The 56056-nt window shown below is 66.0% G+C and carries 53 protein-coding genes (2 of these 53 cut by a window edge); 20 read left to right on the forward strand and 33 right to left on the reverse strand.

Features of this window, described 5'->3' with window-relative positions; translation table 11 throughout:
- From LK542_RS19525 to ubiE, 10 genes are all read right to left on the reverse strand, one after another.
- Nucleotides 1-492, reverse strand: partial view of a sulfonate ABC transporter substrate-binding protein gene (locus LK542_RS19525; protein WP_227813239.1) — the 5' end (the start) only. The gene continues 495 nt to the left of window position 1, outside the view; the window shows 492 of its 987 coding nt (coding positions 1-492); it begins with the start codon at nt 490-492; its stop codon lies off the left edge, out of view.
- 125 nt (nt 493-617) lie between these two features.
- Entirely contained in the window at nt 618-1070 is a 453-nt protein-coding gene (gene nudB / locus LK542_RS19530) for a dihydroneopterin triphosphate diphosphatase (protein ID WP_227813240.1), read from the reverse strand.
- A gap of 71 nt (nt 1071-1141) precedes the next feature.
- Nucleotides 1142-2935, reverse strand: a complete 1794-nt coding sequence (aspS, locus tag LK542_RS19535) for an aspartate--tRNA ligase (protein WP_227802938.1) — start codon at nt 2933-2935, stop codon at nt 1142-1144.
- A 75-nt stretch (nt 2936-3010) separates the two neighbouring features.
- Entirely contained in the window at nt 3011-3598 is a 588-nt protein-coding gene (locus LK542_RS19540; RefSeq protein WP_227802742.1) for a DUF502 domain-containing protein, read from the reverse strand.
- A gap of 61 nt (nt 3599-3659) precedes the next feature.
- Nucleotides 3660-3971, reverse strand: coding sequence for an FmdB family zinc ribbon protein (locus tag LK542_RS19545; RefSeq protein WP_227802741.1), 312 nt, complete (start codon nt 3969-3971; stop codon nt 3660-3662).
- Nucleotides 3972-4384: 413 nt separating this feature from the next.
- The gene (locus tag LK542_RS19550) at nt 4385-4996 is read right to left on the reverse strand and encodes a methyltransferase (RefSeq protein WP_227813241.1); all 612 of its coding nucleotides are present in this window, start codon (nt 4994-4996) and stop codon (nt 4385-4387) included.
- Complete coding sequence (ubiB, locus tag LK542_RS19555) at nt 4986-6569, reverse strand: ubiquinone biosynthesis regulatory protein kinase UbiB (RefSeq protein ID WP_227813242.1); 1584 nt, start codon at nt 6567-6569, stop codon at nt 4986-4988. The genes LK542_RS19550 and ubiB overlap by 11 nt, the downstream gene beginning before the upstream one ends.
- The gene (locus LK542_RS19560; protein WP_227813243.1) at nt 6569-7204 is read right to left on the reverse strand and encodes an SCP2 domain-containing protein; all 636 of its coding nucleotides are present in this window, start codon (nt 7202-7204) and stop codon (nt 6569-6571) included. Before LK542_RS19560 ends, ubiB begins: the two co-directional genes overlap by 1 nt.
- Before the next feature lie 119 nt (nt 7205-7323).
- The gene (locus LK542_RS19565; RefSeq protein ID WP_227813244.1) at nt 7324-8325 is read right to left on the reverse strand and encodes a Tim44 domain-containing protein; all 1002 of its coding nucleotides are present in this window, start codon (nt 8323-8325) and stop codon (nt 7324-7326) included.
- Nucleotides 8326-8335: 10 nt separating this feature from the next.
- Nucleotides 8336-9070 (reverse strand): bifunctional demethylmenaquinone methyltransferase/2-methoxy-6-polyprenyl-1,4-benzoquinol methylase UbiE, encoded by a 735-nt coding sequence (gene ubiE, locus LK542_RS19570; protein WP_227802736.1) that lies wholly within the window; start codon nt 9068-9070, stop codon nt 8336-8338.
- Between the two features lie 149 nt (nt 9071-9219).
- Here ubiE and LK542_RS19575 point away from each other — a divergent pair, with 149 nt between their 5' ends.
- The 9 genes from LK542_RS19575 (at nt 9220) to LK542_RS19615 (ending at nt 21510) form a co-directional block, all read left to right on the forward strand.
- Nucleotides 9220-11430 carry an ATP-binding protein gene (locus LK542_RS19575; protein ID WP_227813245.1) on the forward strand — a complete coding sequence of 737 codons (2211 nt, stop codon included), beginning with the start codon at nt 9220-9222 and terminating at the stop codon, nt 11428-11430.
- Between the two features lie 224 nt (nt 11431-11654).
- Nucleotides 11655-12989: a sigma 54-interacting transcriptional regulator gene (locus LK542_RS19580; RefSeq protein ID WP_227813246.1), complete on the forward strand. Its 1335-nt coding sequence runs from the start codon at nt 11655-11657 to the stop codon at nt 12987-12989.
- A gap of 331 nt (nt 12990-13320) precedes the next feature.
- Nucleotides 13321-15375 carry a hypothetical protein gene (locus tag LK542_RS19585; protein WP_227802733.1) on the forward strand — a complete coding sequence of 685 codons (2055 nt, stop codon included), beginning with the start codon at nt 13321-13323 and terminating at the stop codon, nt 15373-15375.
- Nucleotides 15376-15863: 488 nt separating this feature from the next.
- A complete protein-coding gene (locus LK542_RS24850) occupies nt 15864-17942 on the forward strand; it encodes a hypothetical protein (RefSeq protein ID WP_267877563.1) in 2079 nt (692 codons plus the stop codon).
- 66 nt (nt 17943-18008) lie between these two features.
- Nucleotides 18009-18395, forward strand: coding sequence for a hypothetical protein (locus tag LK542_RS19595; RefSeq protein WP_227802732.1), 387 nt, complete (start codon nt 18009-18011; stop codon nt 18393-18395).
- A 12-nt stretch (nt 18396-18407) separates the two neighbouring features.
- Nucleotides 18408-19091 (forward strand): C39 family peptidase, encoded by a 684-nt coding sequence (locus LK542_RS19600; protein ID WP_227802731.1) that lies wholly within the window; start codon nt 18408-18410, stop codon nt 19089-19091.
- An 11-nt stretch (nt 19092-19102) separates the two neighbouring features.
- Nucleotides 19103-19621: a hypothetical protein gene (locus tag LK542_RS19605; RefSeq protein ID WP_227813247.1), complete on the forward strand. Its 519-nt coding sequence runs from the start codon at nt 19103-19105 to the stop codon at nt 19619-19621.
- Nucleotides 19622-19657: 36 nt separating this feature from the next.
- Nucleotides 19658-21103, forward strand: a complete 1446-nt coding sequence (locus LK542_RS19610; protein WP_227813248.1) for a hypothetical protein — start codon at nt 19658-19660, stop codon at nt 21101-21103.
- A gap of 200 nt (nt 21104-21303) precedes the next feature.
- A complete protein-coding gene (locus LK542_RS19615; RefSeq protein WP_227802728.1) occupies nt 21304-21510 on the forward strand; it encodes a cold-shock protein in 207 nt (68 codons plus the stop codon).
- Between the two features lie 88 nt (nt 21511-21598).
- Here the strand turns inward: LK542_RS19615 and LK542_RS19620 are convergent, their stop codons facing one another.
- The 3 genes from LK542_RS19620 to LK542_RS19630 form a co-directional block, all read right to left on the reverse strand.
- A complete protein-coding gene (locus tag LK542_RS19620) occupies nt 21599-22846 on the reverse strand; it encodes an RNA polymerase sigma factor (RefSeq protein ID WP_227813249.1) in 1248 nt (415 codons plus the stop codon).
- Nucleotides 22847-22853: 7 nt separating this feature from the next.
- Nucleotides 22854-23204: a YciI family protein gene (locus tag LK542_RS19625; RefSeq protein ID WP_227802726.1), complete on the reverse strand. Its 351-nt coding sequence runs from the start codon at nt 23202-23204 to the stop codon at nt 22854-22856.
- 131 nt (nt 23205-23335) lie between these two features.
- Nucleotides 23336-23965: a LysE family translocator gene (locus tag LK542_RS19630; protein WP_227813250.1), complete on the reverse strand. Its 630-nt coding sequence runs from the start codon at nt 23963-23965 to the stop codon at nt 23336-23338.
- A gap of 84 nt (nt 23966-24049) precedes the next feature.
- Between LK542_RS19630 and LK542_RS19635 the strand changes: the two genes are divergently transcribed.
- Nucleotides 24050-25042: a YafY family protein gene (locus LK542_RS19635; RefSeq protein ID WP_227813251.1), complete on the forward strand. Its 993-nt coding sequence runs from the start codon at nt 24050-24052 to the stop codon at nt 25040-25042.
- Nucleotides 25043-25071: 29 nt separating this feature from the next.
- Here the strand turns inward: LK542_RS19635 and LK542_RS19640 are convergent, their stop codons facing one another.
- The 4 genes from LK542_RS19640 to LK542_RS19655 all read right to left on the reverse strand — a co-directional run bounded on the left by LK542_RS19640 (nt 25072) and on the right by LK542_RS19655 (nt 31960).
- Nucleotides 25072-25491 carry a gamma-butyrobetaine hydroxylase-like domain-containing protein gene (locus LK542_RS19640; RefSeq protein WP_227802723.1) on the reverse strand — a complete coding sequence of 140 codons (420 nt, stop codon included), beginning with the start codon at nt 25489-25491 and terminating at the stop codon, nt 25072-25074.
- 11 nt (nt 25492-25502) lie between these two features.
- Nucleotides 25503-25940: an HIT family protein gene (locus tag LK542_RS19645; RefSeq protein WP_227802722.1), complete on the reverse strand. Its 438-nt coding sequence runs from the start codon at nt 25938-25940 to the stop codon at nt 25503-25505.
- A 10-nt stretch (nt 25941-25950) separates the two neighbouring features.
- Nucleotides 25951-29958 (reverse strand): DUF3683 domain-containing protein, encoded by a 4008-nt coding sequence (locus LK542_RS19650; protein ID WP_227813252.1) that lies wholly within the window; start codon nt 29956-29958, stop codon nt 25951-25953.
- A gap of 223 nt (nt 29959-30181) precedes the next feature.
- A complete protein-coding gene (locus LK542_RS19655; protein WP_227813253.1) occupies nt 30182-31960 on the reverse strand; it encodes an MEDS domain-containing protein in 1779 nt (592 codons plus the stop codon).
- 77 nt (nt 31961-32037) lie between these two features.
- On the opposite strand from LK542_RS19655, the gene LK542_RS19660 reads away from it, so the two are divergent.
- A complete protein-coding gene (locus LK542_RS19660; RefSeq protein ID WP_227813254.1) occupies nt 32038-32580 on the forward strand; it encodes a DinB family protein in 543 nt (180 codons plus the stop codon).
- Between the two features lie 8 nt (nt 32581-32588).
- On the opposite strand, the gene LK542_RS19665 is transcribed toward LK542_RS19660, so the two are convergent.
- Entirely contained in the window at nt 32589-33782 is a 1194-nt protein-coding gene (locus LK542_RS19665; RefSeq protein WP_227813255.1) for an NAD(P)/FAD-dependent oxidoreductase, read from the reverse strand.
- 80 nt (nt 33783-33862) lie between these two features.
- On the opposite strand from LK542_RS19665, the gene LK542_RS19670 reads away from it, so the two are divergent.
- Nucleotides 33863-34432, forward strand: a complete 570-nt coding sequence (locus LK542_RS19670) for a TetR family transcriptional regulator (RefSeq protein ID WP_227813256.1) — start codon at nt 33863-33865, stop codon at nt 34430-34432.
- A 16-nt stretch (nt 34433-34448) separates the two neighbouring features.
- On the opposite strand, the gene LK542_RS19675 is transcribed toward LK542_RS19670, so the two are convergent.
- Nucleotides 34449-34775 (reverse strand): hypothetical protein, encoded by a 327-nt coding sequence (locus tag LK542_RS19675; protein ID WP_227813257.1) that lies wholly within the window; start codon nt 34773-34775, stop codon nt 34449-34451.
- Nucleotides 34772-35368, reverse strand: a complete 597-nt coding sequence (locus LK542_RS19680) for a transglutaminase family protein (protein ID WP_227813258.1) — start codon at nt 35366-35368, stop codon at nt 34772-34774. Before LK542_RS19680 ends, LK542_RS19675 begins: the two co-directional genes overlap by 4 nt.
- Nucleotides 35369-35550: 182 nt before the next feature.
- Between LK542_RS19680 and LK542_RS19685 the strand changes: the two genes are divergently transcribed.
- Entirely contained in the window at nt 35551-36072 is a 522-nt protein-coding gene (locus tag LK542_RS19685) for a DUF5625 family protein (RefSeq protein ID WP_227813260.1), read from the forward strand.
- A gap of 17 nt (nt 36073-36089) precedes the next feature.
- Here the strand turns inward: LK542_RS19685 and LK542_RS19690 are convergent, their stop codons facing one another.
- Nucleotides 36090-36593 carry a YqaA family protein gene (locus LK542_RS19690; RefSeq protein ID WP_227802713.1) on the reverse strand — a complete coding sequence of 168 codons (504 nt, stop codon included), beginning with the start codon at nt 36591-36593 and terminating at the stop codon, nt 36090-36092.
- Between the two features lie 199 nt (nt 36594-36792).
- Here LK542_RS19690 and ilvA point away from each other — a divergent pair, with 199 nt between their 5' ends.
- The 5 genes from ilvA to rapZ all read left to right on the forward strand — a co-directional run bounded on the left by ilvA (nt 36793) and on the right by rapZ (nt 42059).
- Nucleotides 36793-38331, forward strand: coding sequence for a threonine ammonia-lyase, biosynthetic (ilvA, locus tag LK542_RS19695; RefSeq protein WP_227813261.1), 1539 nt, complete (start codon nt 36793-36795; stop codon nt 38329-38331).
- 167 nt (nt 38332-38498) lie between these two features.
- Entirely contained in the window at nt 38499-39332 is an 834-nt protein-coding gene (queF, locus tag LK542_RS19700; protein ID WP_374040188.1) for an NADPH-dependent 7-cyano-7-deazaguanine reductase QueF, read from the forward strand.
- A 351-nt stretch (nt 39333-39683) separates the two neighbouring features.
- Nucleotides 39684-40166 (forward strand): PTS sugar transporter subunit IIA, encoded by a 483-nt coding sequence (locus LK542_RS19705; protein ID WP_027865730.1) that lies wholly within the window; start codon nt 39684-39686, stop codon nt 40164-40166.
- Between the two features lie 52 nt (nt 40167-40218).
- Nucleotides 40219-41154, forward strand: a complete 936-nt coding sequence (hprK, locus tag LK542_RS19710) for an HPr(Ser) kinase/phosphatase (protein ID WP_227802937.1) — start codon at nt 40219-40221, stop codon at nt 41152-41154.
- A 26-nt stretch (nt 41155-41180) separates the two neighbouring features.
- On the forward strand, nt 41181-42059 hold the full coding sequence (gene rapZ, locus LK542_RS19715) for an RNase adapter RapZ (protein WP_227802710.1): 879 nt from the start codon (nt 41181-41183) through the stop codon (nt 42057-42059).
- Between the two features lie 141 nt (nt 42060-42200).
- Here rapZ and LK542_RS19720 read toward each other — a convergent pair whose 3' ends face one another.
- From LK542_RS19720 to LK542_RS19755, 8 genes are all read right to left on the reverse strand, one after another.
- Entirely contained in the window at nt 42201-43286 is a 1086-nt protein-coding gene (locus LK542_RS19720; RefSeq protein WP_227813263.1) for an enoyl-CoA hydratase/isomerase family protein, read from the reverse strand.
- Between the two features lie 142 nt (nt 43287-43428).
- Nucleotides 43429-43782 (reverse strand): ribosome hibernation-promoting factor, HPF/YfiA family, encoded by a 354-nt coding sequence (gene hpf, locus LK542_RS19725; RefSeq protein WP_159698125.1) that lies wholly within the window; start codon nt 43780-43782, stop codon nt 43429-43431.
- A 57-nt stretch (nt 43783-43839) separates the two neighbouring features.
- Entirely contained in the window at nt 43840-45309 is a 1470-nt protein-coding gene (locus tag LK542_RS19730) for an RNA polymerase factor sigma-54 (protein ID WP_227813264.1), read from the reverse strand.
- A 2-nt stretch (nt 45310-45311) separates the two neighbouring features.
- On the reverse strand, nt 45312-46097 hold the full coding sequence (lptB, locus tag LK542_RS19735) for an LPS export ABC transporter ATP-binding protein (protein WP_227813265.1): 786 nt from the start codon (nt 46095-46097) through the stop codon (nt 45312-45314).
- On the reverse strand, nt 46094-46645 hold the full coding sequence (gene lptA / locus LK542_RS19740; protein ID WP_227813266.1) for a lipopolysaccharide transport periplasmic protein LptA: 552 nt from the start codon (nt 46643-46645) through the stop codon (nt 46094-46096). The genes lptB and lptA overlap by 4 nt, the downstream gene beginning before the upstream one ends.
- A 30-nt stretch (nt 46646-46675) precedes the next feature.
- Nucleotides 46676-47275, reverse strand: coding sequence for an LPS export ABC transporter periplasmic protein LptC (lptC, locus tag LK542_RS19745; protein ID WP_227802705.1), 600 nt, complete (start codon nt 47273-47275; stop codon nt 46676-46678).
- 2 nt (nt 47276-47277) lie between these two features.
- Nucleotides 47278-47808: an HAD family hydrolase gene (locus LK542_RS19750; protein WP_227802704.1), complete on the reverse strand. Its 531-nt coding sequence runs from the start codon at nt 47806-47808 to the stop codon at nt 47278-47280.
- Entirely contained in the window at nt 47808-48830 is a 1023-nt protein-coding gene (locus LK542_RS19755) for a KpsF/GutQ family sugar-phosphate isomerase (RefSeq protein WP_307728986.1), read from the reverse strand. Before LK542_RS19755 ends, LK542_RS19750 begins: the two co-directional genes overlap by 1 nt.
- Before the next feature lie 111 nt (nt 48831-48941).
- Between LK542_RS19755 and LK542_RS19760 the strand changes: the two genes are divergently transcribed.
- On the forward strand, nt 48942-50921 hold the full coding sequence (locus LK542_RS19760) for a monovalent cation:proton antiporter family protein (RefSeq protein WP_227813269.1): 1980 nt from the start codon (nt 48942-48944) through the stop codon (nt 50919-50921).
- Nucleotides 50922-51019: 98 nt separating this feature from the next.
- On the opposite strand, the gene LK542_RS19765 is transcribed toward LK542_RS19760, so the two are convergent.
- The 4 genes from LK542_RS19765 to ychF form a co-directional block, all read right to left on the reverse strand.
- On the reverse strand, nt 51020-52138 hold the full coding sequence (locus LK542_RS19765; protein WP_227813270.1) for a diguanylate cyclase: 1119 nt from the start codon (nt 52136-52138) through the stop codon (nt 51020-51022).
- A 130-nt stretch (nt 52139-52268) separates the two neighbouring features.
- A complete protein-coding gene (locus LK542_RS19770; RefSeq protein ID WP_227813271.1) occupies nt 52269-53114 on the reverse strand; it encodes an MOSC domain-containing protein in 846 nt (281 codons plus the stop codon).
- A gap of 9 nt (nt 53115-53123) precedes the next feature.
- The gene (gene bla, locus LK542_RS19775; protein WP_227813272.1) at nt 53124-54029 is read right to left on the reverse strand and encodes a subclass B3 metallo-beta-lactamase; all 906 of its coding nucleotides are present in this window, start codon (nt 54027-54029) and stop codon (nt 53124-53126) included.
- A 181-nt stretch (nt 54030-54210) separates the two neighbouring features.
- Nucleotides 54211-55302, reverse strand: a complete 1092-nt coding sequence (gene ychF / locus LK542_RS19780; protein ID WP_227813274.1) for a redox-regulated ATPase YchF — start codon at nt 55300-55302, stop codon at nt 54211-54213.
- A gap of 310 nt (nt 55303-55612) precedes the next feature.
- On the opposite strand from ychF, the gene LK542_RS19785 reads away from it, so the two are divergent.
- A protein-coding gene (locus tag LK542_RS19785; protein ID WP_227813275.1) for a transglycosylase domain-containing protein crosses the window boundary here: on the forward strand, nt 55613-56056 show its 5' portion. It continues 240 nt past the right edge of the window; 444 of the gene's 684 nt are visible here — the first part of the coding sequence; the start codon lies at nt 55613-55615; its stop codon lies off the right edge, out of view.

The following is a 56056-nucleotide window of genomic DNA, read 5'->3' on the forward strand; positions in this document are numbered from 1 at the left end:
CAGCGCCCTGACCAGCAGGAAATGCACGTTCGATCCCTTGTTCAGCGCCACCTTCTTGCCGCGCAGGTCCGCCAGGGACCGTAGCGGTGAATCCTTGGGCACCACGATGGCTTCGCTGGACGGCGACGGCGGCTCGTGCCCGACATAGACCAGGGCGGCGCCGGCGGCCTGGGCGAAGATCGGCGGCGCCTCGCCCACCGTGCCGAAATCGATGCTGCCCACGTTTAATCCTTCGAGCAGCACCGGCCCGGCGGGAAACTCGGTCCACTTGACGCCGATGTTCTGCGCCGCCAGGCGTTTTTCCAGCGTGCCGCGGCCCTTGAGCAGGGTCAGGGTGCCGTATTTCTGGTAGCCGATGCGCACCTGGCTGACGGGCTGGGCCTGGGCCAGTCCGGGCAGGCCGGCAGCCAGGCCGGCCGCGATCAGGCCCAGGCTGCGGCGGCGTGCCGGACGCGCGGGATGGTGGCTTGTTTTCTCGTTGTTGACGCTCATGAACTCGCCTTTCTTGATGAGTCCATAGCGTAGAACGCGCAAACTTGAAAGAAAACTAATCGTTTGGCACATCCTTATGCGGCGCCCGTTTTAAGGTTTCGCGCATATCGATGGCCGGATTTCCGCTAGCGCGACACGTGGCGCGGCAGCTGCAGGATGGCTTCGGCGTTGGAGGACGAGAAGCAGCGGTCGGCCGCCTCGAGATGAGGCAGCCAGGCGTACTGCGTGTGCTCGCGCGGGCTCAGGGTGACTGGAATATCGCGCGGGACGCAGACCGAGAACACGTGCTCGGTGTTGTGGGTGACGCCGGGCGCGTAGCGGTGGCGCCAGACGGGGTAGATCTCGTAGACGTTGGACAGCCGCCAGTCGTGCAGGCGGATCCTGTCGCCGTCGGCCACGATGCCGGTTTCCTCGAACAGTTCGCGGGCGGCGGTTTGCAGCAGGGGTTCGTCGGGGGCGTCGAGCGAGCCGGTGACGGATTGCCAGAAGCCCGGGCGATCGGCGCGTTCGATCAGCAAGACCTCCATGGCGGAGGTGTGGATGACGACCAGGACCGATTCGGGAATCTTGTGGGGCATAGGGCCAAATAAAAAAACGCGGGCGCAGCCATTATATGGCCGCGCCCGCGTTTATCGAACCCAAGGACCGTTTATGCGACCTTCGGCTCGTTGCGGAGGCGGATGTGCAGTTCCTTGAGCTGCTTCTCGTCGACTTCCGACGGCGCGTTGGTGAGCAGGTCTTGCGCGCGCTGGGTCTTCGGGAAGGCGATCACGTCGCGGATCGACTCGGAGCCGGTCATCAGGGTGATCAGGCGATCCAGGCCGAAGGCCAGGCCACCGTGCGGCGGCGCGCCGTACTGCAGCGCGTCGAGCAGGAAGCCGAACTTCAGCTGGGCTTCTTCAGCGTCGATCTTCAGGGCGCGGAACACCTTGCTCTGCACGTCTTCGCGGTGGATACGGATCGAGCCGCCGCCCAGTTCCCAGCCGTTCAGGACCATGTCGTAGGCCTTGGCGACGCAGGCGCCCGGATTGGTCTCGAGCATGTCTTCGTGGCCGTCCTTCGGTGCGGTGAACGGGTGGTGGGTGGCGTTCCAGCGGTCGCCGTCTTCGTCGTATTCGAACATCGGGAAGTCGATGACCCACAGCGGCGCCCAGCGGTCTTCGAACAGGCCGGCCTTCTTGCCGAATTCCGAGTGGCCGATCTTCACGCGCAGCGCGCCGATGGCGTCGTTGACGACCTTGGCCTTGTCGGCGCCGAAGAAGATCAGGTCGCCGTCTTCGGCCTTGGTCAGTTCCAGGATCTGGGTCAGCACCTCGTCCGAGATGTTCTTGACGATCGGCGACTGCAGGCCGTCACGGCCCTTGGCCTTCTCGTTGACCTTGATGTAGGCCAGGCCCTTGGCGCCGTAAATGGCGACGAACTGGGTGTAGGCGTCGATTTCCGAACGCGGCATCGAACCACCCTGCGGCACACGCAGGCCGACCACGCGGCCGCCGGCCATGTTGGCGGCGCTGTTGAACACCTTGAACTCGACCGACTTCATCAGTTCGGTCAGTTCGGTGAATTCCAGTTTCACACGCATGTCCGGCTTGTCCGAACCGTAGGAGCCCATGGCGGTGGCGAAGTCCATCACCGGGAACGGGTTCGGCAGGTCGATGCCGGCCGCGTTCTTGAACACGACGCGCATCATGTCTTCGAACAGGTCACGGATTTCCTGCTCGGTCAGGAACGAGGTTTCGCAGTCGATCTGGGTGAATTCCGGCTGGCGGTCGGCGCGCAGGTCTTCGTCGCGGAAGCACTTGGTGATCTGGTAGTAGCGGTCGAAGTTGGCGACCATCAGCAGCTGCTTGAACAGCTGCGGCGACTGCGGCAGCGCGAAGAAGTTGCCCGGGTTGACGCGCGATGGCACCAGGTAGTCGCGGGCACCTTCCGGGGTCGACTTGGTCAGCATCGGGGTCTCGATGTCGATGAAGCCCAGGTTGTCCAGGTACTTGCGCACTTCCATCGACACCTTGTAGCGCAGGCGCAGGTTGTGCTGCATCTGCTGGCGGCGCAGGTCGAGCACGCGGTGGGTCAGGCGGGTGGTTTCCGACAGGTTGTCGTCGTCCAGCTGGAAAGGCACCGGCACCGATGCGTTCAGCACTTCCAGCTTGGTGGTGTTGATCTCGATCTTGCCCGACTTCAGGTTGGCGTTGGCGGTGCCTTCCAGGCGGTTCACCACGGTGCCGGTGATGCGCAGGCAGTACTCGTTGCGGACGTGTTCCGCGGCCTTGAACACCTCGGCGTTATCCGGGTGGCAGACCACCTGCACCAGGCCTTCGCGGTCGCGCAGGTCGATGAAGATCACGCCGCCGTGGTCGCGGCGACGGTGCACCCAGCCGCACAGGCTGACGGTTTGGCCCAGCAGTTCCTCGGTGACGAGGCCGCAGTAGTGAGTACGCATGGAGGACATAGTTTTCGTTCCAGGTTGGTTGGTTCGGTCAAGCCCGAGGGCTGATTCTTGGATGCTGCGTTTTCTTTATTCCGGAGCGACGACGCCCATCGAAACGATGTGCTTGAGTGCCGCGTCCACGGACATGTTCAGTTCGACGACCTTGCTGCGTTCCATCATCAGGAAGAAGCCGGAGGTCGGGTTCGGGGTGGTCGGCACGTACACGCTCACGTAGTCGCCCACCAGGTGATTCTTCACGTCGCCGCCCGGCACACCGGTCAGGAAAGCGATGGTATAGGAATCCGCGTGCGGGTACGGGATCAGCACCGGCGTACGGAACGCGTTGCCCGAGGACGAGAACAGCGTGTCCGACACCTGCTTGACACTGCCGTACAGCGAGCTCACCACGGGGATGCGCTTCATGATGCGGTCGCCCAGGCGCACGATGTAGCCGCCGACCAAATTGTTGGTCAGCAGGCCGGTGAGAAAGACGATGGCCAGGGTCAGTACCGCGCCGACGCCCGGGATATTGCGGCCGAACATGGCCTGCGGCGTCCAGGATTCCGGCACGAACAGCAGCGACTGGTCCAGCGTGCTGATGATCGCGCTCAGCACCCAGACCGTGATCACCAGGGGCACCAGCACCAGCAAGCCAGTCAGGAAATATTTGCGCATCGAATTCTCTTGTTCTTGTTGGGGCTGCGGCCCTTACCGGCCGCAGCGTCATTCACCTGCTTCAGGTACTGCTCTTGTCGCCGCCGCTGGCAGCGGCCGGGGCCGGCGTGCTCGCTGCGGGCGTGCTGCTCTCGCTGGACGCAGCCGGAGCCGCGGCGGTGCCGGAAGCGGCGCCGGTGGCCGGCGGGGTACCGCCACGGAAGTCGGTCACATACCAACCCGTGCCCTTGAGCTGGAAGCCGGCAGCGGTCACCTGCTTTTTGAAGGCTTCCTTGCTGCAGGACGGGCAGACAGTCAGCACCGGGTCAGAAATTTTTTGCAGTACATCTTTGGTAAAACCGCATTCATCGCAGCGGTAGGCGTAGATCGGCATCTGATACTCCGCAAAAATCTTCAAAACCCTGAATTATAAAGCTTTTACGCGCAGCGTTGCCTAATCTGGCTGCAGCAGGCCGCGGCCGGCGCCGCAAGTGCGCTTGGCAGGTGTTGTTTTTCGTCATCGGCACAAGCTGTTTCGTTTGCGCAAGCGCAGGCCCGGGTGATTAAATAGCATCTTTCTTAAGAACATGATGGCAACAGACAAGTTCTGCTGCCCACGGTTAAGAAGAAACAGAAGATTTTGCGCGGTGCTGCACCGCCGCGATCCATACAAGAACACTGCATTTCTCGAGCCCGCTCCATGCGGGCTTTTCTTTTAGCGGCGCTGCCAGCTTCGTAGGGTGGGCAGGTCTCCTGCCCACGCGGTTAGGTGCGCCAGATTACCGCGTGGGCGGAAATCCGCCCACCCTACGGACGGCGCTGCCAGAGCATCCAGCGTTCCTTGCCCGCGAAGATAGGGATCGAATCGCCAACTTCCGCATTCTCGACAAGATCGAAGTACGGGGCCAGCAACACCTCCAGCTCTCCCCGCTCGATCCCAAAAGGCGGACCTTTTACCGTCTGGTCAAAAAAGAAGAAGCCGCCCAGCCTGCCGCCCGGCGCCAGCAGCTCAGCCCAGCGCGCCGCGACCCGCGGCCGCATGCCTGGGGGCAGCGCGCACAGGAAGGCGCATTCGTAGATGAAGTCGAGCGGCCGGTCCGGCTGCCAGGCGAAGAAATCCGCTTCCCGCACCCGCTCGCCCCACTGCCCGGCCAGCGCCGTGGCGCGCGCAACGGCCTGCGGGGCGAAGTCGATCGCGGTGGCTTCCCAGCCGGCCTGGCACAGGTGGACCAGTTCGTAGGCACTGCCGCAGCCGGGAATCAAGGCCGTCAGGGGCCGCGGGCTGGCGGCGACGAAATCGCGCAGCGCCTGCGGCACGCCGCCGCGGTCCCAGGGGGTGAACGATGTGGCGAAGCGCTCGTCCCAGAACTGCGGACTGAGCGGATCACGGCTGGCAAAGCTGGGCGGATCAGCCGCCATGCATCAGGCCGTAGCCGGCAGCGATGCTGCCCGCCAGGACCACCACGCCTGCCAGGAAGACCAGCAGGCGGTTGGTGCGGCGCTGTTCCAGCACCACCATCGCCAGCAGGTCGGTCTGCGACACCGGCTGGCCGTGGTGGGTCGTGGTAATGCTGGAATGGGCCTGGCGTTCCAGCGCCTGGTGCACCAGGCGCGGCAGTTGCGGGAAGATGTGGGCATAGCGCGGCGCTTCGGCGCGCAGGCGCTCGACGAATCCCTGCCACCCCATCTGTTCGGACATCCAGCGCTCGAGGTGCGGCCTGGCGGTTTTCCACAGGTCGAGGTCGGGGTCGAGCTGGCGGCCCAGGCCTTCGATGTTGAGCAGGGTCTTCTGCAGCAGCACCAGTTGCGGCTGGACCTCGACGTTGAAGCGGCGCGAAGTCTGGAACAGGCGCAGCAGGATCTGGCCGAAGGAAATGTCCTTCAATGGACGGTCGAAGATCGGCTCGCAGCAGGCGCGCACTGCCGATTCCAGTTCGTCGACGCGGGTGTCGCGCGGCGCCCAGCCCGATTCGATGTGGGCTTCGGCCACGCGCTTGTAGTCGCGGCGGAAGAAGGCCAGGAAGTTCTGCGACAGGTAATCCTTGTCGAAATCGTTCAGGGTGCCGACGATGCCGAAGTCGAGCGCGATGTAGCGGCCGAAGGTTTCCTTCTCGACCGAGACCAGGATGTTCCCCGGGTGCATGTCGGCGTGGAAGAAGCCGTCGCGGAAGACCTGGGTGAAGAAGATCTCGACGCCGTCGCTCGACAGTTTTTTCAGGTCCACGCCCTCGGCAGCCAGGCGGTCGATCTGCGACACCGGGATGCCGCGCATGCGTTCCATGACGATCACGCTGCTCGAGCAATAGTCCCAATACATCTCGGGGACCATCAAGAGGTTCGAGTCGGCGAAGTTGCGGCGCAGCTGGCTGGCGTTGGCCGCTTCGCGCATCAGGTCGAGTTCGTCGTGCAGGTATTTGTCGAACTCGGCGACCACTTCGCGCGGCTTCAGGCGGCGGCTCTCAGCCCACACCTTCTCGATCAGGCCGGCAGCCATGTCCATCAGCGCCAGGTCTTCGTCGATGGTCTTGCGCATGCCGGGACGCAGCACTTTCACAGCGACTTCCAGCCCGTTCTTCAGGGTCGCGAAGTGCACCTGGGCGATCGAGGCCGAAGCCACCGGCACCCGGTCGAAGCTGGCGAAGAGCTGGTCGGGATGGGCGCCGAGCGCCTCGGTGATCTGGGCCACCGCCAGGTCGGAATCGAAAGGCGGCACCCGGTCCTGCAGCAGCGACAGCTCGTCGGCAATGTCTTGCGGCATCAGGTCGCGCCGGGTCGACAGCACCTGGCCGAACTTGATGAAGATCGGGCCCAGCTCTTCCAGCGCCATGCGCAGGCGGATGGCGCGCGGCGAGGTGATGCGGCGCCAGAAGAACACGGTATTCATGAAGCGCGCGGTCCGCGGGGCATGCAGGCTGGTGACCGCGATTTCGTCGAGACCGTACTTGGTCGCGACGGCCAGGATTTTCAGCAGGCGCAGGAATTTCAATATCATCAGTTATCCGGACTCAGTATCAGGCTCGGTGCAGCGCTCTGCGCGAGGCGCTGCTCCAGTCGGGCGATGCGCTTGGCGGTGCGCTCGACGTCGTCACGCAGCCGCACCACGTCGGCCGCGAATTCGTTGACCGCACTCGGGCGGACCAGGACCGGCCGCTCTTCCAGCAGGAATTCGGCCACATTCTCGGCCAGGCGGCGGCCGGCGCCGAGCACGCCATTGGCGGCGCCGCGCGTGCCCTGCACCAGGTGGCGCGCGCCGAGCGGGCCGACGATGCGTTCCAGGTCGTACTCGGCATCCCAGCGCAGGCCTTTCGACAGCGAGGAGATGGTATTGGCGAACTCGGCGTCGCCTTCGATCTTCACGTAGGAAAAGGCGCGGTCGCGGTTCTGGGCGATCAGCGGCAGGTCGCTCAGCTTGACGCGGATGGTCACGCTCGGGCGGCTATCGGCCGTACCGGCTTCGAGCATGCCGTCGCGCGCCACGCGCAGGCGCAGCTCGAGCTGGCCCATGTCGATGCAGGCTTCCTTGCCGGCATGACGGACGAGCGCTTCCCGCGCCCAGGGCTCCTGGGCGAGCAGATGGTTGATCGTGGCAACGGCGGGCGTCGCCAGCATGGCGGAACTCGGGAACATGGCAGCGAACATCAAACGCGTGTTAATCAAAAAAAACCGCCCGGGGTTAAGTCGGGCGGTTCGATCTTACCAGTTTGCCGGGTACAAACCCGGCAGCACAGGAATTATCTGAAAAATAATTACGCCACCTGTTGAATGCCGGCCAGTACCCAACCGCCTTGGCCATTCAGTGGCTTGGACATGTTCCACACTTCCACGAAAGGCTCGGCCGGTGCGTTCTGGGCAGTACGGATCATGCCGTTGAACTGCACGCTGGCCAGGTAGTCGGTGGCGGTGGTCTCGATGCCCAGCAGCTGGCCCTCGATCGACACCACGTCGGTGAAGTCGGTGGCGCCATTGCGCTCCTGGATCTGCATCTTCAGCTCGGCGAACACTTCCGGCGTGGTGAACTCGCGCAGGTCGTTGGTATCGCCACGGTCCCAGGCGGCCTGCATGCGGATGAACGAGGCTTTCGCATGGCGCAGGAAGGCGTCCTGGTCGAAGTCGCCCGGCACACCCCACTGGTTGTGCATGACCGGTGCGGCGGCGCCCGGCTTGTTCAGCGACACGCCGCTGCTGCCGAAGCCATTGTTCTGGAAGCCAGCCGGCTGGCGCAGGCCAGAGCCGATCTCCGGCGTGGCCGCGCCATTGCCCGCATAGCTGTTCGGGCTGGCGCCGGCCGGCACCGGGTTGGTGTAGCCGCCACCGAAGGCCGGGTTGGCCGGGGTGTCCTTGCGGCGGAACATGCGCACCACGAACAGTACGGCCAGCACCAGGAGGCCGATCATGAGGATCGCCGAGATCGCGCTCGCCAGCGCGCCGCCGATGCCGAAGTGCGACAGCAGCGCGCCCAGGCCGAGGCCCAGCAGGGCGCCGCCCAGGATGCCCTTCCACATGCCGGAGCGCTGGGTGGTGCGCGCCGCGGCGGCGGCACCAGCGGCGCCGGCGGTGGCCGGCACGGCGCTCGGTGCACGCTGCTGCTGGAAGCCCGGCGTCGGCGCAGGCGCCGGGGCCGGCATCTGGCGCACAGCCTGCGACTGGCGGCCGAAGGAACGCTTGCTGCCCATCGGGCGGGCGGTGGCTTCCGCGATCATCGAGACCGCGGTAATTGCCAGGACCATCGTTGCCACGAATTTTTTCATCTCTGCTTCCTTACAATTTAATGCCAGTGTGCAATGCGGCCACACCCGCCGTCAGGTTGTGATACTGGACCCGCTCCAGTCCCGCATCCAGCATCATGGACTTCAGGGTTTCCTGGTCCGGATGCATGCGGATCGATTCCGCCAGATAACGGTAGCTTTCGGCGTCGCCGGCGATCTTCTGGCCCAGCCACGGCAGCACCGAGAACGAATACAGGTCGTAGGGCTTCTGCAGCGGCGCGATGACCTTCGAGAACTCGAGCACCAGCAGCTTGCCGCCGGGCTTCAGGACGCGGCGCATTTCCGCCAGTGCCTGGTCCTTGTGGGTCATGTTGCGCAGGCCGAAGGCCACGCTGACGCGGTCGAAGTAATTGTCCGGGAACGGCAGCTTCTCGGCGTCACACAACAAAGTTGGGGTCACCAGGCCCTTATTCAATAGTCTATCCCGGCCCACGCGCAGCATCGACTCGTTGATGTCGGTGAGCCAGACCTCGCCGGTGCGCCCCGCCTGCTTGGCGAAGGCCTTGGCCAGGTCACCGGTGCCGCCGGCGATGTCGAGCACCTTGAAACCGGGGCGCACGCCCGCCTGCGCGATGGTGAACATCTTCCAGGCGCGGTGCAGGCCAGCCGACATCAGGTCGTTCATGACGTCGTATTTCGAGGCGACCGAATGGAAGACCTTGGCGACTTCCTGGACCTTCTGGTCCTCGGCGACGGTCTTGTAGCCGAAGTGGGTGGTATTCGTCATATGAGCAGGCAGGTTGGGGTTGCCACATTATACAAGGTGGCCGGAAACGGCCGCGCCGTGGCGGCAGCACACGATTGGCAAGCTTTCAGAAATAACAATTGCCTCTTGTATAATCATCAGATTGCACAGATTTGCCTGCAACCGCCTCCATGCGCATCCGTACCCGCCTGCTGATCCTGGTTCTCTCGATCCTGGTGCCCTCCTTCATTGCGGCGGCGCTGGCGGTAAGCTACGTCTATCGCGAGGAGCAGAAGTCGCAGACCCAGAGCGTGGCTGAAGCCACGCGCGGCTTCGCCATGCTGGTCGACAACGAGCTGCGCGGGCGCGCAGCGATCCTGCGCACCCTGGCCGAGTCACCGACGCTACGCGACGACCGCCTCGACAAGTTCTACGATTACGCCCGGCGCGTGGCGCCGGGACGCGAGTCGGTCATCGTGCTGAGCGATCTGGAGGGACGCCAGCTGGTCAATACCCGCCAGGCCTTCGGCGCGGCACTGCCGCAACGGCGCTCGTCGAACATCGGTGCGCTGATGCAGCGCGACGGCGCCGACCGCACCCATGTTTCCGACCTGTTCATGGCGCCGATCGGAAAACGCTACGACTATACGATCCAGGTACCGGTCCGGATCGACGGCGCCACCCGCTACTACCTCCTGATGGGTGTGAACGTGGCCACCCTGCAACCGCTGCTCGACCGCCAGGACTTTCGCAGCGACTGGACCGCAACCGTCGTCGACCGCGCTGGCGTGGTGCTGGCCCGTTCGCGCCAGCCGGAACAGTTCGTCGGCAAACAGGTGCGCGCCTACAGCCGCAACCTGATCAACGCTACAAAGGAAGGGGTATACGAAAGCCGCACCCTGGATGGCATCGACGTGCGCGCCTTCTTCAGCACCGTGCCCTCGGCAGAATGGAAAGTGCTGGTCAGCATTCCCGTGAGCGAGATCCGGCGCGTGCCGCTGCAGGCGGCCGCCATGCTGGCCAGCCTGATGACGGCCCTGCTGGCGGCCGGCCTGCTGGCCGCGCGTTCGCTGGGACGACGGGCCATCGGCCCGATCGAATACCTGGGCCGCAGCGCCGATGCGCTCGGCCAGGGCAAGGAACTGGGCTACGAAGCGCAGGGCCTGGCCGAGATCGACAACGTCGCGGCGCGCATGGCCGACGCCTCGCGCCAGATCCGCCAGTCGCAGGACGAACTCGAGCGCCGCGTGACCGAGGCGGTGGCCGCCACCGAACGCGCGCAGGGCGCCCTGCTCAAGTCGCAGAAGCTGGAAGCGCTGGGCCGTCTGACCGGCGGCATCGCGCACGAATTCAACAACCTGCTGCAGACCCTGAGCACGGCGCTGCAGCTGGCCGACATGAAGAACCGGGACGACAAGGTGCGCGGCCTGATCCAGACCTGCAAGAAGACCGTGCAGCGCGCCACAGCCCTCACCGGCCAGCTCGGTTCCTTCGGCCGCATCCAGGAAGCGCGCCGCGAAACGGTCGACGCCTGCCAGCAGCTGCGCAGCGCGCGCCAGCTGATGAGCGGCGCCCTGCGCGCGGACATCGAACTGCAGATCGAGTGCGACGAGCCGGCCTGGCCTGTGCTGGTCGAGCCCCTGCAGTTCGACCTTGCCCTGCTGAACCTGGCGGTGAATGCGCGCGACGCCATGCCCTCCGGCGGCGTGCTGCGCATCGAGGCGCGCAACCTGACCCTGGCGCAGCCGCCGGGCCAGCTGGCGCCGGGCGACTACGTACGGGTATCGGTAAGCGACACCGGCAGCGGCATGGCGCCCGAGGTGCTGGCGCGCGCGCTCGACCCCTTCTACACCACCAAGAGCCAGGGCCAGGGCACCGGCCTCGGGCTGCCGCAGGCCTATGCCTTCGCGCTGCAGTCGCAGGGCCTCTTGCAGCTCGACAGCACGCCCGGCCACGGCACCCGGGTCGAGATCTACCTGCCGCGCGCCCCACAGCCGGCGGCCACACCGGGCGCTGCGCCGACCCACGCGCCCCTGCCGCGCGGGCGCGGCAGCGTGCTGTTCGTCGAGGACGACGCACTGGTGCGCGAAGCGGTCGCGCATGCGCTCGAGGAAGCCGGCTTCGAGGTGCTGGTCGCCCACGACGGCGAACAGGCGGTCGCCCTGCTCGACGCCGGCGCCCGGCCCGCCGTGGTGTTTTCCGACATCGTCATGCCGGGCACGGTCAGCGGCATCGACCTGGCCGCCATCGTGCGCCAGCGCGATCCCGCGCTGCCGGTGGTGCTAGCTACCGGATATACCGAAAAACAGCCTTCCCTGCCCGGGGTCCAGGTCCTGGCCAAGCCCTACCCGATCGAACGCCTGGTGGCCCTGCTGGCGAGCGTTTCCGCATACCCCAATTGAGGTAAATACTGTAAGGCATTGATTCCTGTAGGAATTTATGCGATGCGGATTACCAACTCTACAATATTTGTGCGCCCAAAAGCCTTAGGTTCTGGTTAAATGTACCTAAAGCGGTGTCGGAGAATCCGGCAAATCCCTCCCAGTGTTTTTCTTACAGAATGCTTGGGAGTCCGGCCGACAGCGTGGCCTGCATTACCGGTATAACGAATAACAACGAGGTCAATGTGTCGGTCAAACGACTCTTATGCATTACGAATGAGGGGAACGCGGGCGTGCGCTCGGCCTGCGGCGATTTGCAGGGCTGGGACGTGTGCATCGTGGACAGTATCCAGGCTGCGCGCAAGGTGCTGGCACAGCAGCACTATCCGGTTGGCCTGCTGTTCGACGGCGACGGCAGCCTCGAGCACGACGACACCGACCGTTTCCTGCAGCAGCATCACCAGGTGCGCTGGATCGGTGTCTTCAATGTCGATCTGCTGCACCGGCCGCAGTTGCGCCATGCCATTGCAAATCACTTGTACGATTTCCACACGCGTCCGGTCGACACGGTACGGCTGCATCACTCGCTCGGCCACGCCCATGGCATGGCGATGCTGGCGAGATCGACGCCAGCGCACCTGAGGACGGCCACCACGCGCCGCATCGATGGCCAGTCTGTCGCGATCCGACGCCTGCGCGCCCATATCGACAAGATCGCGGCGGTCGACGCGCCGGTGCTGATCTCCGGTGAAAGCGGCAGCGGCAAGGAACTGGCGGCGCAGGAAATCCATGCCCAGTCGCCTCGTGCAGGTGGGCCATTTATCGCCATCAACTGCGCGGCGATTCCACCCTCGCTGATCCATTCCGAACTGTTCGGTTATGAACGTGGAGCCTTTACCGGCGCCGCCAAGGACAAGCCTGGCCTGATCGAGGCAGCCTCCGGCGGCAGCATCTTCCTGGACGAGATCGGCGACCTGCCGCTCGACCTCCAGGCCAGCCTGCTGCGCTTCTTGCAGGAACGCACGATCTACCGTGTCGGCGGCACCCGGACGGTGGCGGTCGATGCGCGTGTGATCGCCGCCAGCCACGTCGACCTGCCGAAGGCGGTGGCCGAAGGGCGCTTCCGCGAAGACCTGTACTACCGTCTGAGCGTGTTCCCGATCCGCGTGCCGCCGCTGCGCGAGCGCAAGGACGACCTGCCGATGCTGACCGAGATCATCTTCAACAAGTATGCGGACGAGAAAAGCCCGCAACTGAAGGGCATCAGCAAGCAGGCGCTGCGCGCCATGGCCCAGCATGACTGGCCGGGCAATATCCGCGAACTGATCAACCGCATGCGGCGCGCCATGGTGCTGGCCGAGAACCGCCTGATCATGCCGGAAGACCTGGAGCTGGCGCCGCAGGAAGACGCCATCATCCTGCGCGAAGGCCTGGACAACTCGCGCGGCAGCGCCGAACGTACCGCTATCTGGAACAGCCTGGCCAAGTGCGGCAACAACATCAGCCAGGCGGCGCGCGACCTCGGTGTCTCGCGCATGACGCTGTACCGCCTGATGGCCAAGCATTCCATCGCGCCTTGACCCGTCCGGGTTCCCTCCTCATTTCCTACATACACATCCAAGCGCCCTAGCGGCGCTTGGGGGCGTTCGCCCCGCATGCTGTTACAGCTTGATACAGTCTGGTGACAATTTACTCCGAAGTGTCACAGCCTTGAGACAGGCTTTCGTTCACTAGTTGAATCGCCCCATCAATTCAGTCCTACAAACTTGCTGAGCATAAAAATGCTCAGGCTAATCAAGGACTTGGGGGTGGAATTAGAAGCTGGCACGCAACCTGCTAGAGCGTACATGGACCGGCCTGACACGACGCCGGGCATTTCAACTTTCAGTGACACATAAAGGGGAGTAACAGATGAAGCGCACACTTCTGGCGACCGCGATCGCACTGGCATTCGGCATGGCCCACGCACAAGATGGCAACACGGCCGGCGACGTCCGCCGTGGCAATAACCAGACTCAAACCACTGACCAGAGCAACAACTCGGATAACCGCGATTCCTCGGGCCAGAACCGTAGCAGCGGCGACGCCCGGGCAAGCGCTGCAGGCGCCGCCTCGGCCAACAACAACGGCAACGCCTCCTCCTCGGTCACCGGTTCGTACAACACCTCGACCGCCAGCTCGATCAGCACCCTGGAAGGCCGTGCAGCGAACAACACCGTCAACACCATCGGCAACTACGCCGAGAACGGCGCAGCCGCAAGCGGCGCGGCAGGCACCGGCGCGGAAGGCGGTAGCGCCAACGGCGGCAACGCCAATGGCAACAACGGCGGCGACAGCGGCGCAGCGCGCGGCGGCAACGGCGCCGCGGGCGGCGACGGCGGCAACGCCACCAGCGGCGCCTCGACCAGCGGCAACGCTTCGGCTGCCGCGGCACGCGGCGGTGAAGGCGGTGCCGGCGGCACCACCGGCAATGCCCGTACCGGCGCCGGCGGCGACGGCGCCATGGGCGGCGACGGCGGCCGCGGTGCGGCAGGCGGCACCGGCGGCCGTGGCGCGGCAGGCGGCACCGGCGGCGAAGGCGGCGGCGGCAACCTGGGCGGCAACGGCGCCGCAGGCGGCGACGGCGGCCGCGGCGGCAACGCGGACGCTACCGGCGGCCGTGGCGGCAATTCGACGGCCACCGGCGGTATTGGCGGCAACGGCGATGCTACCGGCGGCGCAGGCGGCGCAGGCGGCGCGGGCGGTGCCGGCAGCGGCGGCGCGGGTGGCGACGGCATGGGCGGCGCAGGCGGCTCGAGCGGCCGTGTGGCAGGCGGCAATGGCGGCGGCAACGCCGACGTGAACGGCGGCTCCGGCAGCGCCGGCGGCACCTCGAACGGCATCGGCGGCGCCGGCGGTACGGGTGGCGAAGGCGGCGCTGGAGGCGCCAGCGGCAGCGCCACCGGCTCGGGCCAGGGCGCCAACAGCAACGCGAGCAGCGGCAGCGCCGGCAGCGGCGCCAACACCGCGACCGGCGGCGGCAGCAGCGGCGGCGAAGGTAGCGGCGGCGGCAACGCGGACACCAACAGCGGCGGCGCCACCTCGGGCACCGCCACCGGCGGCGCCGCGACCAACACGGCAGGCGCATCCACCTCGGGCGAAGGCGGCGCCGGCGCGGCAGGCGGCAACGGCGCTGCGGGCGGCGAAGGCAGCTCGACCGGCGGCGCGGGCGCGGCCGGCGGTGCTGCCAGCGGCGGCCAGGGCGGCGCAGGCGGCAGCCTGTCGGGCACCGGCGGTGAAGGCGCCACCGGCACCGGCGGCACCGGCGCGACCGGCACCGGCGGCAGCGGCGCAGCAGGCGCAGCCGGCGGCGAAGGCGGCTCGACCGGCGGCGCAGGCGCAGCCGGCACCTCGACCGGCGGCGCAGGCGCCGAAGGCACCTCCACCGGCGGCGCAGGCGCAGCCGGCGGTACCGGCGGTGCGGGCGCTGAAGGCGGTGCCGGCGGCACCGGCGCGGCAGGCGGCGAAGGCGGTGCCGGCGCGGCAGGCGGCACGGGTGGTTCCGGCGCGGCAGGCGGCACCGGCGGCGCAGGCGGCGCCAGCGGCGCTGCTTCCAACACCGCTGGTGAAGGCGGCGCAGGCGGCGAAGCCACCGGCGGCAGCGCGACCAGCGGCTCGGCTACCTCGGGCGGTGCAACCGGCGGCAACGGCGCTGCCGGCGGTGCAGGCGGCAGCAACACCTCGGGTGAAGGCGGCGCAGGCGGCGCCAACACCGGCGGCGCTGCCACCGGCGGCAACGGCGGTTCGGGTACCGGCGGCAACGGCGGCAGCCAGGACGTGAGCACCGGCGCCTTCAACATGTCGAACGCAATGTCGGGCGTCGCCCAGACCGCTGCCGGCGTGTCGGTGATCAGCCAGAACGGCGGCTTCACCTCGCTGGTCCAGCAGAGCGTCAACGTTCAGTCGAACATGAACGTCGGCCAGTAACAGCACGACGGCCGCACGGCGCCAGCCGTGTGGCTTCCGATGCCGCAGGCCTGCGCCTGCGGCCATCACGGAGCGGGACCTTGCGTCCCGCTTTGTCATCTTCGGCAAATCCTGCCTGCTTTCCGCACGCCTGCCCTGGCGCCGCAAGCCACTTTTCCCCGCCAATCGGCTTCAGCTTTTCCTACATCCTCGCAGCAAGCGTTCTGAACACCTCAGCTCCCCATCCCCTTGGCCCTGTTACAGCTTGATACAGTCTGGTGACGGTTACGTTACAAGTGTCACAAGATTGAGACAAGGTTTTTCGAAGATGTTGTACTGCCCCATCAATCCAGTCCTACAAGCTTGCTCAGCATAAAAATAGGCAGATTAATCAAAGACTTGCAAACGCTTCGCGAGCTGGCACGCAAACTGCTAAAGGGATAAGTGGACCGGTGGCATAGGACGCCGGGCATTTCAACTTTTCAGTGACACACAAAGGGGAGTAACAGATGAAGCGCACACTTCTGGCGACCGCGATCGCACTGGCTTTCGGCATGGCCCAGGCACAAGACACGCAAGGACAAGCCGGCAACTCCGCTGGCGAAGTCCGCGGCGGCAATACCCAAACTCAAACCACTGACCAGAGCAACAACTCGGACAACCGCAATTCCTCGGGCCAGAACCGCAGCACCGGAAACGCGAATGCCAGCGAAGTGGCTGCAGCCGCTGCCAATAACAACAGCACCTCGACTTCCAGCGTCGACAGCTCGTTCAACAATTCGAGCGCTACCGCGACCAGCAACCTGACCGGCACGGTCACCGGCAACAACATCAATAACATCGGCAACAGCGCCGTCAACAACGGCAACGCCAACGGCGCTGCCGGTAACGGCGCAGCCGGCGGCGACGCCACCGGCGGCAATGCCCGCGGCGGCGACGGCGGCGCAAGCGGCGCGGCACGCGGCGCCAACGGCGCCATGGGCGGCGCAGGCGCAACCGGCCGCAGCGGCGAAGCCACCAGCGGCGCCTCGGATGTGGGCGCAGCCAACGGCGGCGCAGGCGGCGCCGGCGGCGATACCGGCAATGCACGCACCGGCGCAGGCGGCTCGGGCGCTGCCGGCGGCATGGGCGGCAACGGCGCCGCAGGCGGCGACGGCGGCCGCGGCGCAGCTGGCGGCATCGGCGGCTCGGGCGGCGGCGGCAACACCGGCGGCGCCGGCGCTGCAGGCGGCATGGGCGGCAACGGCGGCACCTCGACCGCAACCGGCGGCCGTGGCGGCAATGCCGACGCAATGGGCGGCAACGGCGGCATGTCGACCGCGACCGGCGGCAACGGCGCACGTGGCGGCGAAGCCGGCAGCGGCACCGGCGCCAACGGCGGCATGTCCACCGGCGGCACCGGCGGCGACGCCGGCAACCTGAATGGCGGCAACGGCGGCGGCAACGGCACCGTGACCGCAGGCAGCGGCGGCAGCGGCGGCGGTTCGAGCGCCGGCGGCGGCAGCGGCGCCGCGGGCGGCATGGGCGGCACGGGCGGCACCAGCGGCGCGGCAACCGGCTCGGGCCAGGGCGCAACCGGCACCGCCAGCACTGCAGGCGCCGGCACCGGCGGGAACATGGCCAACGCCGGCTCGAGCGGCATGTCGGGCGAGACCGGCGGCGGCATGGGCGGCGCAGCCACCTCGAACAGCGGCGAAGCCACCTCGGGCGCTGCCAGCACCGGCACCGTCTCGAACACTGCAGGTGATGCGAGCTCCGGCGCAGGCGGCGCAGGCGCAGCCGGCGGCGCAGGTGGTTCGGGCGCTGCAGGCACCTCGACCGGCGGCGCAGGCGCTGCAGGCGGCACCGGCACCGGCGGCACCGCCGGCAACGGCGCAGCCCTGACCGGCACCGGCGGCGCAGGCGGCGCAGGCACCGGCGGCGCAGGTGGCGCAGGCACCGGCGGCGAAGGCGGCGCAGGCGGCGCAGGCGCAGCCGGCACCGCAACCGGCGGCGCAGGCGCAGAAGGCAGCTCGACTGCCGGCGCTGGCGCAGCAGGCAGCTCGACCGGCGGCGCCGGCGCAGCTGGCGGCGAAGGCGGCACGGGCGGTGCGGGCGGTGCCGGCGGCGCCGGCGCAGCAGGCGGCGCAGGCGGCTCGGGCGCAACCGGCGGCAACGGCGGCTCGGGCGCAACGGGTGGCAACGGCGGTTCGGGCGCAGCCAGCGGCGGCGCATCGAATGCCAGCGGCGCAGGCGCAGCAGGCGGCTCGGCCACCGGCGGCACCTCGACCAGCGGCTCGGCTACCTCGGGCGAAGCGACTGGCGGCGCCGGCGGTGAAGGCGGCGCAGGCGGCAGCAACACCTCGGGCGCCGGCGGCGCAGGCGGCACCAGCACCGGCGGCGAAGCCATGGGCGGCGCAGGCGGCGCGGGCACCGGCGGCAACGGCGGCACCCAGAGCGTGAGCACCGGCGCCTTCGACATGTCGAACACCATGTCGAACATCGCCCAGGGTGCTGCAGGCGTCTCGGTGATCAGCCAGAACAACGGCTTCTCGTCGCTGATCCAGCAGAGCGTCAACGTTCAGTCGAACATGAACGTCGGCCAGTAATTTCGGCAGTAACCGCCGCGCGGCATCGGTCGCGCGGCGGTTTTTCCGCACCCGAGGGGAGATTTTATGAAACCTGTGTACCGATTCGTGCTGGCGACGCTGGTCGCGCTCCCGCTGGCGGTCCAGGCCGCCGAGCCGGAGAAACTGCCGGTCAAGATCAGCTTCCTGACCGAGGTGAAGGTGGCGCCGGAACGCGAAGCCGCCGATGCCTGGGGCGAAGCCGCCTCCACCGAACGCCTGGGCCGCACCAGCGGCAAGGACGACACCGTCCACACCGAAGCGGTGCTGGGAGGTACGGTGGGCAACAACACCGCGGTCAACACCGTGAGCGGCAACAACGTCATCGACAGCGGTTCCTTCGCCAACGCGCAAGGCATTCCGATGGTGATCCAGAACAGTGGTTCGAACGTGCTGATCCAGAGCGCCACCGTCATCAACCTGCGTCTGCAATAGCAAGAAGGCTTTATGAAAACGTTTGTCGCCATCTCTGCCGCCGTGTGCGGCATGCTGCTGGCACCGGGGTGTCCGGCGTCGAGCATCGAGCTGGCCGTCGGCCAGCGCGCCACGGTGCCGGTCACCTCACTCAAGGACCTCAAGTTCCGCAAGACCACCCGCCAGCAGTTCGACTTCAGCTGCGGCTCGGCCGCGCTGGCCACCCTGCTGACCTACCACTACGGTACGCCGGTGACCGAAAAGGAAGTCTTCGAAAAGATGTTCCTGACCGGGGACCAGGCCAAGATCCGCCAGCAAGGCTTTTCCATGCTCGACATGAAGCGCTACCTGGCGACCCGCGGCTTCGTCGGCGACGGCTTCCAGCAGCCGCTCGACAAGCTGCTCGAGGCCAAGCTGCCAGCGATCGTCCTGATTACCGACCGCGGCTACAACCATTTCGTCGTGATCAAGGGCGCCGAAGACGGCCGCATCCTGCTCGGCGACCCGTCCAGCGGCGCGCGTTCGGTGACGCGCGAGCGCTTCATGGAGCTATGGGCCAACAAGCTGCTGTTCGTGGTGCATAAGTACCCGGGCAAGACCGTGGCCTTCAACGGCGCCGACGACTGGCGCTCCGCCCCGCGTGCGCCGCTCGGCACCGGCATCAACAACGAACAATACAGCCAGAGCCTGCCGAAATTCGGCCCTAGCGACTTTTGAAAGGATCAGCCATGCACTGGCTCATACACGCATGCCGGGCCCTCGCGGCCACGCTGCTGGCCGGAGCCTGCAGTGCGGCCCTGGCGCAGGACAAAACCGCGGTCATCGGTGCCGACGAATGGGCGCCGGTCGATACCGCCACCCTCGACGGTGCGCGCGGCGGTTTCGAGACCCCGGGCGGCCTTGCCATCTCGCTCGGCATCGAGCGGGTGGTCTCGATCAATGGCGAAGTGCTGTCGCGCACCAATGTCGCGATTCCCGACGTGAGCAACATGACGGCCGCGCAGGTCGCGGCAGCCAGCGAAGCCCTCGGTACCGCCCGCCTGATCCAGGTCGGCGGCAACAATTTCGGACCTGGCGACCTCGGCCTGGGCAACGGCGCCACCCTGGTCCAGAACAGCCTCGACAACCAGGCCATCCTGGCCCAGACCACGATCAGCTCGACCGTCAACAGCATGGCCCTGATCAAAGACCTTAATTTTCACTCAACAATTCGTGATGCAATCGTGCGCTCGGCAGGAAGCCTGTAGCATTGCAATATTATTAATCTGCCGATGGAGAAACGCATGCCCAATCACGTCGCGCGCCTAGGGGCGGCCGGCCTTGCGGCAATGCTGCTGGCGCCCGTTGCCGCGGCCCAGGAAGCGCCGGCCAGCGCCCAGGACAAGACCGCCGAACTGGCTACCCTGAAGGCCGAACTGGCCGCCCAGCGCGAACTGGTCGACAAGCTGATGCGCGAGCTGCAGGCCCAGCGCACCAAGATCGAACGCATCGAGGAGCGCCGCGACGGCGCCCAGCCGGTGCTGGCCGAGAACCTGGCGCAGCCGCCCCGCATCGACGACAGCCTGCTGTCCGAGCAGCGCGGCACCGGCGGCCAGAACGGCGGCGCCCAGGGCAACAATGTCGCCCAGGCTCCCGCTGCACCGGCCCAGAACCAGCGTCCGCCCTCGACCCCGGCGCCGCTCAACCCGGGCCCGGCCCCGAGCCAGCCGGCGGCGCGTGCCCCGGCCCAGGCCCAGAACAACACGGCGACCCGCAACCAGAAAGACCAGCGCCCGCCCGAAGTGGCGCCGCTGTTCGAAGCCCCGGGCGTGCTGACGCCGCGCGGCAGGTACATCCTCGAGCCGGCCCTGCAGTTCGGTTACTCGTCGAGCAATCGCGTCGCCCTGGTCGGCTACACGGTGATCCCGGCGCTGCTGATCGGCCTGGTGGACGTGCGCGAGGTCAAGCGCAACACCTTCACCGGCTCGATCACCGGCCGTACCGGCCTGAGCAACCGGATGGAAGTCGAGGTCAAGGTGCCCTACGTGTACCGCTCGGACGCCACCGTCAGCCGCGAGATCTTCACCGGCACCGCGGTCGAGCGCGTGTTCGACACCAGCGGCAAGGACCTGGGCGACATCGAGATCGCCGGCCGCTACCAGCTCAACAATGGCGGCCCGGACAAGGCCTATTACATCGGCGGCCTGCGCTACAAATCGACCACCGGCAAGGGCCCGTTCGAGGTCGTCACCGACTGCCAGACCCGCTGCATCGGCGAAAACGTCACCGGCACCGGCCTGCCGCTGTCGCTGCCGACCGGCTCGGGCTTCCACTCGCTGCAGGGTAGCCTGACCTGGCTGTTCCCGTCCGACCCGGCGGTCTTCTTCGGCAACCTGAGCTACCTGCACAACTTCAAGCGCAGCAATGTCGAGCGCCTGGTGCGCAACGGCATCCGCGAGCCGCTGGGCGAGCTGGCGCCGGGCGGCATCATCGGCTTCAACTTCGGCATGGGCCTGGCGCTGAACGACAAGGCCTCGCTCAGCCTCGGCTACGACCATAGCACCGTGGCGCGCATGAAACAGAATGGCCGCACGGTGCCGGGCTCGGTCCGGACCCAGCTCGGCACCCTGTTGCTCGGCTATTCCTATCGTTTCAACGACAAGCGTTCGCTGTCCGTCGCCGTGGGCGCGGGCGTGACGCGCGACACGCCAGACGTATCGCTGACGGTGCGCATGCCCCTGAGTTTCTGATCTCTAAGACCGTTGTGGCCATTGCCGGAGACCAGTGGCCACAATGTTAAAAAAAGGCAAGCGCACGATTGAAAATCTTGCTTCCTTTTTAAAAAATTGTCTCTATAATCATTTTTGCAATGTTGGGCCCGCCGCTGGTTGTACTACCTCCTGACGGACGACAAAGCAATAACATAGATAAACTTCAAGAGGGAATTACCATGGCGACTGGCACTGTAAAGTGGTTCAACGATGCAAAAGGTTTCGGCTTCATCACCCCGGACGGCGGCGGCGAAGACGTCTTTGCACACTTCTCGGCCATCAACGCGAACGGCTTCAAGTCGCTGCAGGAAAACCAGCGCGTGACGTTCGAAATCACTGCCGGCCCGAAGGGCAAGCAGGCATCGAACATCCAGGCATCGGCCTGAGCTGCTGAGCTGCCCGCACAGGCGGGCACATGACAAAGGCACGTCGATGACGTGCCTTTTGTTTTTGGCGAAGTTGGCTGGCGCGCACTTACGCCGCAGGCAAGGAAGAGAGGATATTTGCGCGGCGGGCCTGCAGCCAGGCCCGTTCGACCTCGTTGCCGGCCAGTTGGGCGGCACGGGCGTAGGCGGCGCATGCCTCAGGCAACTCCCCTAGGCGGCGGTGAAATTCCGCCCTCGCCGCGTGCAGATAGTGCGAAGTCTCCATCGCGGCCATGTGTTTCAGCGCGCCCAGCCCTTGCCGGGGTCCCTCGGCCATACCAAGCGCCACCGCCGCATTCATTTGCACAACCGGGGTTGGGAGATAACGCTGCAAGGCGCGGTACAGGGCTGCTATCTGGGGCCAGTCGGTGTCTGCCGCGCGCCCCGCCCTGGCATGCAAGGCCGCAATCGCGGCCTGGAGCTGGTATGGCCCAGGACGGCGCAAGGCCAGCGCCGCATCCAGGACCGCGAGCCCCTCGGCGATGGCACCCCGGTCCCACCGCGAGCGGTCCTGCTCCTCAAGGGTCAGCAGCTCCCCCAGGTCCGAGACGCGCGCCGCGCTGCGTGCATGGGTAAGCAACATCAGCGCGAGCAGGCCACCTACTTCGGCATCCCCGGGCATCAAGTGTTGCATCAAGCGCCCCAGCCGGATCGCCTCCCTGCACAGGTCGGTGCGTACTAGCCGGCTTCCCCCAGTGGCCCCATAACCCTCGTTGAAGACCAGGTAAATCACCTGCAGCACGATGGCCAGCCGGCCCGGCAGGTCCGTTGCCGTCGGGATAACAAATGGAATCTTCGCTTCAATGATCTTGCGCTTGGCACGTACCAGGCGCTGGGCGGTCGTTGCTTCGCTTTCGCAGAACGCGCGGGCGATCTCGCGCGTGGACAGGCCGCACAGCGTGCGCAGCGCCAGCGCGCTTTGCGCGCGCGGATGCAGAGCGGGATGGCAGCACACGAAGATCAGGCGCAGCCGGTCGTCTTCCAGTCCTGCCTCGTGCAGAGGCTCGCTTGCCTCGAGCGCGGGCAAGGCCTCGAGCCGGGCCAGCACCTCGGCCGAGTCATCGAGCGTACGCGCCGCGCGGCGCAGGATGTCGAGCCCGCGGTTGCGCGCTACCGTGCTGAGCCAGCCTGCCGGATTGTCCGGCAGGCCATCCCGCGGCCAGCGCTCGAGCGCGCGGGCGTAGGCATCCTGCAGCAAGTCCTCGGCCAGGCCGATGTCGCCGAAGCGGCGGATCAACCCGGCCAGTACCTTGCCGCCCTCGCGCCGGCATACCTCGTCGACGACCCGCACCACCATCAGCGTCTCAGCCGTTGTTGACCAGCGGCCGCAGCTCGATCGCGCCATGCCCGGCTGACGGACACTTGGCCGCCCAGCTGATGGCCTCGTCGAGGTTGTCGCATTCGATCAGGAAGTAGCCACCCAACTGTTCCTTGGTTTCGGCAAACGGCCCGTCGCAGCAGACGACTTTGCCGTCGCGCAGGCGCACCGTGGTGGCCGCATGGACCGGGGCAAGCTCGGAACCACCGCGCATCACGCCGGCCGCCTCCATTTCTTGGGCATAGCGGCCGTAGTCGGCCATGAGCGCGGCAAGCTCTGCCTGCGGCATGTCGGCATACAGTTGCTCGTCCGCGTAAATCAGGATCATGTAGTCCATGCGTATTCTCCCAAAGGATCACCCGGACATCCGGGCCCTCGCATGACGAACGACATTGCCTCATCTCGACAGACTTGTCGACAAGAAAAGCGAATTTTTTGGGTTTCCGCGACGGCAGCCTGGCGGCCATCTCATGCCCAGCCCTGCACCACCGTCAGCAGGGCCGCTCCCACCAGCACCGCCCCGACCGCGCGCGCCGCCGCCAGTCCGGCCCGCGGATTTCCCGCCAGCCAGCGCTGCGCCCCCAGCGCGCCCACCGCCACTGCGCCATACACGGCCGCCTGCGTGAATACCGTGATCAGGCCCAGCGCCGCTGCCTGCGCCCACAGATTGCCGCGCTCGGGACGCAGGAACTGCGGGAAGATCGCCAGCATGAACACGTAAGCTTTCGGGTTCAGCAGGCAGGTCAGCATCCCCTGCAGGAACACCGGGCGGCCACGCGGCGCCGTGCTCGCGGCCGGCAGGGAGATGCCCTCGCGCGTGCGCAGCAGGGTCCAGCCGATCCAGGCGATGTAGAGGGCGCCCGCCAGCAGCACGGCATTGAACAGCGGCGGCCAGACGGCCAGCACTGCCGCCACCCCGAGCACGCCCATGAGGACGTGGACGGCGCCACCCAGCATGATGCCGCCGACGGCAGCCAGGCCTGCGCCGTTCCCGCCGCGCAGCGCGCTGGCCATGACAAAGGCCATGTCCAGGCCCGGCAGCACGATCACGCCGAAGACCACCACGAAGAACAGCCCCAGGTTGGCAAGGTCGGTCATGTTTTTTCCTTTCTTATCGTTGGAGATGGCACGATAAGATCGAATCAGGACATAATCGGCCCTGATTAATTCGACGAGGCTGCGATGACCAAACCAACGACGCGGGTGCTGGCCGTGCTCGAGCTGCTCCAGGCCCATGGCCAGGTCAGCGGCGCCGAGATCGCGGCGCGGCTGGAGGTGGACACGCGCACAGTGCGGCGCTACATCGCCACGCTGGAAGAGATGGGCATTCCGGTCACGGCCGAACGCGGACGCGCCGGCGGCTATGCGCTGGTGGCCGGCTTCAAGCTGCCGCCGATGATGTTCAGCGAGGACGAGGCGCTGGCCCTGTCGGTCGGCCTGCTGGCCGCGCGCAGCCTCGGGCTGGACCGGGCGGCGCCGGCCATTGCCGGCGCCCAGTCCAAGCTGGAGCGCACCATGCCGTCGAACCTGCGCCAGCGCGTGCGCGCCATCGACGAGACCGTGCAGCTCGGCCTGCGCCGCGCCAATGGCGCGACGGGACACGCGGCGCTTGCCGTGCTGTCGGTGGCGGCGCGCGCCGGCCGGCGCGTGCGACTGGATTACGTGGATGCGGCGGGCACGCCTTCAGAACGGGCGGTCGATACCTACGGCCTGGCTTTCCACGACGGCTGCTGGTATGCGGTGGGCTGGTGCCATCTGCGCAATGACGTGCGTTCCTTCCGTCTCGACCGCATCCGGTCGATGGGCGCGCTGGAGGAAGCGTTCGCGCGGCCGGCGGACTTCGATGCGCTGGGCTACCTGGTGCGCTCGGTGGCCACCCTGCCCCGCGCCTGGACGGTCGAGGTGCTGTTGAAGACGACGCTGGAGCGCGCCCAGGCGCAGTTCTTCGACACGATGGGTGTGTTCGAGCAGGCCGACGACGGCATCCTCATGCACAACCAGTCGGACGATATCGCGTGGTTTGCGCGCCAGCTGGCGAGCCTGCCCTTCGGGTTCGAGATCAGGCGGCCGCCAGAACTGCGCGACGCGGTGCGCAGGTGCGCTGAGGATTTATTAAGGCAGCTTGACCGCGTGGGCGGGGAACCCGCCCACCCTACAACCGAGCCATATTCGTAGGGTGGGCGGATTTCCGCCCACGCGGCAGATCAGTGGTGGTGGCCGCAGCCGCCGGACTTCGGCGCCGCGCCCGGCATTTCGGTACCCGGCGCGCGGCCGCTGTCGCCCGCGAAGCCGGCGGCATGCAGGCGGTCGAGGTATTGCTGCCACAGCGAGGCCTCTTCGCTGCCCAGCTTGTAGAGATAGTCCCAGGTGAAGATGCCGCTGCCGTGGCCATCGTCGAACAGGGGCTTGATGGCGTAGTTCCCGACCGGCTCCACGCCCGTGATCCCGACCTCGCGCTTGCCCAGCTGGAGCACTTCCTGGCCCGGGCCGTGGCCCTTCACCTCGGCCGAGGGCGAATACACGCGCATCAGTTCGAACGGGATCGCAAAATTGCTGCCATCGTCGAAGGCGATTTCCAGGACGCGCGATTTCTGGCGCACGGCGATATCAAGTGGGTTGGGCATGACGACTCCTCTTATTCGTTGAAACGTTTGGCGATCGCTGCCGCCAGGTCCGCTAGCTGCGCGCGGCGTGCGGCCAGCGTCGCCTCGTCGGTCTGACGGGCGGCCTGGGCCCACACCGGCGCCGGGAAGTGCGCATCGTCCGCATAGCGCGGAATGATATGCCAGTGCAGGTGCGGCACCACGTTGCCCAGGCTGGCCACGTTGACCTTCAGCGGCTGCATCACCTCGCGCACCGCTTCCTCGACCAGGAACACCGCTTCGTTCAGCAGCAGGCGGTCGTCATGCGCCAGGTCGCTCATCTCGCGCACGTGCTCGCGCCAGATGACGCGGCAAAAGCCCGGATAGGCGGCATCGTCGACGATGATGACCGACAGCTTTTCGTCCTGCCAGACGACGGGGACGGCCAGGTCGCACAGTTCGCAACCGGGCTGCCGCATTACTTCTTTCATAGCACTTCCTTCATACCAGCACCCTTTCGATACCGCCGTTGTTGGCGCGGGCGACGTAGTCCGGCATCCAGTTCTCGCCCAGCAGGTGGCGGGCCATCTCGACCACGATGTAGTCGGCGGTGGTGCCGGCGTCATGGTTGTAGCGCGACAGGCCCTGCAGGCAGGATGGGCAGCTGGTCAGGATCTTGACCTCGCCGGTAAAGCCGTCGGCGCGCAGCTTGTCGGCGCCCTTCTCCATCTCGGCTTCCTTGCGGTAGCGGACCTGGGTCGCGATGTCCGGACGGCTCACGGCGAAGGTGCCGGACTCGCCGCAGCAGCGCTCGTTCTTTTCGATCTTCACGTTGTCACTGGTGGACACCAGCGCATTCACGGTCTTGATCGAATCCTGCAACTTCATCGGCGTGTGGCAGGGGTCGTGGTACATGTAGCGGGTACCGGTGACGCCTTCCAGCTTCACGCCCTTCTCCATCAGGTATTCGTGAATGTCGATGAGGCGGCAGCCCGGGAAGATCTTGTCGAACTCGTAGTTCGCCAGCGAGTCGTAGCAGGTGCCGCAGGACACCACGACCGTCTTGATATCCAGGTAGTTCAGCGTGTTGGCCATGCGGTGGAACAGCACGCGGTTGTCCGTCACCATCTTGTCGGCCTTGTCGTACTGGCCGGCGCCGCGCTGGGGGTAGCCGCAGCACAGGTAGCCCGGCGGCAGCACGGTCTGCACGCCCACTTCCCACAGCATCGCCTGGGTCGCCAGGCCCACCTGCGAGAACAGGCGCTCCGAGCCGCAGCCCGGGAAGTAGAACACGGCCTCCGTATCGGCGTTGGTCGCCTTCGGGTTGCGGATGATCGGGATGACCTTGTCGTCCTCGATGTCGAGCAGCGCGCGCGCCGTCTTCTTCGGCAGGTTGCCCGGCATTTTCTTGTTGATGAAGTGGATCACCTGCTCGCGCACCGGCGCCTTGCCGGTGGTCGGGGGCGGCGCTTCCACCTGCACCTTGGCCAGGCCGCGCAGCATCTGGTTGCCCAGGCGCTGGGCCTTGTAGCCCAGGTCCACCATGGCCTTGCGGGTCATGTTGATGGTGGTCGGATCGGTCGCGTTCAGGAAGAACATGGCGGCGCGGTTGGCCGGCTTGAAGCTGCGCTTGTCCATCTTGCGCAGCAGGTTACGCATGTTCATCGAGACGTCGCCGAAGTCGATGTTGACCGGGCACGGCGTCACGCACTTGTGGCACACGGTGCAGTGGTCGGACACGTCCTCGAATTCTTCCCAGTGCCGGATCGAGACGCCGCGGCGGGTCTGCTCTTCGTACAGGAAGGCTTCGATCAGGGCCGAGGTGGCCAGGATCTTGTCGCGCGGCGAGTACAGCAGGTTCGACTGCGGCACGTGGGTGGTGCACACCGGCTTGCACTTGCCGCAGCGCAGGCAGTCCTTGATGCTGTTGGCGATCTCGCCGATGTCGCTCTGCTGCATGATCAGCGACTCGTGGCCCATCAGGCCGAAGGATGGCGTGTAGGCATTGGTGAGATCGGCCGACACGGCGGTCGTGTTCAGCAGCTTGCCCTTGTTGAAGCGGCCTTCCGGATCGACGCGCAGCTTGTACTCGCGGAACTCGTGGATCTCGTCGTCGGTGAGGAATTCGAGCTTGGTGATGCCGATTCCGTGCTCGCCCGAGATCACGCCGTCCAGCGAGCGGGCCAGCTTCATGATGCGCTCGACGGCCTTGTGCGCGTCCTGCAGCATCGCGTAGTCATCCGAGTTCACCGGCAGGTTGGTGTGCACGTTGCCGTCGCCCGCGTGCATGTGCAGGGCCACGAACACGCGCGAGCGCAGGATGCGCTTGTGGATCGCCGTGCACTCGTCGAGGATGCACTTGTAGGCGGCGCCGTTGAAGATCTGGCGCAGCGGCGCGCGCAGTTCCTGCTTCCAGGAGGCGCGAATCGTGTGGTCCTGCACCACGTCGAACAGCAGCGCGTCGGGCTGGGTGCCGATGCGCTGGTCCAGCGTGGCCGACAGCTGGCCCAGGCCCAGCTCATCGAGCTTGCCGCGCACCGCCGCCAGCGGCTGGTCCAGGTTGGCCAGGATGAAGCCCCAGCGCGCCGCGACCAGTTCCACCAGCGCCACCGCCTGCTGCGGCCGGTCACCCAGGATCTCGGCGCGGTCGATGGTGTCGCCGGTGGCGTCGTCGCTCTTCTCGATCGGCAGGTGCTCGTTCGAGAGGTACCCATGCAGGGCTTCCGCCAGCTGCAGCTTGTTCTTGATCGACAGCTCGACGTTGATGCGCTCGATGCCGTCGGTGTATTCGCCCATGCGGTTCAGGGGAATCACGACGTCTTCGTTGATCTTGAAGGCGTTGGTGTGGCGTGCGATGGCCGCGGTACGGGCGCGATCCAGCCAGAATTTTTTCCGCGCTTCCGCGCTCACGGCGACGAAGCCTTCGCCCACGCGGGTGTTCGCCAGGCGCACCACTTCCGAGGCGGCGATCGCCACCGCGTTCTCGTCGTCGCCGACGATGTCGCCGAACAGCGCCATCTTGGGCAGCACGCCGCGCTTCGATTTGGTGGCATAGCCAACCGCGCGCAGGTAGCGCTCGTCGAGGTGCTCCAGGCCCGCCAGGCGGATGGTGGCAAAGGCCGGGTCGCCGTTCTTCGGCAGGCTGTCGAGGTAATCCTTGATCTCGACGATCGATGGAATCGCATCGCGCGCCTGGCCGAAGAATTCCAGCGCCACGGTGCGGGTGAACTTCGGCATCTTGTGCAGGATCCAGCGCGCCGACGTGATCAATCCATCGGTGCCTTCTTTCTGGATGCCCGGCAGGCCGGCCAGGAATTTGTCGGTGACGTCCTTGCCCAGGCCTTCCTTGCGGAAGCGCCGGCCTTCGATGCTCAAGGTCTCGACGCGGAACGGTTCGTTCTGCGCCACGCCGCGCGCCGACGGATGGCGCCATTCGAGCTTGAACGTGGCGACCGGCGCGTCGTGGATCTTGGACAGGTTGTGGTCCATGCGCGTGACTTCCAGCCAGTCGCCGTTCGGGTCGACCATGCGCCAGGATGCCAGGTTGTCGAGCGCCGTGCCCCACAGGACGGCCTTCTTGCCGCCCGCGTTCATGGCGATGTTGCCGCCGATGCAGGAGGCGTGGGCCGAGGTCGGGTCGACCGCGAACACGAAACCGGCCTTTTCAGCGGCCTGCGAGACGCGCTGGGTGACCACGCCGGCATAGGTGTGGATGGTGGCGTATTCGCGCTCCACGCCCGGCAGGCGCGTCATCTCGACCTCGCCCAGCTGGACCAGCTTTTCGGTGTTGATCACGGCCGACATCGGCGTGAGCGGAATCGCGCCGCCGGTGTAGCCGGTGCCGCCGCCGCGCGGGATGATGGTCAGGCCCAGCTCGATGCAGCCTTTCACCAGGCCGGCCATCTCTTCTTCGCTGTCCGGGAGCAGCACCAGGAAGGGGTATTCGACGCGCCAGTCGGTGGCGTCGGTGACGTGCGAGACGCGGTGCATGCCGTCGAAGCGGATGTTGCGCTTGTCGGTGTAGGCGCCGAGCACCTGCCTTGCGCGCTTGCGCAAGTCGTAGGTCTCGCGGAACTCGCGCGCGAAGTCGTCCACCGCCTTGCGGGCGGCGTCCAGGAGCTGTTCGACCGCGGCGCTGCGCGAGGCGGAGAGCTCGGCGTCGCCTTCGCTCGCATCGACCGTCAGGCGGCGCTTGTCGACTTCGGCCAGGCGGTGGTGCAAGGCGTCGATCAGCTTCTGGCGGCGCTTGGGGTTGTCCAGCAGGTCGTCCTGCAGGTAGGGATTGCGGCGCACCACCCAGATGTCGCCCAGCACCTCGTACAGCATGCGGGCCGAGCGCCCGGTCTGGCGTGCGCCGCGCAGCTCGTCGAGCAGGCGCCACGACGACTCACCCAGCAGGCGGATCACGATTTCGCGATCGGAGAACGAGGTGTAGTTGTACGGGATCTCGCGCAGGCGCGCGGGGGCGTTGTCGGCAAGCAGGGTATGGATGTGTGCGGGCGCGTTCATGGGCTGTGAGGCGTGGATGCAGTGCGTCGGTCGGACGAGTCCGAAGGACGTTCATTCTAGCTTATTGCGTTGCACCACGCTGACGCTGTCCAGAAAAGCGGGACATTACTGCGCAATAAAATGCCAATAAGCATGCCTGCATGCAAATTTCATTTGCATGGAAGCCCGACGATGCATCATTCATTTGCACCAAGGCAAAGAACGGCATATTGCGTAAGGCCGGCTACTGTGCGGTCAGCCTCACGACGGTGGCCATGACGTCTTCAAATGCGGCGGGCTTGAGCAGGTGTGCATCGAAACCTGCCGCCTGCGCCAGTGCGAGATCCGACGGCTGGCCATAACCCGTCAATGCGACCAGCCGCGGCGCCGTCGACAACCCGAGGGAGCGAATGCGCCGGGCCGCCTCGTAGCCGTCCATGTCGGGCAGGCCGATGTCCATGATCACCAGGTCCGGTGCGAGCAGGCGCGCCTGCTCCACCGCGCTTGCGCCGTCTTCGGCGGTCGATACCTCGTGGCCGTGCAGGGAGATCAGGCTGGCCATCATCTCGCGCGCGTCGCCGTTGTCGTCCACCACCAGGATGCGACGGCCGGGCAGTCCGGTATGGCGCGGTTCCGGCGCCGCGCTTCTGGCCTGGCCAGGCGCTTCGCACACCGGGATCCGTACCGTGAAGGTACTGCCCTGGTCGGATCCCGCGCTCTCGGCGCTGATCGTCCCCTCGTGCATGTCGACGATGCGGCGCGCCAGCGTCAGGCCGACGCCGAGGCCGCCGTCCGAACGCGCCAGCGAGCGTGGCAGCTGGGTGAACAGGTCGAAGATGGAATCGAGCATCGGCGCCGGGATGCCGGTGCCGTTGTCCGTCACCCGGATCGTCGCCATGCCGTCGCGCACCTGGGCGCCGATCGACACCTCGCCCCCATCCGGCGTGTACTTCGCCGCATTGTTGAGCAGGTTGCCGAACACTTGCGCCAGCCGGGTGGCGTCCGCATGCACATGGACCGCGCGGCCCGGCACGCCGACCGAGAGCGAATGCCCGCGCTGGTCGATCAGGGCGCGCGACTGTTCCACCGCGGTGTCGATGATGCCGGCCAGCGACACCGGCGCCCGCTCGATCTGGATCTGTCCCTGGGTGACGCGGGCCGCGTCGAGCAGGTCGTTCACCAGGCGCGTCAGGTGGCCCGCCTGGCGCGTCAGGACCGCGGCGCTGTCGGCGATCGCCGAGCCGGCCGGGGCGGCGGTCTGGATCAGTTCAGCGGCGCTGCGGATCGGCGCCAGCGGGTTGCGCAGCTCGTGCCCGAGCATGGCGAGGAATTCGTCGCGCGCGTGCAGGGCCTGGTTCAGGGCGGCAGTACGCGCCGCGACGCGCTCTTCCAGCTCGCCATTCATGCGCAGCAGGCGGTCCTTGGCGACCTTCAGGGACGAACTCTCGAGCAGCTCCCAGTCGCCGTCGCGGCGTGCCAGCGCAAACTGGTGGTGGCGGCAGACGTCGAGCACGTCGCTCGGACTGCAGTTGTCGAGGCAGTAGGTACACAGCGCGACCAGCTTGCGCCGGTTGAAGGCCCCGTTGACGCGGCTTTCGTAGGCCATGAAGTCGTCCCAGCCCGAGCGTTCCACCCAGCTGGTGTCGCCGGTCAGGCGCAGCCCGGCGAAGCCTTGTTCGTGCGAGCGCGCTTCGCGTTCCAGCCAGCTGGCGAGCACCTCGTCCTGCTCGAAGCCGTTGCCGGCCTGGTACCAGTCGCTGATCGACACGACCTCCAGCTGGCCACTGCGCAGGTAGCCGTTCAGGTCCGGGACCGCGCGCGACAGCAGGCTCTTTGCCTTGTCGGCGTCCAGCGCCTTGGAGGTGACCCAGAGGCAGGATTCGTTGGCGGCGAGGCCCGTCGTGAAGAAGGGCACCAGGGTCTCGACGAGATCCTGCTCTTCCCGGTAGAACTGGCAGAAGTGCGATCCCCACGGGATGTCGCCGACGGCATCGATGCCGGAAGCGCGGATAGTGTCGCTCATCGTTTCCCTCACGCCCAACAGAAGTATGACAAAGCATCATACACTCCTTTTGCCGACAATTTTCGAGAGGAAGTGAAGTGCCCACGCGTAAAGACATCATCCTGCTGGCGCAGTACAACGAGACCATGAACCGCCAGCTGTACGACGCCGCTGCGACGCTACCTGCTGACGAGGTAAGCGTCGACCGCGGCGCCTTCTTCGGCTCGCTGCTGGGAACCATGAACCACCTGCTCGCAGGTGACACGATCTGGCTCAAGCGCTTCTCGCAGCATCCATCGGCCTTCCCTGCCCTGGCGCCGATGCACGGCATGCCCACGCCGACCGGCCTCACCCATTCCTTCGGCGCCAGCGTGGCGGAATTGCGCGAACACCGGCTGCGCCTGGATGGCGTGATCACGGCCATGGCCGCCGAGATCCACGATGCGGACCTGGAACAGGTTCTGGTCTACCGCAACCTGGGCGGCAAGGAATTCCAGCGTCATTTCGGCGACCTGCTGCTGCACTTCTTCAACCACCAGACCCATCACCGCGGCCAGGCCAGCACCCTGCTCAGCCAGGCCGGCGCCGACATCGGCGTCACCGACCTGTTCGTGCTGCTGCCGGACGCTGCCCTGGGCTGATCCATCGGCTAGTTCACGTGCAGCTGTGCCAGCCGGGTGGCGATCTTCTCCTGCACAAGCGGAAAGCGCCCGAGCAGGTCGAGCATCGTGTTGCGCAACGACCGGCCCAGTGGCGACGCGACGGTGGCGGCACGCGTCATGGCATCGGTCATCCGCACCACCTCGCGCGCCACCGCGTGCCGCCGTGCGGCCCACGCTTCCAGCGCGCGCAGGTCGCCCTCGCGCAAGGCCTGCGCCAGGGGAGCCGCCAGCGAGAGCGCATCCTGGATCCCGGTATTCATGCCCTGGCCGCCGGCTGGACTATGTGCGTGAGCTGCGTCGCCGCACAGCAGCACCCGCCCCCTGGAGACCTGTTCCGCAACCCGGTGCTGCAGGTAGAATGCCGAACTCCATAGCAATTCGCGGATGCGGCCTGCGGCGCCGCGCGGCCCACGCTCGTCCAGGATCGCCTGTACCTCGGGGATGCCGGGTGCGTCGCCCGACTGCGCCACCGTCGCGACGATGCGGTAGCGGTCCGTGGAGCGCCCGTCTTCTTCCGGCAGCGGCGCCACCACGACCAGGCCCCTGGCGGAAAAGAAGAGGCTGACCTCGCAGCGCGCGATAGGCCAGTCCATCCTGACGTCGGCCAGCACGAAGGTCTCCGTGTAATCCTCGCCCTCGAAGGCGATGCCGGCCAGCTCGCGCACCGTGCTGTGCACCCCGTCGCAGCCCACCACCCATTGCGCGTGTACGGTGCGGCTCCCCCGGTCCGGCGAACCCACCCGGGCAAGCACCCCGTCCGCGCTTTCGGCAAGCGTGAGCAGGGTTTCCGGCCGATCGATCAGGCCACCCGCCGCATCCAGATGCCGGCGCAGGATGCGCTCGGTCTGGTCCTGTGGACACATGAGGGCATAGCGGTAGACAGAAGGCAGTTCCGAAAACCCGATATGCAGGAGCACGCGATCAGTCTCGCGCACCCGGAAGTCGGTCACTTGCAGGCCGCTCGACAAGAGCTCGGGAACGACACCCAGGGATTCCAGTACTTCCAGCGTGCGCGCATGGATCACGGCGGCGCGCGAGGTATTCAGGCCTGCGGCGTGCTTGTCGACCTGGATGCAGGCGACGCCCTGGCGCCGCAGGGCGAGATGCAGGGCCATCCCTACCGGTCCGGCGCCCACCACCAGCACGCCGGTCTTTACCACCGAATCAGAAACACTGTCCATGTCAGCCTCCATGTAAACGGTTGTTTACATTATTGGCGACGCAGGGCAAAATGTAAACCATCGTTTACATTTCGTCTCCCATGACCGACCAACCCGTTCGCCGTTCCCAGGCAACCCGCGACCGCATTCTCGAAGCGGCACGCTCGCTCTTCGCGACACAGGGCTACGAATCCACCACCCTGCGCCAGATCGCGGCGCTTGCGGAAACGAACGTCGCGCTGGCCATCCGCTACTTCGAGAGCAAGGAAAGCCTGTTCGCTCTGGCGGCTGATTTCAACTTGCGTCTTCCGCCCCTGCAGGAACTCGCACGCGCCAGGCTGGGCCGTCTCCTTGTGTCCCATTTCCTCGCCATCTGGGAGGACGATCGGGCCGGCCGGGAACTGGTGGCGCTGCTGCGGGCGGCGTCCAGCCATGCGGCAGCGCGCGCACGGATTCATGCGATTTTCCACGACCAGCTGCTGACGGCGGTACGGGGGATGGGGTATGAGGCGGCCGAAGCGGACACCCGTGCCGGACTGGTGGCGTCCCAGATGCTCGGCCTGGCCACGGTGCGCTACGTGCTGGAGCTCGGCACGGGAACATTGTCGCGCGACGCCACGGTGCGCATCGTCGGTGCGACGATCCAGCGTTATCTGGTGGGCCCCTTGTAGATTGGACCTGGTCCGCTCAGCGCTGCGGTGCTGCCGGCGCCGTCTGCCCGAGCAGGCGATCGAGGCGCGCGCTTGCGTTCGCGTCCATGCGCACCGAGCGCAGGCAGTCGACGACTTCCGCGCGCACAGGCTCGCGGGTGGTGAGATTGCAGGTATGGGCCAGTTCGACGAGGAAGCCGCGTTCCTGTTCCGGCATGGTGGCGATGTTCGGCCAGACGACGGCCAGCTGGTCCAGCGTGGACTGCGAATGGGCCTTGAGCATGTAGCGCGCGCCCACGAAGCCGAACACGGCCAGCAGGGCGAGGACGAGGAAGAGCCAGAGAAGGCTGGGAGGCTTGTTCATGGGCGCCATGATACCGCGCCCGCGAGCGCGCTGTCGGGCAGCGCCGCCAGCACCTCTTCAAACGTGCTGCATGCCTGCAGGGCCTCGACCACGACCGGCAGCGGCTCGGCCAGCACGCCGGGCAGGTCGCCCTCCCCCGCGCCCGTCGGCGTAAAAGGCAGCGCTTCGCGCGGCGGATCGAAGCGGCTGTTCACGCCCGGCTTGTCGCCGCGCGGGTCGAGCCGGTACCAGCCATGTTCCTTCAGCCAGACCGCATTCAGCCCGTGCAGGCAGTATGGCGCTTCCTCGTTCCCGGTCGCCATGCGCTGGTAGCACAGGCCGGCCGGGATGCCGTTGGCCCTGAGCAGGGCCGCCAGCAGGTGGCTCTTGGCGTAGCAGAAGCCCGTCCCGTGGCGCAGCACTTCCGACGCGCTGACCGTAACCGGATTGCGCCGGAAGTCGGCGCTGTGTTCGATCGCGTCGCGCACGAACTCGAAGCAGGCGCGTACCACCTCCGCCTCCGAGCCGGCTCCCTGCGCCAGCCGGCGCGCCGTGGCTGCTACCTGCGGGTCCTCGACATCGATGTGGCGGCTGGCGCCGAGATAAGCCTGCATATCCGCTTCCAAGCTGTCCTCCCTGTTGTCCGATCCGCGATTCTACCCGCCCGGGCTTGCCGGGTATCGATTCCCGATACCCCGCGTCGTCCAGCGCGCGACCTGGCGCGCGATGCTGCGCCGCCGGGAAAGCGGCGACATGATGGGCATCCGACACCATATCGCCGAAAGGATGGAACAAGATGGGCCCGATCACCTATGCCCTGTGCAAAAAGCCCGTCATTGGACTGGTGCTGTTCGCATCGAGTGCCTGCGCATTCCCGCCCCTGTTCCACGACGAGGCGCTCCCGCTGCAGCAGGCGCAGGCAGGCTTCGTCAAGGAATTCAGGGCGCCCGTGAGCAAAACCTATTTTCTGGAACTGCGCTTCCACTTCCCCACGGCGCAGGCCAAGGATGACGACATGGTCGTTGGCTCCCGCCACGAAGTGGATTGCAAGCGCGATGGCGCAGAACAGGCGGGCGCGGGAAGACCGATTCCCATCCACGTGCTGGTCCGTGAAAAGCGCAGCGGGACGCTCATGCTGGACAAGGTGGTCGACACCCTGTGCATCTCGGACGGGACTTCCCTGGTCAAACAGCGGCGCGCGGCGCGGCTGGAGCTGGCGCGAGGCGACTACATTGCCGAGATACGCAACCTGGAAAGCCAGTCCGGACTGGATGGGGTGAGAACAACGGTATCGCTTTTCTCCGGCATGCGGAAATAAGACGCCTGCGCGGGCCGCTAGCCGATCAGGCGCTCGAAGAAATCGCCCACGGTCTTCCAGAACCCGTCCGGGATGTACAGCAGGATCGCCGTCATGGTGACGTAGCGGGCGAACTTCCCGATCGCCATGTACATCACGCTCGGCCAGAACGGCAGGTGCAGCCAGCCGGCCAGCGTGCACAGGGGGTCGCCCACGCCCGGCACCCAGGACAGCAGCATGGTCTTGGCGCCGTATTTTTTCAGCCAGCCGAACCAGCGGCTCTGGCGTTCCTTGGCGAAGGCGATCTTGGCGCGGTAGCCGATGAAATAGTCGACCGCGCCGCCCAGGGTATTGCCCAGCGTGCCGACCAGGATCGCCGGCCAGAACATCGCGGGATTCGCCTTGACCACCGCGAACACGGCTGGTTCCGACCCCAGCGGCAGCAGGGTGGCCGAGATGAAGCTGATGATGAAAATGGAGGTCAGCCCGATGCTCGGTGCGGCAAGGACGTTCAGCAGCCAGAGGACGGCGTTTTCGATCATCGGGTGGGCAGGTGGTGAGCAATGGCGACAGGTGTCCATTATAATGAGGATCACTTATCGTAACGACACGATACGCCGCGCCTGCCATCCAGCGCGCCGCATCGCCACTGTGCGCCCCGGTCACCCTCCGAGCAGCTAGCAGGCGTCGTCCGGACCGCCGGCTCATCCCACGCCGGTATTGCTATTCCGATTGCCGACCATGACTACCGACTACCTCAAGAGAATCCTGACCGCCCGCGTCTACGACGTGGCCGAAGAAACGCCGCTCGAATACGCCCCCACGCTATCCCGGCGCATCAACAACCGCATCTACTTCAAGCGCGAGGACATGCAGAGCGTGTTCAGCTTCAAGCTGCGCGGCGCCTACAACAAGATGGCGAACCTGACGCCGGAACAGTTGAAACGCGGCGTGATCTGCGCCTCGGCCGGCAACCACGCCCAGGGCGTGGCCCTGTCGGCGGCGCGCCTCGGCTGCCGCGCGCTGATCGTGATGCCCACCACCACCCCACAGGTCAAGGTCGACGCCGTCAAGGCGCGCGGCGGCGCCAGCGTCGAGGTGGTGCTGCACGGCGACTCGTACACCGACGCCTACCACCACGCGCTGCTGCTGGAGAAGGAGCAGCGCCTGACCTTCGTCCACCCCTTCGACGACCCCGACGTCATCGCCGGCCAGGGCACCATCGGCATGGAGATCCTGCGCCAGCACTCGGGCCCGATCCACGCCATCTTCGTGGCGATCGGCGGCGGCGGCCTGGTTGCGGGCGTGGGCGCCTACGTGAAGGCGGTGCGGCCCGACATCAAGGTGATCGGCGTGCAGACCATCGATTCGGACGCGATGGCGAAAAGCCTGAAGGCTGGCCAGCGCGTCACCCTGACGGATGTCGGCCTGTTCTCGGACGGCACCGCGGTGCGCCTGGTGGGCGAAGAGACCTTCCGCGTGGCGCAGCAGGTGGTGGACGAGATCATCATCGTCGACACCGACGCGATCTGCGCCGCGATCCAGGACGTGTTCCAGGACACCCGCAGCATCCTGGAGCCGGCCGGCGCGCTGGCCGTGGCCGGCGCCAAGGCCTACGTGGAACGCTCGCAGATGGCGAAGCAGCCGGTCAAGGGCGAGACCCTGGTGGCGGTGGCCTGCGGCGCCAACATGAACTTCGACCGCCTGCGCTTCGTGGCCGAGCGCGCGGAACTGGGCGAATCGCGCGAAGCCGTGTTCGCGGTGACCATCCCCGAGCAGCGCGGCAGCTTCCGGCGTTTCTGCGCGCTGGTCGGCCCGCGCAACGTCACCGAGTTCAACTACCGCATCAGCGATGCGCGCGAGGCCCACATTTTCGTCGGCGTGCAGGTGGGCAGCCGCAGCGAGTCGGGCCTGCTGGCGCGCACCTTCGAGGAACACGATTTCCGCACCCTCGACCTGACGCACGACGAGATGGCCAAGCTGCACATCCGCCACCTGGTGGGCGGAAAAAGCGCGCTGGCCCAGGACGAATTGCTGTATCGTTTCGAGTTTCCCGAACGGCCGGGCGCGCTGATGCGCTTCCTGGACAGCATGGCGCCGAACTGGAACATCTCCTTGTTTCACTACCGGAACCAGGGCGGCGACGTGGGACGCATCCTGGTCGGCATCCAGGTGCCGGCGGCGGAGATGGATGAGTTCAGGCAGTTCCTGGCGACGCTTGGTTACCGCTATTGGGATGAGAGTGCCAACCCGGTCTATAAGTTGTTCCTGGGCGCATAGATTTCGGCCGATCTTGCCTGCTGCTTAAAACCGTCGCACCGGCGAAGGCCGGTGCCCAATTTCACGTACCGCAGTGTTACCCACGCCGCCAGTACGCAATCTTTCGTTGAACGCGCGGTCGGCAAAGCCGACCACCCTACGGACGCCACAAGCGTCTCATGTTTGCTATGAATACTCCTGATCAATCGCCACTCGGCAAATCCTCCGCCTACCAGAGCCAGTACGCTCCCGAACTCCTGTTCCCGATCCCGCGCCTGCAAAAGCGCGAAGAGATCGGCCTGGGCGTCGGCACGCGACTCCCCTTCTTCGGGGTCGACATCTGGAACGCCTATGAGCTGTCCTGGCTGAACATGCGCGGCAAGCCGCAGGTGGCGATCGCGACCATCACAGCGCCCGCCGATTCGCCCAACATCGTCGAATCGAAGTCGTTCAAGTTATATTTAAATTCCTTCAACCAGACCAAGCTCGCCGGTACCGACGCGCTGGTCGAACTGCTGCGCCAGGACCTGTCCGCCGCCTTCGGCGCGCCGGTGCACGTGACGGTCACCACGCCGGACGCCTTCGGCAGCCTGAAGATGGGCGAGCTCGAGGGCTCCCTGCTGGACCGTCTCGACGTCGAGATCGACCAGTACCTACCGTCGCCCCAGCTCCTCAGCGCCAACACGGAAGAAGCGCCGGTCGAGGAAACCCTGGTGTCGCACCTGCTGAAGTCGAACTGCCTGGTCACCGGCCAGCCCGACTGGGGCACCGTGCAGATCCGCTATGTCGGTCCGCAGATCGACCAGGAAGGCCTGCTCAAGTACCTAATCGGTTTCCGCGAGCACAACGAGTTTCATGAGCAGTGCGTCGAACGCATCTTCATGGACGTGCTGCGCCAGTGCAAGCCGACCAAGCTGGCGGTCTATGCGCGCTATACCCGCCGTGGCGGCCTTGACATCAATCCCTGGCGCGCCAATTTCAGCACCGGTATGCCGGGCAACCTGCGTACCGCGCGTCAATAAACGAAAACGGGGCGCACACGCAAGTCGGCTGTGCGTTTTCAGCCACACCCGGCTGCAGATGCCCATGCTAATCGGGTAGAAAACGTTCTGCACAAAAAAGTGGCAAACTACGTGCAAAAGATGGTCCGAGGTGCCTTAGGCACGCGATTGCAGACTTTTTGGCGTCATTCCGCCTAAGAAATTGCGTATGGTCGATGCATACAATTCGTAACAAAACCACAGGTTTTTGCCACATGCTGCGGCTCTGTCCAACTGTATGCTTGTACAGATGCGAAATCGAATGTCACGGCCCGGAAACAGGCCTATAATTCCGCCTCGCAAGCACTCACCCCCTGTGCACGGCACACTTTTATGACGAACCTTAGCAAAATCCTCTCGCTCGAAAACGTGCAGCTGGACCTGGAAGTCTCCAGCAAAAAACGCGCATTCGAGCAGGCTGGCCTGATTTTCGAAAATAACTGCGGCATTGCCCGTTCAACCGTCTCGGACAACCTGTTCGCGCGCGAACGTCTCGGCTCCACCGGCCTCGGTCATGGTGTCGCCGTGCCGCACGGGCGGATCAAGGGCTCGAAGAGCCTGAAGTCGCCGCTGGCCGCCTTTGTGCGCCTGAAAGAGCCGATTCCGTTCGAATCGCCGGATGGCCAGCCGGTCAGCCTGCTGTTCTTCCTGCTGATCCCGGACCACGTCACCCAGCAGCACCTGGAAATCCTGTCGGAAATTGCCGAGCTGTTCTCGGACGAAGCCGTGCGCAATGCCCTGGCGACCGATCCGGACCCGAAATCCGTGCACGAACGCATCATCAACTGGCAGCCAAGCTTGCAGGCGCTGGGCTAATTTGTATTAGACTGTCCGTGCGGCAATTGGCCGCGCATTCGACACCATGCCCATGCTGCAAAGCCCGCTGACCATCCAGCGCCTGTACGACGACAACCGCGACAGCCTCCAGCTGGGCTGGTTCGCGGGTTTCCCTGGCGGCGAGCGGCAGATCGCTGGCGATGCGGCCTCGGCCGCCGACCAGGTCGGCCACCTGAACCTGATCCACCCTGGCCGAATCCAGGTCTTCGGGCACCAGGAACTGAACTACTATCACCGCCTCAAGTCCAGCTCGCGCACCCACGTGATCGGCGAACTGGTCGGCGGCGGTCCGCCGGCGCTGATCATCGCGCAAGGGCTGGAAACGCCCCCGGACATCCTGGCCATCTGCGACGAGCAGAACATCCCCCTGTTCTCGACTCCGCTGCCGGCGGCGCAGGTGATCGACTTCCTGCGCGTCTACCTGTCCAAGAAGCTGGCGCAGCGCGTCATCATGCACGGCGTGTTCATGGACGTGCTGGGCGTGGGCGTGCTGATCACTGGCGACTCGGGCCTGGGCAAGAGCGAGCTGGGTCTGGAACTGATCTCGCGTTCGCACGGCCTGGTGGCCGACGACGCGGTGGAATTCTCGCGCATCGCGCCGAACATGATCGAAGGCCGCTGCCCGCCGCTGCTGCAGAACCTGCTGGAAGTGCGCGGCCTGGGCCTCCTGGACATCAAGGCGATTTTTGGTGAGACCGCGGTGCGCCGCAAGATGCGCCTCAAGCTGATCGTCCACCTGGTCAAGCGCGGTGCACTGGACGAAGAGGTCGAACGCCTGCCCTTTCACTTCCCGACCGAGGACGTGCTGGGCCTGCCGATCCGCAAGGTGGTGATTCCCGTCGCGGCCGGCCGCAACATCGCGGTGCTGCTCGAGGCCGCCGTGCGCAACACCATCCTGCAGCTGCGCGGCATCGACACGCTGCAGGAATTCATGGAGCGGCAACGTCAAGCCATGAGCGGCGACTGACACCCAGTTAGGGTATCATCGCCCCTATGCACATCGTCCTCATTACCGGTATTTCCGGCTCGGGCAAATCGGTTGCCCTGAATGTCCTGGAAGACGCAGGCTACTACTGCGTCGACAATCTGCCGCCGGCCCTGCTGCCGGCCCTGGTCTATGCGGTCAGCGAAAAAGGCACGGAAAAGATCGCCGTCGCGGTCGATGCGCGCAGTGCCGAGTCGCTGGTCGAACTGCCGGTGAGCGTGCGCCACCTGAAGGAAGAGGGACATAACGTCAAGGTGATGTTCCTGACCTCGAGCACGCACTCGCTGGTCGCGCGTTTCTCGGAAACCCGGCGCAGCCACCCGCTGTCGCACGAACTGCGTCCGGGCGAAAATCCCGCGTCGCGCCGTACCCTGATCGAATGCATCGCCGAGGAACGCGAGCGCCTGTCGGCGATCGAAAACCTGGGCCACGTGATCGACACCTCGGAACTCTCGGCCAACAAGCTGCGCGCCTGGATCAAGGAACTGGCCGACATCGAGCACGCCCCGCTGACCCTGTTCTTCGAATCCTTTGCCTTCAAGGTCGGCGTGCCGCTCGACGCCGACTTCGTGTTCGACGTGCGCGCCATCCCGAACCCCTACTACGACCTGGCGCTGCGCCCGCTGACGGGCAAGGATGCGCCGGTGATCGCCTTCCTCGACGCCCAGCCGAGCGCCGCCGAGATGCTGGAAGACATCCGCGCCTTCGTGGAAAAGTGGCTGCCCTCGTTCAAGACCGATAACCGCTCCTACCTGACGGTGGCGGTGGGCTGCACCGGCGGGCAGCACCGCTCGGTGTATATGGCGGAGCGGCTGGGCGCCTACTTCGGGCAGACGGAGCGGGTAATCATTCGCCATCGCGAGCAGCCGAAGCACGCGGCGGTTTGATTTAATCGTTAGCCGAAGAACCGTCGTTCCGGCGAAGGCCGGAACCCAAGTTCGTCGCGTGCCACTGTCGTCACACGTAGGCGGCACGCACGCAAAATTGGATCCCGGTCTTCGCCGGGATGACGGTTTTAAGGTCGGTGGTCAGGAAAGATGCCGCAGCGGGTGTGCGTATTCCGGCCACACCGGCTCGAAGAACCTTGCCACCATCTCCGGCGTCACTTCCGCCAAGCTGGCCGGATTCCACTTCGGCTGGTTATCCTTATCGATCACCAGCGCCCGCACGCCTTCCAGCACCTCGCCATGCTCGAAATTGCGGCGCACCAGGTTGCGTTCCATGCGCAGGCAGTCCGCCACCTCGAGAGATGCCCCGCGTTGCAGGAGTTCGCGCGTCACGCACATCATCAGGGGCGAACGCTGGCGCATCGCCTTGAGCGCCTTTTGCGCGAACAGGTTCTCGTCACGCGCCAGCGATTTCATGATTGCGCCCACCGAGGCCGCACCGAAGTGCGCATCAATCACACCGCGCTGCGCCTGCAGTTCGCTGGCACCCTGCTGTCCTGCGAACTGCGCCGCGAAGGCGCGGATCGCCGCCGGCAGTTCGGCGCCCGGCGTGGTCTCGATCAGCGCCTGAAGACCAACCAGCTCGACGCCCGGCACGAACACGTCCGCCAGCCCCACGTAGAGCGCATCGGCCGCGCCGATGGTGAGGCCGGTCAGGCCCAGGTACTGACCCAGCTGGCCCGGCGCATGCGACAGGAAATGGCTGCCGCCCACGTCCGGGAACAGGCCGATGTTCACCTCGGGCATGGCCATCTTGGTGCGCTCGGTCACGATGCGCAGGCCGCAATCCGGGCCGCCCTGGGCTATGCCCATGCCGCCGCCCATCACCACGCCGTCCATCAGCGCAATATACGGCTTCGGATAGAAGTGGATCAGGTGGTTCAGTGCGTATTCTTCGGTGAAGAAGTCTTCCAGCAGTGCGCTGCCTCCGGTCGGGCCGACGTGGCCCATCTCGTGGAAGAAGCGGATGTCGCCGCCCGCGCACAAGGCCTTCTCGCTGGTGCTGGTGATGACCACCGCGTCGATGCCCGCGTCGTCCTTCCATTGCAGCAGGATCGCGGTCAATGCACGGACCATGTCGAGCGACAGGGAATTCAGGGCTTTCGGTCGGTCGAGCGTAATGACGCCGGTGCGATTGGCGACGCGGGTCAGGACGGTGTCGGTCATGATCGTGTTCTGTGGTCGAAAAGACATGCATTCTACCGAACTACCGTGTAAAACCGGAAGCCTCGAAAAGTAACAGCTTCGTACAAATGCAAAAAGGGCGTCCCCTCAGACGCCCTTGCTGTGTTTGCGGTCGCCCGTAGAGTTACGCGGCGGCGGCTTCTCCGTTGTCCGGAAGGCGCTTGTGCGCCACGTGGTTATGGTCTTGCAGCATGGATTTGTGTTTCAGAACCTGCCTGTCCAGTCTGTCCATCAGGGTGTCGATGGCCGCGTAGAGATCCTGTGCAGCGCTTGCGACGTGGAGGATCTTGCCCGATACCTGGAGGTTGATCTCGGCTTTCTGCCGTTTTTCTTTTTCAGTGAGGTTATCGATGGCGAGAAACACGTGGGTGTCGATCACGTGGTCGAAATGGCGGGTGATGCGCTCGAGCTTATTCTGAACGTATTCACGGATGGCGGGGGTGACTTCGAGGTGGTGGCCGCTGATGGTGAGGTTCATACACACTCCTTGGGAAGGTGCCCTGCCCGCCCCACAAGGTTGAAGTGGGCAGATGCTTTACAGGGATTTGCGGAGGCTGACGGGCGGAATCTTGAGCGCTTCACGGTACTTGGCGACCGTGCGGCGGGCAATGACCATACCTTGTTCCCCGAGCATCTCCGCGATCTTGCTGTCGGATAGAGGATTCCTAGGGTCTTCTGCTCCTGTCAATTGCGCGATGAGCGCGCGGATCGCCGTCGAGGAGGCTTCTCCCCCCGCTTCGGTGGCGACATGGCTTCCGAAGAAGTACTTCAGCTCAAACATGCCGTGCGGGGTCAGCATGTATTTCTGCGTGGTTACACGAGAGATGGTGCTCTCGTGTAGGCCTAGTGTATCAGCTATCTCACGCAAAACAAGAGGGCGCATGGCAACCGCGCCGTGGCTGAAAAAGTTGCGCTGGCGCTCCACAATTGCCTCTGCGACACGCAGGATCGTGTCGAAGCGCTGGCGCATATTCTTGATCAGCCACTTGGCTTCCTGCAGCTGCGCGCCCATCTGGCTTTCGCTCCTGCCCTGCTTGAGCAGGTTGGCGTACAGCGTGTTCACGCGCAGCTTGGGCATCACGTCGGGATTGAGGGCCACCGCCCAGCCGCTCTTGGCGCGGCGCACGATCACGTCCGGCACCACGTAGTCCGAGGTGTTCGACGCGAAGGCCGCACCCGGATGCGGATTGCAGCGGCGCACCACGACCTGCACTTCGCGCAGGTCTTCGTCGTCGCAGTCGAGCGCCTTTTTCAGCTTGCTGTATTCGCGCTGCGCGAACCAGCTCAGGTAACCCTCGACGATCTGCAGGGCCAGGCGCCGCGTCACCAGCGGCACGCCCGCCATGCGGCGGATCTGCAGCGCCAGGCATTCGGCCGCGCTGCGCGCACCGACGCCGATCGGATCGAGGCTCTGAACCAGCGCCAGCGCGCAGCGCAATTCGTCCATCTCGATGTCCAGTTCGCCGGGCAGGCGCGCGTGGATCTCGTCGAGCGGCTCTTCCAGGTAGCCGTTGTCGTCGAGGGCGTCGATCACCAGCTCGGCCAGGGCACGGTCGCGCGCGCTGCAGCCGGTCAGGCGGATCTGTTCGGCCAGGTGTTCGCGCAGCGTGATGCCGTCGGCTTCCAGTTGCGGGCGGCCGTCCTCGTCGTCGCCGCTGCGTGCGCCGCCGCCCTCACCGCCCCAGTCGGCGTCGGCCTCGCCGCCCCCACTGTCGGCGCCGTCCTCCATGCTCTCGCCTTCCGGCTTCGCGCCCTCCTGTGCTTCCTGTCCCGGGGCGGGCGCCTCGCCGTTCGCCGGTGCGTTGTTGATGGCGCCGTCGGCCAGCAGCCGCACCGAGCGGTCGAGCGGGTCGTCGAGCCGCTCCAGCAGCGGATTGTCGTGCAGGATCTGCTCGATCTCCTGGTGCAGTTCGAGCGTGGACAGCTGCAGCAGGCGGATCGACTGCTGCAGTTGCGGCGTCAGCGCCAGGTGCTGCGAAGTGCGTAGCTGGAGACTCTGCTTCATCGTTACATTCTGAAGTGCTCGCCCAGATACACGCGGCGCACCGATTCGTTGGCGATGATGTCGTCGGGGCGGCCAGATGCCAGCACGGCGCCCTGGTTGATGATGTAGGCGCGGTCGCAGATGCCCAGGGTTTCGCGCACGTTGTGGTCGGTGATCAGGACGCCGATGTTGCGCTCCTTCAGGAAGCGCACGATGCGCTGGATCTCGATCACCGCGATCGGGTCCACGCCGGCAAACGGTTCGTCGAGCAGCACGAAGCGCGGGTTGGTCGCCAGCGCGCGTGCGATCTCCACGCGGCGGCGCTCGCCGCCCGACAGCGACAGCGCCGGGTTCTCGCGCAGCTTCTCGATCTGCAGCTCGGCCAGCAGGGTGTCGAGGCGCTCGTTGATCTGGTCCTTGGAAAGCGGCTTGCCGTCCACGCGCTGCAGTTCCAGCACGGCGCGGATGTTCTCTTCCACCGTCAGCCGGCGGAACACCGAGGCTTCCTGCGGCAGGTAGGACAGGCCCAGCACCGCGCGCCGGTGGATCGGCAGGTTCGAGATGTCGGTGCCGTTGATGTCGATGGTGCCGGCGTCCGACGGCACCAGGCCGACGATCATGTAGAAGGAGGTGGTCTTGCCGGCGCCGTTGGGACCCAGCAGGCCGACCACTTCGCCGCAGTCCACCTGCAGCGACACGTCGCGCACCACCAGGCGCTTGCCGTAGCTCTTCTGCAGGCCCTTGACCACCAGGGTGCTGCAGGTATCAAGCGCCGTGGCCGGCGAGCCTGCCGTCATGGTGGCCGTCATTGCTTGGCGCCTTCGCTGGTGGTGCGCTTGGGCGCCAGGATCAGGGTGCCGCGGCCGCCGCCGACTTTGCTAGCGCCGCTGGCGTCGTTGCGCACGGTCGCCACTTCGCGCCGGTTGTCGTAGGAGATGAAGGGCCCCTGGATTTCATTGGTCATGCGGCCGTTCTCCAGCTCGCGCACTTCGGCGTTGGAGAACAGCTTCACCAGCTCGGCGCGCTCGTCGTACTCGATGCGCTGGGCCTGGCCCTCGACCCACAGGTCGGGACCGCCGTCGCGCTTCTGGCGGAAGGTCGCGATCTTGCCGTTGTTGGCGGTCAGGGTCACGCTCATGTAGCCTTCCGGCGTTTCCTTGACCAGGGCGCGGTCCGACTTCAGCACCAGCGTGCCGCGCGTGAGCACGACGTTGCCGGTCAGGATGCGGGTCTGGGTGACCTCGTCGACGTCGAGGGTGTCGAAGTTGATCACGGCCTGCTTGAGCGAGTCGGCACGTTCGGCCGAGGCGCCGAAGGCGATCAGGCTGAGGAAGGCGGCTGCGATAATTTTTTTCATGTTGCTTGTCCTGGGTTGGCGGCGCCGCGCTTATTGGCGCGCACGTGGCGGATAGACGATCTGGCCGCGGCTGGCGAGGTGCAGCTTCTGGGTCGCGTTGTTGGCGACCATGCCGGTGCCGACCACGGTGGAGGCGCCCAGCTGCATGTCGACCGGCTTCGCGGTCTTGAGGATTTCCTCGTCGGGCAGCACGGTCAGGGCCTCGGTGCGCACACGCAGCGCTTCGCTGGTCGGTGTGGCCGGACGCTGGATGTCGACCTTGCCGAGCAGTTCGACGCGGTGCTCGCCGTGGTAGATCTCGGCGCGGTTGGCGACGATGGTCATGCGCGGGCGCCCCGGCGTCACGCCTTCCATCACCGGGCTCTCGACGCGCGACACGTCGCCCTGCGGCACGTGCGCCAGGCGCTTGCCGGACACCACGTAGCTCGGCTTGCCCTGCTCCGTCATGCGCACGAAGGAGAAGTTCTCGACGATGTAGTCGGGTTCATCCGGCGGGCCGCCGAAGCGGGCGTCGCCGTCCTCGCGCTCCATCACCTGCACCAGCCAGAAGCTGCCGACGGCGCAGAAGGTCGCGATCATCATGATCGCCAGGAGCTTCCAGCGGTGGGCGGTGCGCTTGTAAGTGACCATGCTTATGCAAAATAAGGCGCGAGCGCCTGTTCATAGGTGCCCTGGGCGCGCATCACCAGGTCGCAGACCTCGCGCACGGCGCCGCGGCCGCCCGCGTTCTTGGTCACGTAGTGGGCGCGGTGCTGCACTTCCGGGTGGCCGGAGGGCACGGTGACGGCAAAACCCACGCGGGTGAACAGCGGCAGGTCGATCACGTCGTCGCCGATGTAGCCGCATTCTTCCGGCGTGACGCCGGTGGCCTGCAGCAGTTCAGCAAAGCCGACGCGCTTGTCGTGGATGCCCTGGTAGACGTGCGAGATGCCGAGATCGGCCGCGCGCTTGACGACGATCGGCGATTTGCGCGCGCTGATGATGGCGGTCTTCACGCCGGTCTTGTTCAGCAGCTGGATGCCGAGGCCGTCGAGCACGTTGAAAGTCTTGGTGACCTCGCCGTCCGGGCCGTAGGTGAGGCTGCCGTCGGTGAGCACGCCGTCGACGTCGAAGATCATTACCTTCACGCGCGCCGCGCGCTGCATGTATTCGAGCGGCGTCATCAAATCACCTTGGCGCGGGTCAGGTCGTGGATGTGGAGCGCGCCGACCAGGCGGTCTTCGCCATCCACCACCAGCATCTGGTTGATGCGGAATTCTTCCATGACGGCGACGGCGTCGACCGCCAGCTGCTCCGGATGGATGCGGCGCGGATTGGCGTGCATCACGTCGCGGATCGCGATGTTGGAAAAGTCGGTCACGCGCTCGATCAGGCGGCGCAGGTCACCGTCGGTGAACACGCCGACCGGGCGGCGCTCTTCGTCGACGACGGCGGTCATGCCCATGCCCTTCTGGCTGATTTCCAGCAGTGCGCGCGTGAGCGGCGTGTCGGGCGAGACGGCGGGGATGGCCTCGCCGCTGCGCATGACGTCGCGCACGTGGGTCAAGAGGCGTCGGCCCAGGGCGCCGCCCGGGTGCGACATGGCGAAGTCTTCCTCGCGGAAGCCGCGCGCGTCCAGCAGGGCCACCGCCAGGGCGTCGCCCATGGCCAGGGTCACGGTGGTGCTGGTGGTCGGCGCCAGGTTGAGGGTGCAGGCTTCCTTGGCAACCGAGATGTCGAGGTGGATCTCGGACAGCTTGGCCAGGCGCGAATGCGGCTTGCCGGTCATCGAGATCACCGGGGTGCCCATGCGCTTGATGGCAGGCAGGATTTCCAGAAGTTCCGACGATTCGCCGGAATTCGAGATGGCGATGAACACGTCGTGCGTGGTCACCATGCCGAGGTCGCCGTGGGCGGCTTCGCCCGGGTGCACGAACATGGCGGGGGTGCCGGTCGAGGCCAGGGTAGCGGCAATCTTGCGGGCGATGTGGCCGGATTTGCCCATGCCCGAGACCACGACGCGGCCGGTGCAGCCGTACAGCAGCTGGACGGCGCGCACGAACGTGTCGTCGTCGCCCAGGCGGGCATGCAGCGCTTGAAGCGCGTCGGCTTCGATGGCCAGGGTCTCGCGGCCCAGCTCGAGCACGCGCCTGGCCTGGCCTTCGTCGAAACTTTTCAGCATTATTTTTTCATGGGTTACACTCATAGCGGCAGTATAAACGAATTGGGTAAGCAAAAAACTTGCCAGTCGTAACAAAGCACTACAACTGCGGTCGATTACGACGCATAACAACAACGACAACATACCCTGGGGACGATGCATTCCGGACTTGAACTGACCCTCCTCCTGCTTGGCTGCGCCGTACTCGGCGTGGTCGCATTCCGCATGCTGCACCTGCCGCCGATGCTGGGCTATCTGGCAGCTGGCGTATTGATCGGCCCCCATGCACTGGCACTTGCCGACGACAGCCCGGCGACCCATGCGCTGGCCGAATTCGGGGTCGTGTTCCTGATGTTCTCCATCGGGCTGGAATTCTCCCTGGCCCAGCTCAAATCGATGCGGCGCATCGTGTTCGGGCTCGGCCTGGCGCAGGTCGTATTGACGATCGTGGCGGCAATGGCTTTCGGCCTGTTCATTTCTTGGTGGGCACCGGCATTGCACGTCAGCTGGCAGGCCGCCTTCGCCCTGGGCGGGGCGCTGGCCATGTCCTCGACCGCCATCGTGGTCAAGATGATGACCGAGCGCCTCGAGCTCGAGAGCGAGCACGGACGCCGCATCATCGGCATCCTGCTGTTCCAGGACCTGGCGGTGGTGCCGCTCCTGATCATGATCCCTTCGCTGGCCCGCCCGGCCGAGGAACTGGCCATCACGCTCGGCTGGGCCGCGCTCAAGGCGGCCTTCGTGCTGGCCCTGCTCCTGATCTTCGGCCAGAAGCTGATGCGCAACTGGTTCACCATCGTCGCCAAGCGCCGCTCGCAGGAACTGTTCATGCTCAACCTGCTCCTGGTAACGCTGGGCCTGGCCTGGATCACCGAGCAGGCCGGCCTGTCGCTGGCGCTGGGCGCCTTTGTTGCCGGCATGCTGATCTCCGAGACCCAGTACAAGCACCAGGTGGAAGAAGACATCAAGCCCTTCCGCGACGTGCTGCTCGGGCTGTTCTTCATCACCGTGGGCATGCTGCTCAACCTCGACCTGGTGCTGGAGCACTGGTGGGTGGTGCTGGCGCTGGTGATCTTCCCGGTGCTGCTCAAGTTCGCGATCATCGCGGCGCTGGCCAAAGCCTTCGGGTCGAGCGACGGCGTGGCGATGCGCACTGGCCTGGCGCTGGCCCAGGCGGGCGAGTTCGGCTTCGTGCTGCTGAACCTGGCGATGGGCTCGAAGCTGGTCGACCCCTTCCTGCTGCAGCTGGTGCTGGCCTCGATGGTGCTGTCGATGCTGGTCGCGCCCTTCGTCATCGAGAACATGGACCGGATCGTGATGAAGCTCGCGTCCAACGAATGGATGATGCAGTCGCTGCAGCTGACCCAGCTCGCCAGCCGCACCATGAAGACCCAGAAGCACGTGATCATCGCCGGCTTCGGACGCAGCGGCCAGAGCCTCGCGACCCTGCTGACCGAGGAAAAGCTGCCCTGGTACGCGCTTGACCTGGACCCGGAGCGGGTGCAGGAAGCGCAAGCGGCCGGCGCCAACGTGTCCTATGGCGACGCCGCGCGCCGCGAAAGCCTGATCGCGGCCGGCATCAACCGCGCCAGCGCGCTGGTGATCACCTTCGCCGACACGAGACTGGCGCTGAAGGTGCTGCACCTGGTGCACGAACTGGCCCCGAACCTGGCCGTTATCGTGCGCAGCCATGACGACAGCGACCTCGACGTGCTGAAACGCGCCGGCGCCACCGAAGTGGTGCCGGAAGCGCTGGAAAGCTCGCTGATGCTGGCCTCGCACGCGCTGGTGACCATGGGCGTGCCGCTGCGCCGCGTGGTGCACCGGGTGCAGGTGGCGCGCGACGAACGCTACGCCTCGCTGCGCGGCTACTTCCACGGCGCGAGCGACGTGAGCGACGACCTGGAACACACCTATGTGCGGCTGCACTCGGTGACGCTGCACAGCGGCGCGGTGGGGATTGGCAAGCGGATCGGGGAGCTGGCGTTCGACGAAGTCGGGGCCGAAGTCACGACGCTGCGGCGCAACGGGCAAAGCCTGCACTTCGATCCGGAGACGATCCTGCTGGCGGGGGATGTGCTGGTGCTGCGGGGTGAGGGAGAAGCCGTTAGCCGCGCCGAGAGTCGTTTACTGTAGGGTGGGCGGCTTTGCCGCCCACGCGGCGATCGCCAAATGTTGATATTCCGTGGTCGTACCGGCGGACGTTGACCGCGTGGGCGGCGAAGCCGCCCACCCTACGCCAAGGACACCACCCGATTGCGGCCATTGGCCTTGGCCTGATACAGCGCCGTATCCGCCTGCGCCACCAGATCCTGCGCCACGCCCTCGATCGCGTGGTCGCGCTCGAAGTCGTCCAGCGTCGCCACGCCGATCGACACCGTCACCTCGACCCGCTCGCCGCTGGCCAGGTCGACCGGCGCCAGCGCCACGCTGGCGCGGATGCGCTGGGCCACCATGCTGGCGCTTTCCAGGTCGGCGTCGATCAAGAGCACCACGAATTCCTCGCCGCCGAAGCGTCCCAGCGCATCCGAGATGCGCAGTTCGGCCTTGATCCGGGTCGCCACTTCGCGCAGCACTTCATCGCCGCCCTGGTGGCCGACCGTGTCGTTGACCTGCTTGAAGTGGTCGATGTCGATGTACATGCAGGAGATGCGGTAGCCCTGGCGGCGCGCCCGCGCGATCTCTTCCACCAGGCGGCGGTCGATGTAGCGGCGGTTGTACACGCCCGTCAGGGAATCGGTCAGCCCGATAAACTTGAGCATCTCGTTGCTGATGACGTTCTCGAGACAGATCGCGACGATCGATCCCATGTGCTCGATGAAGTCGGTGCCCAGGGCCGGCGTGAACCGGTTCGGGTCCGAGCTGCCCAGGTTCAGGCTGCCGATCAGGCGGGTATTGCGCAGCAGCGGCACCAGGGCCACGCTTTGCAGGTTCTTGGGGGGCTGCGGGAACATGGCGCCGTGGCGCGAAGGCGCGTACGGGCCCAGCACCGGGCGCGGACGGCGGCCGTCGACCAGCTTGAAGCCGAGTTCCTCGGCCTGTTCGCAGAACAGCAGGTTGGGCAGCGCTTCGTAGTCCACGCCCAGCTTGTGCATGACGGTATAGATGTCGGCTTCCGGGTCCACCAGCGACAGGGTCACGGTGTCCAGTTCCGAGATCAGCGGCAGAGTGCCGAAGATGGTCGAGACCAGTTCCTGGAAGGAGCTGGCGCCCACGATCTGCAGGTCGAAAGCCTGGTGGCGCGTCATGATCGAGTGGTTGCGCTCGGCCTGCTCGAGCAGGTACGCCATGCGGGAACGCAGGGTCTCGTTCTCCAGCATCAGTTCTCGCGTTAGCGCGTCCGGCTCGTGCATTGAAAATTCCTTTCAGCAATAACCGTAACATTACGCCATCTTTCCAGCCTTGGAAACGAAAAATCGCCCTGACGGGCGATTTCGCGACATTGTGTGGCAATGCCACCTGCATATACAACTTGTATAGACGTCAGAACGCGATGCTGGCGTCCAGTTCCTGGCCGACATGGAGGCGCCCGCCGATGCCTGCCGTGACGATGGCGTTCATGCCGATGCAGACCGCGCCTTCCATGCGCGGGTTGGCGCGGTAGGCCTGCAGGATGTCGAGCGGATCGGGGCCGGGGATGCCGGTGGCCTGGTCGATCGCCGGGATCGGGCAGCGCGCACAAGGCTTGACTGGACGCAGCGCCAGGCCGTCGCCAGTGAAGGTTTCGACGTAATCCTCTTCAAAGGCCTCGAGGCCGTCGACCACCAGGTTCGGGCGGAAGCGGTTCATCGGCAGCGCCGTGTGGCCGGCCGCCACCAGGCGGCTGTTCAGGTCATCGAGCGAGGCCTGGCCGATGACCAGGATCGGGTAGCCGTCCGCGAAGCGGGTCTCGGACGGGGCGCCACTGGTCCACTTGGTGCTGGTCGGGCGCTGCACGTCGGGCCGGAAGCGCACCAGGCGGCAGGCGCCGCCAATCGCATCGCCGAACCAGGCGGCGGCCGCGTCGCCGCAGTCGGCGGCAAGTACGCTGTGGTCCCAGATCTGGACGGTGATGCCGGGTGCGCCCGCGTCGTGCGCGAGCGGCAGGCGCAGGGGCGGCATGCCCGGCGCGCTCACCTCGACCGCGTCACCGATGATGCGCGGCGTGAGCAGGGCCATGCGCGGGTACTCGCGCTGGGTCAGGAACTGGCCGTCGCGGGTGACCAGCATCCACTCGCGGTCGTGCACGCCGCCGGCGACCAGGCCGGAGACGAGGAACTGCGCCTCCGGCACGGAAATGCCGGCGCAGGACTTGATCGGATAAATAATGAGTTCGGTAACGGTGGCCATGCCGCTATTTTAGCCCCCGGCAGCCTTGGCCTTCTCAGCGGCTTCGCGCTGCAGGCGCGCCTCGAAGTTCTTGCGGGCGCCGGCGGCCAGCTTGCGGCAACCTTCCGGATCGATGAAGGGATTCGATTGCGCCGTCTTCGCGGCCGCCTTGGCGAAAGCGTCGGTGGCTGACGGATGGGCGGCGACCACGATGTCGCACTTCAGGCCGGCGACCGTGTCGATGGTCTTGCGGAAGCTCGCCGAGCGGTCCGGATAGTTCGCGCCGCCGGTGTAGTAAAAGCCGTCGGTGGAGACCGCGGTCAGGCTGTCGGCATACACCATGTCGAGGCATTTGCCGGCCTCGCAGGACTGCCAGGTCCAGGTAGTGCCGCCGGGCGTGTGGCCGGGCGTGTAGTGCACGGTGAAGCGCAGCGGGCCGACCGCCAGGGTTTCGCCGTCTGCCACTTCCTTTACCTGGGCGACTTTGGGGATGGTGAAACGCTCTTTCGGGTCGTATTGCGGGTCGTCGGTGCCCGGCGTGCCGTCGCGCAGCACCTGGGCGCCGTGCGGGCTATGGGCGACCGTGGCGCCGCTTGCCTTCTGCAGGGCCGCGATGCCGCCGGCGTGGTCGAAGTGGGCGTGCGAATTCAGGATCAGCTTCACGTCCTTCATCTTGAAGCCGAGCGCCTCGATGTTCTTCTGGATCAGCGGCGCCGACTGCGGCAGCGCGCCGTCGAGCAGCACGTGGCCTTGCGGGCTGGTGACCAGGAGGGCGGACAGGCCGGCGGTGCCGACGTACCAGGTGTTGCCGTGGATGTTGAAGGGGGCGACGGGCTTGTTCCACTCGGCGCAGGAACTGCAGTTGATGGCATCCTGCGCCAGCGCGCCAGATGCCGTCAGCAGGAGAACGGTAGTGACCAGGCTTGTTTTCATCATTCGCTCACTCATCGCTTGTTATTGGAAACCACTTACTCGACGTAGTTGAACACGGCGGCAGCGTTCAGCAAACCATTTCGGGACGAACGGCCGTCCATGTGGGACGAATGCTCGTGCAACAACGGGCCTGGCAAGGAAAAAGCCCCGCTCGATGGCGGGGCTTTCTGGTGGTGCGGTGCGATCAGACGTTGAACAGGAAGTTCAGCACATCGCCATCCTTGACGATGTAGTCCTTGCCTTCCGCGCGCATCTTGCCCGCTTCCTTGGCGCCGGCTTCGCCCTTGTAGGCGATGTAGTCGTCGAAAGCGATGGTCTGGGCGCGGATGAAGCCGCGTTCGAAGTCGGTGTGGATCACGCCCGCCGCCTGCGGTGCGGTGGCGCCGACCTTGACGGTCCAGGCACGCACTTCCTTCACGCCGGCGGTGAAGTAGGTCTGCAGGCCCAGCAGCGAGTATGCGGCGCGGATCAGGCGGTCGAGACCTGGCTCTTCCATGCCCATGTCAGCCAGGAAGTCCTTCTTGTCGGCGTCGTCCATCTCGGCGATTTCCGATTCGATGGCGGCTGAAATCGCCACGATCGGCGCATTCTGCTTCTTGGCGAATTCGGTCAGCTTGTCGAGCAGCGGGTTGTTGGTGAAGCCGGTGTCGGATACGTTGGCCACGTACATGGCCGGCTTTGCCGTGATCAGGTGCAGTTCGCGGATCAGGGCCATTTCTTCGGCGTCCAGACCCATCGTGCGCACCGGCTGGCCTTCGTTCAGGTGCGGCAGCATGCGCTCGCACATCGCCACCAGCTTGGCGGCATCCTTGTCGCCCGAACGCGCCTTCTTGTTCTCGCGGTGGATCGCCTTCTCGACGGCGCCCAGGTCGGCCAGCGCCAGCTCGGTCTGGATCACTTCGATGTCGTCGATCGGGCTGACCTTGCCGGCCACGTGCACGACGTTGTCGTCTTCGAAGCAACGCACCACGTTGACGATGGCGTCGGTCTCGCGGATGTGCGACAGGAACTGGTTGCCCAGGCCCTCGCCTTTCGACGCGCCGGCCACCAGGCCCGCGATGTCGACGAACTCGACGATCGCCGGCACGATGCGCTCGGGCTTGACGATACCGGCCAGCTGCTGCATGCGCGGATCCGGCACCTCGACCACGCCGACATTCGGCTCGATGGTGCAGAACGGGTAGTTCTCAGCCGGGATGCCGGCCTTGGTCAGGGCGTTGAACAGGGTGGACTTGCCGACGTTCGGCAGGCCGACGATGCCGCATTGGAGGCTCATGGGAACTCTTTCTCTCGTATAGATGCGGAGCGGAAGGAAGCCCGGCTCCAAAACCCCACATTGTAACCGGGGACGCTATTGGTTGCCGAAAAAAACGGCGCAGCGTGGACAGGGCGTTGCTGCGCGAACGCCACGGCTGCCTACCTCTTGAGAGGAAAGGCCAGGGTGCGAGTATTCGTTACTTTCTCACCGGCATTTATTGCTAAGATCGTTCAACCGCAGCTTTCTTGTATCCAACATGCCTACTACCCTGTTTCAGCACCGGCGGCGACATGATGCCGCCCCATTGTTCCTGCGAAGCCGCGCTCCCGTGAAGCGCTGGCGCAGGGCGCTCCTGTTGGTTGCGGCGCTGGTGCTGGCCTACCTGGCACTGGCAGGCGCCTGGGCCTGGATGGTGTTCGACGCGGCGCGGGCCGCCGCACCGGTCACCGCGGACGCGCCTCTGTCCACCCGGCAGAGCACCATCCTGCTGCGCGTGGAAGACCCGACCTTCTTCGAGCATGCAGGCCTGAGCATCGCCCCCGGCCAGGGTGTGGCCACGATCTCGTCGGCGCTGGCGCGCGATCTCTTCCTGGGAGACAGCCGGCTCGATGGCGCGGGCGGCCTGTTGCAGCGCTTTTATCGCGGCGTGTTCGACTGCTGCAAGCGCATCGACCTGGGGCGCGATGTCATGAGCCTGGTGCTGGACGCCAGGATGTCCAAGCAAGAGCAACTGGCGCGTTATGTGGCAACGGTGTACATGGGAACGCACGAG

The organism is Massilia sp. IC2-477, assembly GCF_020707265.1.
Lineage (GTDB): Bacteria > Pseudomonadota > Gammaproteobacteria > Burkholderiales > Burkholderiaceae_D > Telluria.

What these genes read in the sequence shown, in the direction of transcription:
- nudB (WP_227813240.1), bottom strand. Translation starts at nt 1,070, where the DNA reads ATGCCCCACAAGATTCCCGAATCGGTCCTGGTCGTCATCCACACCTCC.
- aspS (WP_227802938.1), bottom strand. Translation starts at nt 2,935, where the DNA reads ATGCGTACTCACTACTGCGGCCTCGTCACCGAGGAACTGCTGGGCCAA.
- LK542_RS19540 (WP_227802742.1), bottom strand. Translation starts at nt 3,598, where the DNA reads ATGCGCAAATATTTCCTGACTGGCTTGCTGGTGCTGGTGCCCCTGGTG.
- LK542_RS19545 (WP_227802741.1), bottom strand. Translation starts at nt 3,971, where the DNA reads ATGCCGATCTACGCCTACCGCTGCGATGAATGCGGTTTTACCAAAGAT.
- LK542_RS19550 (WP_227813241.1), bottom strand. Translation starts at nt 4,996, where the DNA reads ATGGCGGCTGATCCGCCCAGCTTTGCCAGCCGTGATCCGCTCAGTCCG.
- ubiB (WP_227813242.1), bottom strand. Translation starts at nt 6,569, where the DNA reads ATGATATTGAAATTCCTGCGCCTGCTGAAAATCCTGGCCGTCGCGACC.
- LK542_RS19560 (WP_227813243.1), bottom strand. Translation starts at nt 7,204, where the DNA reads ATGTTCCCGAGTTCCGCCATGCTGGCGACGCCCGCCGTTGCCACGATC.
- LK542_RS19565 (WP_227813244.1), bottom strand. Translation starts at nt 8,325, where the DNA reads ATGAAAAAATTCGTGGCAACGATGGTCCTGGCAATTACCGCGGTCTCG.
- ubiE (WP_227802736.1), bottom strand. Translation starts at nt 9,070, where the DNA reads ATGACGAATACCACCCACTTCGGCTACAAGACCGTCGCCGAGGACCAG.
- LK542_RS19575 (WP_227813245.1), top strand. Translation starts at nt 9,220, where the DNA reads ATGCGCATCCGTACCCGCCTGCTGATCCTGGTTCTCTCGATCCTGGTG.
- LK542_RS19585 (WP_227802733.1), top strand. Translation starts at nt 13,321, where the DNA reads ATGAAGCGCACACTTCTGGCGACCGCGATCGCACTGGCATTCGGCATG.
- LK542_RS24850 (WP_267877563.1), top strand. Translation starts at nt 15,864, where the DNA reads ATGAAGCGCACACTTCTGGCGACCGCGATCGCACTGGCTTTCGGCATG.
- LK542_RS19595 (WP_227802732.1), top strand. Translation starts at nt 18,009, where the DNA reads ATGAAACCTGTGTACCGATTCGTGCTGGCGACGCTGGTCGCGCTCCCG.
- LK542_RS19600 (WP_227802731.1), top strand. Translation starts at nt 18,408, where the DNA reads ATGAAAACGTTTGTCGCCATCTCTGCCGCCGTGTGCGGCATGCTGCTG.
- LK542_RS19605 (WP_227813247.1), top strand. Translation starts at nt 19,103, where the DNA reads ATGCACTGGCTCATACACGCATGCCGGGCCCTCGCGGCCACGCTGCTG.
- LK542_RS19610 (WP_227813248.1), top strand. Translation starts at nt 19,658, where the DNA reads ATGCCCAATCACGTCGCGCGCCTAGGGGCGGCCGGCCTTGCGGCAATG.
- LK542_RS19615 (WP_227802728.1), top strand. Translation starts at nt 21,304, where the DNA reads ATGGCGACTGGCACTGTAAAGTGGTTCAACGATGCAAAAGGTTTCGGC.
- LK542_RS19620 (WP_227813249.1), bottom strand. Translation starts at nt 22,846, where the DNA reads ATGGTGGTGCGGGTCGTCGACGAGGTATGCCGGCGCGAGGGCGGCAAG.
- LK542_RS19625 (WP_227802726.1), bottom strand. Translation starts at nt 23,204, where the DNA reads ATGGACTACATGATCCTGATTTACGCGGACGAGCAACTGTATGCCGAC.
- LK542_RS19630 (WP_227813250.1), bottom strand. Translation starts at nt 23,965, where the DNA reads ATGACCGACCTTGCCAACCTGGGGCTGTTCTTCGTGGTGGTCTTCGGC.
- LK542_RS19635 (WP_227813251.1), top strand. Translation starts at nt 24,050, where the DNA reads ATGACCAAACCAACGACGCGGGTGCTGGCCGTGCTCGAGCTGCTCCAG.
- LK542_RS19640 (WP_227802723.1), bottom strand. Translation starts at nt 25,491, where the DNA reads ATGCCCAACCCACTTGATATCGCCGTGCGCCAGAAATCGCGCGTCCTG.
- LK542_RS19645 (WP_227802722.1), bottom strand. Translation starts at nt 25,940, where the DNA reads ATGAAAGAAGTAATGCGGCAGCCCGGTTGCGAACTGTGCGACCTGGCC.
- LK542_RS19650 (WP_227813252.1), bottom strand. Translation starts at nt 29,958, where the DNA reads ATGAACGCGCCCGCACACATCCATACCCTGCTTGCCGACAACGCCCCC.
- LK542_RS19655 (WP_227813253.1), bottom strand. Translation starts at nt 31,960, where the DNA reads ATGAGCGACACTATCCGCGCTTCCGGCATCGATGCCGTCGGCGACATC.
- LK542_RS19665 (WP_227813255.1), bottom strand. Translation starts at nt 33,782, where the DNA reads ATGGACAGTGTTTCTGATTCGGTGGTAAAGACCGGCGTGCTGGTGGTG.
- LK542_RS19670 (WP_227813256.1), top strand. Translation starts at nt 33,863, where the DNA reads ATGACCGACCAACCCGTTCGCCGTTCCCAGGCAACCCGCGACCGCATT.
- LK542_RS19675 (WP_227813257.1), bottom strand. Translation starts at nt 34,775, where the DNA reads ATGAACAAGCCTCCCAGCCTTCTCTGGCTCTTCCTCGTCCTCGCCCTG.
- LK542_RS19680 (WP_227813258.1), bottom strand. Translation starts at nt 35,368, where the DNA reads ATGCAGGCTTATCTCGGCGCCAGCCGCCACATCGATGTCGAGGACCCG.
- LK542_RS19685 (WP_227813260.1), top strand. Translation starts at nt 35,551, where the DNA reads ATGGGCCCGATCACCTATGCCCTGTGCAAAAAGCCCGTCATTGGACTG.
- LK542_RS19690 (WP_227802713.1), bottom strand. Translation starts at nt 36,593, where the DNA reads ATGATCGAAAACGCCGTCCTCTGGCTGCTGAACGTCCTTGCCGCACCG.
- ilvA (WP_227813261.1), top strand. Translation starts at nt 36,793, where the DNA reads ATGACTACCGACTACCTCAAGAGAATCCTGACCGCCCGCGTCTACGAC.
- queF (WP_374040188.1), top strand. Translation starts at nt 38,499, where the DNA reads ATGAATACTCCTGATCAATCGCCACTCGGCAAATCCTCCGCCTACCAG.
- LK542_RS19705 (WP_027865730.1), top strand. Translation starts at nt 39,684, where the DNA reads ATGACGAACCTTAGCAAAATCCTCTCGCTCGAAAACGTGCAGCTGGAC.
- hprK (WP_227802937.1), top strand. Translation starts at nt 40,219, where the DNA reads ATGCTGCAAAGCCCGCTGACCATCCAGCGCCTGTACGACGACAACCGC.
- rapZ (WP_227802710.1), top strand. Translation starts at nt 41,181, where the DNA reads ATGCACATCGTCCTCATTACCGGTATTTCCGGCTCGGGCAAATCGGTT.
- LK542_RS19720 (WP_227813263.1), bottom strand. Translation starts at nt 43,286, where the DNA reads ATGACCGACACCGTCCTGACCCGCGTCGCCAATCGCACCGGCGTCATT.
- hpf (WP_159698125.1), bottom strand. Translation starts at nt 43,782, where the DNA reads ATGAACCTCACCATCAGCGGCCACCACCTCGAAGTCACCCCCGCCATC.
- LK542_RS19730 (WP_227813264.1), bottom strand. Translation starts at nt 45,309, where the DNA reads ATGAAGCAGAGTCTCCAGCTACGCACTTCGCAGCACCTGGCGCTGACG.
- lptB (WP_227813265.1), bottom strand. Translation starts at nt 46,097, where the DNA reads ATGACGGCCACCATGACGGCAGGCTCGCCGGCCACGGCGCTTGATACC.
- lptA (WP_227813266.1), bottom strand. Translation starts at nt 46,645, where the DNA reads ATGAAAAAAATTATCGCAGCCGCCTTCCTCAGCCTGATCGCCTTCGGC.
- lptC (WP_227802705.1), bottom strand. Translation starts at nt 47,275, where the DNA reads ATGGTCACTTACAAGCGCACCGCCCACCGCTGGAAGCTCCTGGCGATC.
- LK542_RS19750 (WP_227802704.1), bottom strand. Translation starts at nt 47,808, where the DNA reads ATGACGCCGCTCGAATACATGCAGCGCGCGGCGCGCGTGAAGGTAATG.
- LK542_RS19755 (WP_307728986.1), bottom strand. Translation starts at nt 48,830, where the DNA reads ATGAGTGTAACCCATGAAAAAATAATGCTGAAAAGTTTCGACGAAGGC.
- LK542_RS19760 (WP_227813269.1), top strand. Translation starts at nt 48,942, where the DNA reads ATGCATTCCGGACTTGAACTGACCCTCCTCCTGCTTGGCTGCGCCGTA.
- LK542_RS19765 (WP_227813270.1), bottom strand. Translation starts at nt 52,138, where the DNA reads ATGCACGAGCCGGACGCGCTAACGCGAGAACTGATGCTGGAGAACGAG.
- LK542_RS19770 (WP_227813271.1), bottom strand. Translation starts at nt 53,114, where the DNA reads ATGGCCACCGTTACCGAACTCATTATTTATCCGATCAAGTCCTGCGCC.
- bla (WP_227813272.1), bottom strand. Translation starts at nt 54,029, where the DNA reads ATGATGAAAACAAGCCTGGTCACTACCGTTCTCCTGCTGACGGCATCT.
- ychF (WP_227813274.1), bottom strand. Translation starts at nt 55,302, where the DNA reads ATGAGCCTCCAATGCGGCATCGTCGGCCTGCCGAACGTCGGCAAGTCC.